Source organism: Aeromonas sp. MaB10011B, from assembly GCF_017939325.1.
Lineage (GTDB): Bacteria > Pseudomonadota > Gammaproteobacteria > Enterobacterales > Aeromonadaceae > Aeromonas > Aeromonas caviae.
On record NZ_JAGKRK010000001.1, the window covers coordinates 57,672 to 115,342 of the forward strand.

Annotated in this window: 47 protein-coding genes, 3 tRNA genes and 1 pseudogene; 24 read left to right on the top strand and 27 right to left on the bottom strand. The window is 60.9% G+C overall.

What is annotated here, in order from left to right; translation table 11 throughout:
• Positions 1–1,369 precede the first annotated feature (1,369 nt).
• Positions 1,370–4,255, top strand: coding sequence for an SIR2 family protein (locus J9893_RS00250; RefSeq protein ID WP_182951667.1), 2,886 nt, complete (start codon positions 1,370–1,372; stop codon positions 4,253–4,255).
• 245 nt (positions 4,256–4,500) lie between these two features.
• On the opposite strand, the gene cysS is transcribed toward J9893_RS00250, so the two are convergent.
• Complete coding sequence (gene cysS / locus J9893_RS00255) at positions 4,501–5,877, bottom strand: cysteine--tRNA ligase (RefSeq protein WP_210599807.1); 1,377 nt, start codon at positions 5,875–5,877, stop codon at positions 4,501–4,503.
• A 191-nt stretch (positions 5,878–6,068) separates the two neighbouring features.
• Between cysS and J9893_RS00260 the strand changes: the two genes are divergently transcribed.
• The 7 genes from J9893_RS00260 (at position 6,069) to J9893_RS00290 (ending at position 12,037) form a co-directional block, all read left to right on the top strand.
• The gene (locus J9893_RS00260; RefSeq protein WP_010675220.1) at positions 6,069–6,566 is read left to right on the top strand and encodes a peptidylprolyl isomerase; all 498 of its coding nucleotides are present in this window, start codon (positions 6,069–6,071) and stop codon (positions 6,564–6,566) included.
• On the top strand, positions 6,556–7,242 hold the full coding sequence (locus tag J9893_RS00265; RefSeq protein ID WP_210599808.1) for a DUF4269 domain-containing protein: 687 nt from the start codon (positions 6,556–6,558) through the stop codon (positions 7,240–7,242). Before J9893_RS00260 ends, J9893_RS00265 begins: the two co-directional genes overlap by 11 nt.
• 13 nt (positions 7,243–7,255) lie before the next feature.
• A complete protein-coding gene (gene lpxH / locus J9893_RS00270) occupies positions 7,256–7,981 on the top strand; it encodes a UDP-2,3-diacylglucosamine diphosphatase (protein WP_210599809.1) in 726 nt (241 codons plus the stop codon).
• A 128-nt stretch (positions 7,982–8,109) separates the two neighbouring features.
• A complete protein-coding gene (locus tag J9893_RS00275) occupies positions 8,110–8,358 on the top strand; it encodes a GlsB/YeaQ/YmgE family stress response membrane protein (RefSeq protein WP_010675223.1) in 249 nt (82 codons plus the stop codon).
• 157 nt (positions 8,359–8,515) lie between these two features.
• Positions 8,516–9,151, top strand: coding sequence for a TetR/AcrR family transcriptional regulator (locus tag J9893_RS00280; protein WP_039041196.1), 636 nt, complete (start codon positions 8,516–8,518; stop codon positions 9,149–9,151).
• A gap of 52 nt (positions 9,152–9,203) precedes the next feature.
• Positions 9,204–10,187, top strand: a complete 984-nt coding sequence (locus tag J9893_RS00285; RefSeq protein ID WP_210599810.1) for an MDR family oxidoreductase — start codon at positions 9,204–9,206, stop codon at positions 10,185–10,187.
• 560 nt (positions 10,188–10,747) lie between these two features.
• On the top strand, positions 10,748–12,037 hold the full coding sequence (locus tag J9893_RS00290; protein ID WP_048207956.1) for a methyl-accepting chemotaxis protein: 1,290 nt from the start codon (positions 10,748–10,750) through the stop codon (positions 12,035–12,037).
• A gap of 191 nt (positions 12,038–12,228) precedes the next feature.
• Here the strand turns inward: J9893_RS00290 and J9893_RS00295 are convergent.
• The 11 genes from J9893_RS00295 to J9893_RS00345 all read right to left on the bottom strand — a co-directional run bounded on the left by J9893_RS00295 (position 12,229) and on the right by J9893_RS00345 (position 22,419).
• A tRNA-Leu gene (locus J9893_RS00295) sits at positions 12,229–12,315 on the bottom strand.
• 41 nt (positions 12,316–12,356) lie between these two features.
• Positions 12,357–12,430: transfer RNA gene (locus J9893_RS00300), tRNA-Cys, on the bottom strand.
• Between the two features lie 34 nt (positions 12,431–12,464).
• Positions 12,465–12,540: transfer RNA gene (locus J9893_RS00305), tRNA-Gly, on the bottom strand.
• Between the two features lie 179 nt (positions 12,541–12,719).
• A complete protein-coding gene (gene pgsA, locus J9893_RS00310; RefSeq protein ID WP_010675229.1) occupies positions 12,720–13,274 on the bottom strand; it encodes a CDP-diacylglycerol--glycerol-3-phosphate 3-phosphatidyltransferase in 555 nt (184 codons plus the stop codon).
• Positions 13,275–13,487: 213 nt separating this feature from the next.
• Complete coding sequence (gene uvrC, locus J9893_RS00315; protein WP_210599811.1) at positions 13,488–15,341, bottom strand: excinuclease ABC subunit UvrC; 1,854 nt, start codon at positions 15,339–15,341, stop codon at positions 13,488–13,490.
• Between the two features lie 111 nt (positions 15,342–15,452).
• Positions 15,453–16,097 (bottom strand): UvrY/SirA/GacA family response regulator transcription factor, encoded by a 645-nt coding sequence (uvrY, locus tag J9893_RS00320; RefSeq protein WP_010675231.1) that lies wholly within the window; start codon positions 16,095–16,097, stop codon positions 15,453–15,455.
• Between the two features lie 210 nt (positions 16,098–16,307).
• A complete protein-coding gene (kdsB, locus tag J9893_RS00325; protein ID WP_039040278.1) occupies positions 16,308–17,069 on the bottom strand; it encodes a 3-deoxy-manno-octulosonate cytidylyltransferase in 762 nt (253 codons plus the stop codon).
• Positions 17,066–17,263: a Trm112 family protein gene (locus J9893_RS00330; RefSeq protein ID WP_010675233.1), complete on the bottom strand. Its 198-nt coding sequence runs from the start codon at positions 17,261–17,263 to the stop codon at positions 17,066–17,068. Before J9893_RS00330 ends, kdsB begins: the two co-directional genes overlap by 4 nt.
• A gap of 112 nt (positions 17,264–17,375) precedes the next feature.
• Positions 17,376–18,374 (bottom strand): tetraacyldisaccharide 4'-kinase, encoded by a 999-nt coding sequence (lpxK, locus tag J9893_RS00335; protein WP_210599812.1) that lies wholly within the window; start codon positions 18,372–18,374, stop codon positions 17,376–17,378.
• Positions 18,374–20,143, bottom strand: a complete 1,770-nt coding sequence (gene msbA / locus J9893_RS00340; protein WP_042014329.1) for a lipid A ABC transporter ATP-binding protein/permease MsbA — start codon at positions 20,141–20,143, stop codon at positions 18,374–18,376. The genes lpxK and msbA overlap by 1 nt, the downstream gene beginning before the upstream one ends.
• Before the next feature lie 134 nt (positions 20,144–20,277).
• Positions 20,278–22,419 (bottom strand): DNA internalization-related competence protein ComEC/Rec2, encoded by a 2,142-nt coding sequence (locus J9893_RS00345; protein ID WP_246875487.1) that lies wholly within the window; start codon positions 22,417–22,419, stop codon positions 20,278–20,280.
• A gap of 115 nt (positions 22,420–22,534) precedes the next feature.
• Between J9893_RS00345 and J9893_RS00350 the strand changes: the two genes are divergently transcribed.
• From J9893_RS00350 to J9893_RS00360, 3 genes are all read left to right on the top strand, one after another.
• On the top strand, positions 22,535–23,053 hold the full coding sequence (locus J9893_RS00350) for a DUF2062 domain-containing protein (RefSeq protein ID WP_010675237.1): 519 nt from the start codon (positions 22,535–22,537) through the stop codon (positions 23,051–23,053).
• Entirely contained in the window at positions 23,047–23,541 is a 495-nt protein-coding gene (locus tag J9893_RS00355; protein WP_210599814.1) for a DUF2062 domain-containing protein, read from the top strand. Before J9893_RS00350 ends, J9893_RS00355 begins: the two co-directional genes overlap by 7 nt.
• 115 nt (positions 23,542–23,656) lie before the next feature.
• The gene (locus tag J9893_RS00360) at positions 23,657–25,162 is read left to right on the top strand and encodes a helicase HerA-like domain-containing protein (protein ID WP_010675239.1); all 1,506 of its coding nucleotides are present in this window, start codon (positions 23,657–23,659) and stop codon (positions 25,160–25,162) included.
• A 79-nt stretch (positions 25,163–25,241) separates the two neighbouring features.
• Here the strand turns inward: J9893_RS00360 and J9893_RS00365 are convergent, their stop codons facing one another.
• From J9893_RS00365 to J9893_RS00375, 3 genes are all read right to left on the bottom strand, one after another.
• Entirely contained in the window at positions 25,242–26,432 is a 1,191-nt protein-coding gene (locus J9893_RS00365) for an amino acid aminotransferase (protein WP_111896752.1), read from the bottom strand.
• A gap of 135 nt (positions 26,433–26,567) precedes the next feature.
• Positions 26,568–27,509: a hypothetical protein gene (locus tag J9893_RS00370; protein ID WP_162726181.1), complete on the bottom strand. Its 942-nt coding sequence runs from the start codon at positions 27,507–27,509 to the stop codon at positions 26,568–26,570.
• 218 nt (positions 27,510–27,727) lie between these two features.
• Positions 27,728–28,801, bottom strand: coding sequence for a porin (locus tag J9893_RS00375; RefSeq protein ID WP_113070051.1), 1,074 nt, complete (start codon positions 28,799–28,801; stop codon positions 27,728–27,730).
• 382 nt (positions 28,802–29,183) lie between these two features.
• On the opposite strand from J9893_RS00375, the gene dinG reads away from it, so the two are divergent.
• From dinG to J9893_RS00390, 3 genes are all read left to right on the top strand, one after another.
• Positions 29,184–31,256, top strand: coding sequence for an ATP-dependent DNA helicase DinG (dinG, locus tag J9893_RS00380; protein ID WP_043153863.1), 2,073 nt, complete (start codon positions 29,184–29,186; stop codon positions 31,254–31,256).
• 213 nt (positions 31,257–31,469) lie between these two features.
• Positions 31,470–32,129, top strand: a complete 660-nt coding sequence (locus tag J9893_RS00385) for a DUF2057 domain-containing protein (RefSeq protein WP_039040268.1) — start codon at positions 31,470–31,472, stop codon at positions 32,127–32,129.
• 70 nt (positions 32,130–32,199) lie between these two features.
• Positions 32,200–33,096 carry a histone deacetylase gene (locus J9893_RS00390; protein ID WP_111896755.1) on the top strand — a complete coding sequence of 299 codons (897 nt, stop codon included), beginning with the start codon at positions 32,200–32,202 and terminating at the stop codon, positions 33,094–33,096.
• 89 nt (positions 33,097–33,185) lie between these two features.
• Here the strand turns inward: J9893_RS00390 and J9893_RS00395 are convergent, their stop codons facing one another.
• Both J9893_RS00395 and ylqF read right to left on the bottom strand, forming a co-directional pair.
• Entirely contained in the window at positions 33,186–34,334 is a 1,149-nt protein-coding gene (locus J9893_RS00395; RefSeq protein ID WP_111896756.1) for an MFS transporter, read from the bottom strand.
• A 301-nt stretch (positions 34,335–34,635) separates the two neighbouring features.
• Entirely contained in the window at positions 34,636–35,586 is a 951-nt protein-coding gene (gene ylqF, locus J9893_RS00400) for a ribosome biogenesis GTPase YlqF (RefSeq protein WP_210599815.1), read from the bottom strand.
• Between the two features lie 341 nt (positions 35,587–35,927).
• On the opposite strand from ylqF, the gene J9893_RS00405 reads away from it, so the two are divergent.
• The 5 genes from J9893_RS00405 (at position 35,928) to rnk (ending at position 40,890) form a co-directional block, all read left to right on the top strand.
• Positions 35,928–37,319 (top strand): alkaline phosphatase, encoded by a 1,392-nt coding sequence (locus tag J9893_RS00405; RefSeq protein WP_041214887.1) that lies wholly within the window; start codon positions 35,928–35,930, stop codon positions 37,317–37,319.
• A 24-nt stretch (positions 37,320–37,343) separates the two neighbouring features.
• Positions 37,344–38,711 (top strand): alkaline phosphatase, encoded by a 1,368-nt coding sequence (locus J9893_RS00410; RefSeq protein WP_174218574.1) that lies wholly within the window; start codon positions 37,344–37,346, stop codon positions 38,709–38,711.
• Between the two features lie 50 nt (positions 38,712–38,761).
• Positions 38,762–39,445, top strand: coding sequence for a hypothetical protein (locus J9893_RS00415; protein WP_029314749.1), 684 nt, complete (start codon positions 38,762–38,764; stop codon positions 39,443–39,445).
• An 81-nt stretch (positions 39,446–39,526) separates the two neighbouring features.
• The gene (locus J9893_RS00420; protein WP_210599816.1) at positions 39,527–40,261 is read left to right on the top strand and encodes a transporter substrate-binding domain-containing protein; all 735 of its coding nucleotides are present in this window, start codon (positions 39,527–39,529) and stop codon (positions 40,259–40,261) included.
• Positions 40,262–40,494: 233 nt separating this feature from the next.
• Positions 40,495–40,890, top strand: coding sequence for a nucleoside diphosphate kinase regulator (gene rnk, locus J9893_RS00425; protein ID WP_010675253.1), 396 nt, complete (start codon positions 40,495–40,497; stop codon positions 40,888–40,890).
• A gap of 108 nt (positions 40,891–40,998) precedes the next feature.
• On the opposite strand, the pseudogene J9893_RS22040 reads toward rnk, so the two are convergent.
• Positions 40,999–42,125: pseudogene (locus J9893_RS22040) on the bottom strand (GGDEF domain-containing protein).
• 461 nt (positions 42,126–42,586) lie between these two features.
• Between J9893_RS22040 and J9893_RS00435 the strand changes: the two are divergent.
• The 5 genes from J9893_RS00435 to J9893_RS00450 all read left to right on the top strand — a co-directional run bounded on the left by J9893_RS00435 (position 42,587) and on the right by J9893_RS00450 (position 46,291).
• A complete protein-coding gene (locus J9893_RS00435) occupies positions 42,587–43,375 on the top strand; it encodes a transporter substrate-binding domain-containing protein (protein ID WP_010675255.1) in 789 nt (262 codons plus the stop codon).
• Between the two features lie 99 nt (positions 43,376–43,474).
• The gene (locus J9893_RS00440) at positions 43,475–44,419 is read left to right on the top strand and encodes an amino acid ABC transporter permease (protein WP_041201654.1); all 945 of its coding nucleotides are present in this window, start codon (positions 43,475–43,477) and stop codon (positions 44,417–44,419) included.
• Positions 44,403–44,525 carry a hypothetical protein gene (locus J9893_RS21880; protein WP_257692682.1) on the top strand — a complete coding sequence of 41 codons (123 nt, stop codon included), beginning with the start codon at positions 44,403–44,405 and terminating at the stop codon, positions 44,523–44,525. The genes J9893_RS00440 and J9893_RS21880 overlap by 17 nt, the downstream gene beginning before the upstream one ends.
• Positions 44,509–45,252: an amino acid ABC transporter ATP-binding protein gene (locus tag J9893_RS00445; RefSeq protein ID WP_010675257.1), complete on the top strand. Its 744-nt coding sequence runs from the start codon at positions 44,509–44,511 to the stop codon at positions 45,250–45,252. The genes J9893_RS21880 and J9893_RS00445 overlap by 17 nt, the downstream gene beginning before the upstream one ends.
• A 199-nt stretch (positions 45,253–45,451) precedes the next feature.
• Positions 45,452–46,291, top strand: a complete 840-nt coding sequence (locus J9893_RS00450) for a sterol desaturase family protein (RefSeq protein ID WP_039040283.1) — start codon at positions 45,452–45,454, stop codon at positions 46,289–46,291.
• 66 nt (positions 46,292–46,357) lie between these two features.
• On the opposite strand, the gene J9893_RS00455 is transcribed toward J9893_RS00450, so the two are convergent.
• The 9 genes from J9893_RS00455 to tadA form a co-directional block, all read right to left on the bottom strand.
• On the bottom strand, positions 46,358–47,767 hold the full coding sequence (locus tag J9893_RS00455) for a basic amino acid/polyamine antiporter (protein WP_042864109.1): 1,410 nt from the start codon (positions 47,765–47,767) through the stop codon (positions 46,358–46,360).
• Positions 47,768–47,776: 9 nt separating this feature from the next.
• Positions 47,777–48,679 (bottom strand): homocysteine S-methyltransferase family protein, encoded by a 903-nt coding sequence (locus J9893_RS00460; protein ID WP_039040257.1) that lies wholly within the window; start codon positions 48,677–48,679, stop codon positions 47,777–47,779.
• A gap of 293 nt (positions 48,680–48,972) precedes the next feature.
• Positions 48,973–49,515 (bottom strand): hypothetical protein, encoded by a 543-nt coding sequence (locus tag J9893_RS00465; protein ID WP_042017561.1) that lies wholly within the window; start codon positions 49,513–49,515, stop codon positions 48,973–48,975.
• 18 nt (positions 49,516–49,533) lie between these two features.
• On the bottom strand, positions 49,534–50,853 hold the full coding sequence (locus tag J9893_RS00470; protein ID WP_041213150.1) for a hemolysin family protein: 1,320 nt from the start codon (positions 50,851–50,853) through the stop codon (positions 49,534–49,536).
• A 241-nt stretch (positions 50,854–51,094) separates the two neighbouring features.
• Entirely contained in the window at positions 51,095–51,805 is a 711-nt protein-coding gene (gene phoU / locus J9893_RS00475; protein WP_029314752.1) for a phosphate signaling complex protein PhoU, read from the bottom strand.
• A 108-nt stretch (positions 51,806–51,913) separates the two neighbouring features.
• A complete protein-coding gene (gene pstB / locus J9893_RS00480) occupies positions 51,914–52,732 on the bottom strand; it encodes a phosphate ABC transporter ATP-binding protein PstB (protein ID WP_010675264.1) in 819 nt (272 codons plus the stop codon).
• Between the two features lie 104 nt (positions 52,733–52,836).
• Positions 52,837–54,486 (bottom strand): phosphate ABC transporter permease PstA, encoded by a 1,650-nt coding sequence (gene pstA, locus J9893_RS00485; RefSeq protein WP_128313625.1) that lies wholly within the window; start codon positions 54,484–54,486, stop codon positions 52,837–52,839.
• Between the two features lie 17 nt (positions 54,487–54,503).
• A complete protein-coding gene (locus J9893_RS00490) occupies positions 54,504–56,741 on the bottom strand; it encodes an ABC transporter permease subunit (protein WP_210599817.1) in 2,238 nt (745 codons plus the stop codon).
• A gap of 168 nt (positions 56,742–56,909) precedes the next feature.
• A complete protein-coding gene (tadA, locus tag J9893_RS00495; RefSeq protein ID WP_080768115.1) occupies positions 56,910–57,458 on the bottom strand; it encodes a tRNA adenosine(34) deaminase TadA in 549 nt (182 codons plus the stop codon).
• Positions 57,459–57,671 lie beyond the last annotated feature (213 nt).

Here is a 57,671-nt window from a genome sequence, read left to right on the forward strand (position 1 = left end):
ACATTTTGGCATAACCGGCCCCCAAGCGGCGTCGCCATGCGGAACACAGGGACACAACCCTGCTCTCGCCCCTGGGTGCCGGCTCGATTCCCGCCGCGTATTCGCCCACGGTCACCATCCCCTCGCCCCTTGGGGGAGAGGGACAGGGTGAGGGGTGGGTAACGTCATTGCCTGGTGCAATGTCGTCCCACGTGTGAATGGCATGGCTTCGCCATGCAGGACACGAGGGCGCGGCCCTCGACAGGGTTCCGCCCGCCAGCCTCGGAGACTTCGGTTTGCTCCCCTCTCCCCTTGGGGGAGAGGGCTAGGGTGAGGGGTGGGTAACGGCATTGCCTGGTGAATGCCGCCCCACGCCTCAATGGCACGGCTTCGCCGCGCAGGACACGAGGGCGCGGCCCTCGACGGGGTTTCGGCTTTGTCCCCTCTCCCCTTGCGGGAGAGGGTCAGGGTGAGGGGGTCGGTAACGTCATTGCCTGGCGATTGCCACTCCACGCCTGAATGGCACGGCTTCGCCGCGCAGGACACGAGGGCGCTGCCCTCGATGGGGTTTCGCCCGCCAGCCTCGGAGACTTCGGTTTGATCCCCTCCCCCCTTGCGGGAGAGGGTTAGGGTGAGGGGGTCGGTAACGTCATTGCCTGGTGCAATGTCGTCCCACGTGTGAATGGCATGGCTTCGCCATGCAGGACGCGAGGACTCCGTCCTCGACGGGGTTTCGCCCACCAGCCTCAGCGACTTCGGTTGATCCCCTCTCCCTTTCGAGAGAGGGCTAGGGTGAGGGTCGGTAACCTCATTACCTGGTGCAATGTCGTCCCACGTGTGAATGGCACGACTTCGCCGCGCAGGACGCGAGGACTCCGTCCTCGATAGGGTTTCGGCTTTGTCCCCTCTCCCCTTGGGGGAGAGGGCTAGGGTGAGGGGTCGGTAACATCATTGCCTGGCGAATCCCGCCCCACGCCTCAATGGCATGGCTTCGCCATGCAGGACACGAGGGCGCGGCCCTCGACGGGGTTTCGCCGCCGCTGCGCGGCTGGGCGAGAGACTTTGGAAAGACCCGCTCTCTTTGGCAAATAACACCAAAGTTCTTCTCTCCCACTTGTTCGCCCTACTACGTCGGGTTCCCTCGGTTCACCCGTTTGTCCCACGGCACGCGCCGATGGGCTTTGACCTTCCCCTCGGCAGAGGTAAATAGTCTAACCCCGGGGAGTAAGAAGCACATCCTATTTCACTGAGCATAATGCCGTATAACGCATAACTTTTAAGGTAAATAAACACGCGTTCTAATTAACACGTTCTAGAATATGTGAGCAATGGATAACAAGCCAAGCCACTTTCGCCTCATACATCATAAATAAATATGGAATTAATAAACATGGATGCCAATATCCCATACGCACTGCAACTTGCAATTAAAAACAATAAAATACTACTATTCATTGGTGCAGGTGTATCCAAAATTTCTGGACTTCCACTTTGGAAAGAAATCATTATGGATGCACTAAGAAATCCGTCGATAGAGAAAGGGGAAAAATATCGCTTAGCTCTTGAGGAGAAACTATTCTCTGAACTGGAAGTATTAGATAAAGTCAAAAAGAAAAACATCAAAGACATTTATGAGGAGTTTGAAAAAGCAACAAAAAAGGTTATTGACAATCCACTTTATCAAAAACTTTCTATGATAAGCAGGAAAATAGTAACGACAAACTATGACTCCTTGATTGAGCACAACACCAACATTGAAGTCATTGACCCATCGAGTGATTTTAAATTATCAAAGCTAGATCACTTAGAAGAATTCATATTGAAAATACATGGCAGTTGTAATGCTATAGACCACGCAATAATATTCTCATCCGATTACAATGCGTTATATAAAGAAAGTAACGGACTAGCAAAATTCCAACTTCAAAAAATAATCTCATCACATTCATGTCTATTTATAGGTTTTAGTTTAAGTGACCCATACGTGACAGATTTATTTGACGATTTAGACAGCATGTATAATGGCATGGGATGTGAGCACTTTGTTATATCCACCGAACATATAAATCATAAATTTGTTGATACAATAAAAATTGATAACTTTGATGAGATACCTAGCCTAATAGAAAAATTAGTGGAAATAAAATCTCTAGAGTCATCAGATAGCATCTTAGATAGCGATGTTTCAAACTCTACTCAGGAAATAATAAGTTCAGATCGAGAAATAACATTGCATGGACAAGATACTCCGCCTAAAGTCGAATTTTGGGCAGGGAGATATGATGAGCTAAAAGCTCTCAACCTTCCATACAAAGTCGTTTTTATTACTGGTATCGGAGGTCAAGGGAAATCTGCTTTAGCTTCAAAGTTTTTATCTGAATCAGATAGAAGTTTGTATACTTACTGTGATTGGCGTGACTTCAAAGAGGAGGAGTTAAATCTCCAAACAAAATTATATTCACTTATAGAACTTGTCTCTAAAGGGAAGATTGAACACAACGATATAATTGGGTTAGATACCGAGTCTCTAGTAAACCATTTCTTCCAGCAACTTAATGAACAGCGTGGAATCTTTGTTTTTGATAACATAGATAAATATATAGACTTAGAAAAATTCACGCCAAGTGGAGACATGAAACTATTCTTTGAAAAAGCAATAAAAAATCAACACAATTCAAAGTTTATTTTCACTTGTCGTCCATTTATTCATTATGCAGGTGTAGGTTCACATCAAGTCAGATTAGAAGGCCTTAAAATTGATGACGTAAAAGATTTAATAAAAAAGTACCATAATCAAGTAACAAATGTAGAAATTGAAAACACAGCAATCCGCCTACATAATTGTACACAAGGTCATCCTCTATGGATGGGCTTAATACTCGCACAGTCCAGACTTAATTTCAGCAGCATTAATGATCTTCTAAGAAAAATAGAAGGGAAGGGAATATCTGAATCTGACGCTAACTTTTCAAGTATTCTGTCAGCAACAGTCCTCGAAAACTTGTGGGATTGTTTAAAGGAAAAAGAGCGCATAATATTAAGAACGCTATCAATATGTAACGTTTCAGAATCCGAAGAAGACCTGTCAAAGATAGTAGAAAGAAAAATAAATTACAATCAATATAAGAAAGCTATTCGGGCATTAAAATCTCTGAATTTAATTATATCAAAAGAGAGTGAGGGGTATATTGAACTGCACCCTCTAGTACGAGAGTTTATCAAGGGAAAATATGACAAAAAAGAACAAGAAAGCTATATGTCCTTATACGTTAATTATTTGAATGGCTTTATTTTGCTAATTAAGAAAAAATTTGGAAGAGTTCTTCCCTCTGAAGACATAGAACTTATATCAAAGAAAATTGAAGTTCTTATAAATGCAGATAGAATCAATGATTCCATAACAGAACTCCGATTGGTTTGTGAAAGCTTCTTTATCTCTGGGTATTGTGAGGAATATCTCAGACTATCTGACCTTGCCCTCGATAAAATCACATGGTCTCATCATAAAATAAATCAAATCCAAGGGTTTATGGATTTTATTGATTCATTCTTTACTCGTTCGATTGAATTCGGGAAAGATGAACTTTTTAACAAGCATATGGATAGGTTTACACAAACATTTATAACTCCTGACAAAACAATGATACTAGCAAAATCAGCACTTTGTCATAAAAATTGGATTAACGCCAACTACACAGAAGCCATTAGATATGGAAAAAGTGCATCTGATTTAATTGATGTTTTAGGCGAAAATGATGTGTGGTTTGGAAAGCATAGGTATCACTTAGCTTTACGCGACTCCAAACTAAGAGCAAATCTTGACATTGCGATTAAATTTTTTTGCGGCGATAAAAGCTTAGAGCAAATGTGTTCACGTGAGATTGATAACAACATATTACCTTCATCTTACGGTAATGTAGGAAGATGCTTGTTTTATTTAAACAAGATAGAGGAATCTGTTCATCTGTACTGCAAATCATTTAAAATGTTTTCCTCTGAAAGTCAAAGTTATTTTGGTAAACATAATTTAGGTTATGCATCAAAATGGCTTTCAGAGGTCTTACAATTCCAAAACAATGCTATAGGCTCTTTATACTTCTTATTAAATGCGAGGAATTCCTGGAAAGATGACCTCCCTGGAGAGGCAAATAAAATAGACCAAAAGATATCTGACATGTCTCTCAGTACTGCATCCCAGTCTGTTATTAGCCTGGAGACATGGCAAGTTGACAAGTATTGTTCAGATTGGGTTGACTTATATTTATCGCAACAGTGAACAAAAGATGATCACTATATATTAAAGTCTAAACATATATTTTTATGCTGAATTTATCTATATATAATCGATGAAGTATCCTTCCATTACGTCATAAGTATGACTATGTGTATGAGAATTATATTATTATTAACAACATTACAAAATAACAATAAAGATGTTTACACTACTAAATAAAAAAACCGCAGCCTCGGCTGCGGTTTTTTTATTGGCTCAACCGGTTGGCGCCAGCAGCGCCACCGGCCTTAGGCTCGGCGCCAGCTGGTTTTGCCGGCGCTGTCTTCCAGCACGATGCCCATCTCGGTGAGACGGTTACGGGCGGCATCCGCCGCGGCCCAGTTCTTGTCGGCGCGGGCCTGATTGCGCTCGGCGATCAGGCGCTCGATTTCGGCGACCTCTTCATCCGCTTCGTCACCCTTGAGGAAAGCCTCGGGGTCTTGTTGCAGGATGCCGAGCACGGCGCCCAGCTCGCGCAGGCGGGCGCCCAGCGCGGCAGCAACGGCCATGTCTTCACCCTTCTGGCGGTTGATCTCGCGCACCAGATCGAACAGGGCGGAGTAGGCTTCCGGGGTGTTGAAGTCGTCGTCCATGGCATCTTTGAAGCGAGCCACCTGCTCGTCACCACCGGCGGCGGCCGCCGCCGGCAGATCGCGCAGGGCGGTGTACATGCGCTCCAGGGCGGCGCGGGCTTGCTTCAGGTTGTCTTCCGAGTAGTTGAGCTGGCTGCGGTAGTGGCCAGACATCAGGAAGTAGCGCACGGTTTCGGCGTCGTAGTGGGCCAGCACATCGCGGATGGTGAAGAAGTTGCCAAGGGATTTGGACATCTTCTCTTTATCCACCATCACCATGCCGCTGTGCATCCAGGTGTTGACGTAGTCGCCACCGTGGGCGCAGCAGGACTGGGCAATCTCGTTCTCGTGGTGCGGGAACTGCAGATCGGAGCCGCCACCGTGGATGTCGAAATGGTTGCCAAGGTGCTTGGAGTTCATGGCGGAGCACTCGATGTGCCAGCCAGGGCGACCCGGGCCCCAGGGGCTGTCCCAGGTCGGCTCGCCCGGCTTGGACATCTTCCACAGCACGAAGTCGAGCGGATTGCGCTTGGCATCCACCACGTCGACCCGGGCGCCGGCCTGCAGCTGCTCCAGATCCTGGCCCGAGAGCTTGCCGTAGTCGGCGTAGGACTCGACGATGAACATCACATCGCCGTTGTCCGCCACGTAGGCGTGCCCTTTTTCCAGCAGAGTTTCAACCAGGGCGATGATCTCGCCGATGTGCTGGGTGGCGCGGGGTTCGATGTCCGGACGCACCATACCGAGGGCGTCGAAATCCTGGTGCATGTCGCCGATGAGGCGCTCGGTGAGATCGTCACAGGTCACGTGCGTTTCGGCGGCGCGCTTGATGATCTTGTCGTCCACGTCGGTGACGTTGCGCACATAGGTGAGGTCGTATCCTGCATAACGCAGGTAGCGAGCGACGACGTCGAAGGCGACGAAGGTACGGCCATGGCCGATATGACAGTGATCATAGATAGTGACGCCACACACATACATGCCCACCTTGCCCGGGTGGATAGGTTTGAATTCTTCTTTTTGACGAGTGAGTGTGTTGTATATCTTCAGCATCTTATGACCACTGCCTGTGAGTAAAATGGCCTGCCATTCTAACCGCATCCGGTATAGAAAACGAGGCAGAAAAAGCCCCCTCTCCCCCCTGCCATCTATGCCGCAGGGCCTTGATGGGCTAGAATTGCCACCACTTTATGCCATACACCTGCGGGCACTTTGCTGCCCGCGTCAAAATGAAAGGACAACTCATGGTTACTCTGCACACCAACCACGGCGACATCACCCTGACCCTGAACGCGGAAAAAGCCCCGGAGACCGTGGCCAACTTCCTGCAATACTGCCGTGACGGTCACTACGACAACACCATCTTCCACCGCGTCATCGACGGCTTCATGATCCAGGGCGGCGGCTATGCCCCGGGCTTCGAAGAGAAAGAGACCCGCGCTCCCATCAAGAACGAGGCGGCCAACGGTCTGTCCAACAAGGTCGGCACCATCGCCATGGCCCGCACCATGGAGCCGCACTCCGCCAGCGCCCAGTTCTTCATCAACGTGAACAACAACGACTTCCTGGACTTCAAGTCCGCCACCACCCAGGGCTTCGGCTACTGCGTGTTCGGTGAAGTGACCGCCGGCATGGACGTGGTCAACAAGATCAAGGGCGTGAAGACCGGCAACTACGGCCGCATGCACCAGGACGTTCCGACCGAAGACGTCGTCATCACCAAGGTGACCCTTGCCGAGTAATCCCTGCCGGCCAGGCTCTGATACCACTGCGGCCCCGGCCGCAGTTTTTCCATCTGCCGCCCCCAACTGGCGCCGCCTCGACTATCTGGCCCAGGGCAACGAACGTCAGCGCTCGGCCCACGCCCTGCTGAGCGGCGGCCTGTGGGATGAGCTTGGCCCCCTGTGCAACGATCTGGCCTTGGTGAGCACGATCGCCATCGGGCTGGATAGGCCCGGCAGCGATCTCGACATCCTCTGCCAGCATCCGGATCCGGCCTTCCTTGCCGCGACACTGGCAGCACAAGGCTGGCAGGTGCGAAGCAAGGGCGAACAGGTCTGGATCGCCGAGCAGCGACGCCACGGGCCAGATGGCCAGTGCTGGCCAGTCGAGCTCTACCTCACCCCAGATCCCCTCGAGGCGTGTCATGGCTGGCGCCACCTCAGCCTGATGGCCGCCCTGCTTGAGCGCTTTGGCGCCCCCTTCCACCGGGAGGTGCTGCGCCTGCGTTTTGATGAAGGGCTCAAGGGGGAAGCGGCCATGTGCCGCCTGCTGGGTCTGTCCGGCGACCCTTACGAGGCGTTGCTGACCCTGGAGGGCGTCAACCTTGCGGGGCTCTGCTGCCCTTCCCTCCCCCACCCGCTCGACGAGCAAGGTCACAGGCCTTGTCCGCCCCCAGGCGGGACTCTCTTACCATGATGCCCAGGAACTCATGAGCACCCTCTTTATCAGTGACATTCACCTCAGCCAAGGCAGGCCCGACATGACGGCGGCCCTGGTGCGCTTTCTGGCCGAAGACGCGCCCGGGGCCGACGCCCTCTATGTGCTGGGGGATCTGTTCGAATTCTGGATTGGGGACGACGACCCCAACCCGCTCCACCGCGAGGTGGCCGCTGCCTTTCTCGCCCTAAGCCAGCAAGGGGTGCCCCTCTATTTCATTCACGGCAACCGCGACTTCCTCTTGGGGCGCCAGTTTGCCAAGCGGGCCGGCATGACCCTGCTCGGCGACCCCTGCGTCATCGAGCTGTACGGCGAGCGGGTGCTGCTGAGCCACGGGGATCTGCTCTGCACCCGGGACGAGGGCTACCAGAAGTTTCGCCGCATCACACAACTCAAGTGGCTGCGCTGGCTCTTCCTGCGCCTGCCGCTCTCGCGCCGCCAGGCCATCGCCCACAAGATGCGCGGCCAAAGCCAGATGGAGAATGCCCACAAGAGCCAGATCATCATGGACGTGACCCCGGAGGCGGTGGACGAGATGCTGCGCCAGCACGGCTGCCGCCTGATGATCCACGGTCACACCCACAGGCCCGCCATCCACGACTTCACCCTGGATGGGCGTGCGGCGCGGCGCATCGTGCTGGGGGACTGGTTCGAGCAGGGGTCGGTGCTGGTGTGCTCCCCCGCCGGGCAGCGCCTCGACACCCGCGCGCTCGGCTGAGGCCCTCTGCCTGCCATGGTCATGAGCGAGTCTCATATGACCGTTTCTGACTCACGCCGTGCTGCCGTGGGATACAAGCAGGATCCCTGCATATACTCTGGTTCTCTGCACACAACGAGGAGATGACCATGGGATTTCTTACTTGGGTGGTACTGGGGCTGATCGTCGGCATCCTGGCCAAATGGATCATGCCGGGCAAGGATGGCGGCGGTTTCTTCATGACGGTGATCCTGGGGGTGGTCGGCGCTATGGTAGGGGGCTATGTCAGCACCCTGCTCGGGATGGGAACGGTCACCGGCTTCAACCTGCCGAGCATCATCATCGCCACCGTTGGCGCCCTGATCGTGCTGTTTGTCTACAACAAGCTGCGCAGCTGAGACGCAGCCACCCATCGATGCGAGGGCGCCACTGGCGCCCTCGCTGTTTTCAGCCCCGCTGGCGCCAGCTTGTCTCGACTACCCGATCTCATCCACTCGTTTCGTCCCTTCGGTGCCGCGCTTGCATTATTTCTAGTTGAGGCGTCTAATAAGCCCCATGCAAGCCAATGACCCCCTGCCCCGCCGCCCTCGCGGCCGCCCTGCCCAGCACGGGCACACCTATGCCGATACCCGGGATCTGTTGATCCGCCGGGGCATGGAGCTGCTGACCGAGCAGGGCATCGCCGCCACCTCCATCGAGCGGGTGTTGCAGTCGACCGGGATCCCCAAGGGCTCCTTCTATCACTACTTCGCCACCAAGCACGACTTCACTCTGGCGGTCATGGATGCCTATCACCACTACTTCTGCCGCAAGCTGACGCGCTATCTGGAGGATGAGAGCCTGCCCCCCCTGGCCCGTCTTGTTGCCTTCGTCGACAGCGCCTGCCGGGGCATGACCCGGTTTGCGTTCCAGCGGGGCTGCCTCGTGGGCAATCTGGGTCAGGAGGTGGTGCAACTGTCCCCCGAGCTGCGCCTGCGCCTTGAGCAGATCCTCCTCGACTGGGAGGCGCTGCTCGCCCGCTGCCTGAGGGACGCGGTGACGGCGGGCGAGCTGCCCCCTGATTGCGACTGCCCCGCCCTCGCCCATCAGTTCTGGATCGGCTGGGAAGGGGCCGTACTGCGCGCACGCCTGGTGGGCGATACCGAGCCCATGCTCTCTTTTCTCAATTTTTTCATGAAGTTAGCAAAGTGATTTTTTTACGAAGATTAATAGTCAGTCAGTCCAATTAATGGGAGTAGACAAGATGTTCAACGGTATTCTGATCGAGAAAGACGAGGCGGGTTATCGCGCCAGCTACCAGAGCCTCTCCGAGGAGATATTGCCTGCCGGGGATGTGACCGTGGCGGTACAGTGGTCTTCCCTCAACTACAAGGATGGCCTGGCCCTCACCGGCGCCTCCCCCGTGGTACGCCGCTTCCCTCTGATCCCCGGCATCGACTTTGCCGGTACCGTGCTGGAGAGCCAGCATCCCGACTGGCACCCCGGAGACAAGGTGGTGCTAAACGGATGGGGCGTGGGCGAGACCCACAGTGGCGGGCTGGCAGAGCGGGCACGGGTCCGGGGCGACTGGCTGGTCGCCCTGCCTGAGCGCTTCCAGCCCCGGGACGCCATGGCCATCGGCACCGCAGGGTACACCGCCATGCTCTGCGTGATGGCGTTGGAGAAACACGGCATCACCCCCGGTGACGGTGACATTCTGGTGACGGGCGCCAACGGCGGTGTGGGCAGCGTGGCGATCACCCTCCTGGCCAAGCTCGGCTATCGGGTCGTGGCCGCCACCGGGCGGCTGCACGAGGCCGACTATCTGACGTCCCTCGGCGCCGCCGAGGTGATCGATCGCGCCGAACTGGCCGCGCCGGGACGCCCGCTGGGCAAGGAACGCTGGGCCGGCGTCATCGACACCGTCGGCAGCCACACCCTGGCCAATGCCTGCGCCACTACCCGCTACGGCGGCGCCGTGGCCGCCTGCGGTCTGGCGGGAGGGATGGACTTCCCCTCCACCGTCATGCCCTTCATCCTGCGCGGCGTCACCCTCTATGGCATCGACAGCGTGATGGCACCGCGCCCGCTGCGCCAGCAGGCCTGGGCCCGACTGGCCGAGGATCTCGACCTGACCCGCCTCCATCTCCTCACCCGGGAAGTACCCCTCTCCCAGGTCGTGACCCTGGGGGATGCCTTCCTGGCAGGCCAGGTGCGCGGCCGGATCCTGGTCAATGTCCAGGGGTGATGACTGACGCGATATGAGCCGGCTCGCCTGACCAGGTCAGGCGAGCCTCTCCAGGGCATTTCGCAGCCACACGGAGCGTCACCCCCCTTCCCATCGTCCATGACAATGGACAACAGATGCGTTCAAACACTCAAGTGCAGGTTTCCCGGACAGAGGGACCGAGACATCTCTATAGGCAGCACCTTCCCGCTGCGCACCCTCCCCCATCGATGCAGACAACCGTCACTCCTCACCGACAAGCCCCTGCCCTGGATACCCGTATTCGCCGAAATGAGGTCCTGTTCGCCCACGACTGCGAACCATTGTCTTGCCCACTGACAGACCCCCGTTAAACAATCGATGCATCGAACAAATAATTCAGAATAGGAATACGTTTTATTTATCACCGCATATAAAAAGGGCGCATCACCTTGTATTAAACCTGTTTTTTGTATGGAAAAGCCCGAATCAAATGACAGGGGTGCATTACACTCAAAACGACGCTTCATACCCAGAAAGTGTGAAGGGTTCGTCAACGAAGAGATGTCGGATGATTCTATTTTCTTGGCTGGGGTGTGCTTATGTTCGACTCGAAACTTAAAAAAGAGCTGGCAGCAGAACGAGAGAGGGCCTTGAAAAGCGAGGCACTGGATCATGCCATGCACGATCATCTTCCCATGATTGAATTCACCACCGATGGTTATATTCTCGATGCCAGCCCGCTTTTTCTTCATTCCGTCGGCTACTCCCTCAATGAGATCGTGCAGCAGCATCACGCCATGTTCTGCATGAAAGAAGATACCGACTCTCCCTCCTATCGGGAATTCTGGCGAGATCTGGCAAATGGGCACAGCCAGCATGGCACCTTCCACCGGGTTGGCAAACAAGGCAAGGAAATATGGCTGGAAGCCACCTATTTCCCCGTCAGCCAGGGCGGAAAAATAATCAAGATCATCAAAATAGCGTCAGATGTGACAGTGCAACATGATCTGCTCATGACTCAAAAAGCAATATTTGAGGCGCTGGATCGCTCCCTTGCCGTCATCGAGTTTGAACCGACTGGTGTTGTTATTTCCGCCAACCGTAATTTCCTGGATACCATGGGCTATCGACTCGATGAAATTAAAGGCCATCAACATCGCATGTTTTGTGATGAGCTGTTTTATCGGGAACATCCCGATTTCTGGCAGGAGCTGGCTCAGGGGACGTTCAAATCGGGGCGCTTTCAGCGATTTGATAAAAAAGGCCATGAAGTCTGGCTGGAGGCAACCTACAACGCTGTGCGAGGCAGCCATGGCAAGGTGATCAAGGTCATCAAGTTTGCCTCCAATATCACCCCGCAGATCAGCAAAGATCAGGCCGTACAACATGTGGCCAAGGTGGCAAATGAAACATCTGTCACAACCAAATCCTCCGCCATCAAAGGAGAGGAGATGTTGACCACCGTCGTCTCCACTTCGGACAATATTGTCAGGCAGATGGAACATGCCAGCACCTTGATGAGCAAGCTCCACGCTCAATCCCAGAATATCACCGCCATCGTATCCACCATCAGCAGCATTGCAGACCAGACCAACCTGCTCGCGCTCAATGCCGCCATCGAAGCGGCGAGAGCCGGCGAACAAGGCAGGGGCTTTGCCGTCGTGGCCGATGAAGTTCGTCAACTGGCGGCAAGAACCTCCCTATCGACCAACGAAATAGCCAATGTCGTCAGCCAGAATCAGCAGCTCACCAGGCAGGTCAGCGAGCAGATCCAGTCCGCGGCAGACGGCGCCATCCACGGGCAAAAGCAGATCGATGACGTTGCAAAAGTGATGGAGGAGATAAGACACGGAGCAGAAGAGGTGTCGACCATCATCTCGGAACTCTAGATAATTCTGGGAAGCACTCAGGAGCCTGCCATCGAGCAGGCTCTTTGATGTTCACACCAGGGTGTCGTAGCTTGGCACGTGCAGATTCAAGAGATGAACCGGCTCTTCAGGTCGCTGCCATTCTGGCAGTCAATTAGCTAGAAACAAAAAGGCCACTATTGCTAGTGGCCTTAGTAACTCTTTGATTTTAATGGTGCCCGAGGCCGGAATCGAACCGGCACGACGCGAACGTCGAGGGATTTTAAATCCCTTGTGTCTACCGATTTCACCACTCGGGCACCGCAATCGGTATCAAGCTCGCGTGGCGGGCTTGTCAATATGGAGGCACGTTCCGGAGTCGAACCGGACTAAACGGATTTGCAATCCGCTGCATAACCGCTTTGCTAACGCGCCATGCAAAAGAGAGGAACTCTCTATTGTCTGAATTTGGAGCGGGAAACGAGACTCGAACTCGCGACCCCGACCTTGGCAAGGTCGTGCTCTACCAACTGAGCTATTCCCGCATCGGTCTGGCTGACTGCCTGACTGTGAGAACGCATTCTAGCGATGTTCCCCGCCCAGTCAACCAAAAACATTTAATACGCTGATCGTTCGGGTGTTTTTTACCCTTGTCCCACACTTTTGGCGCTCATGGCCGTTTCTCGGCGCCAGTGGCAGAGAAACGGCCATCTTCCCGTCGGGACTAGAACCGGGAGTGGTAGCTGAGATCGCCCCAGGCGGCCTTCATGTACTGGAACATGGACCAGAAGGTGAGCACGGTGGCCACGTAGAGCAGCACATAGGCGAGCCACACCATCCAGATGTCGTATTGCCAGATGAGGCCGGTGAGCGACACCATCTGGATCATGGTCTTCCATTTGCCAATCCAGCTGACCGCCACCGAGGAGCGCTTGCCAAGCTCGGCCATCCATTCACGCAGGGCGGAGATGATGATCTCCCGGCCAATCATGGTCATGGCGGGGATGGTGACCCAGACGGTGTTGTAGTGCTCGACGATGACCACCAGGGCCGCCGCCACCATGATCTTGTCGGCCACCGGATCGAGGAAGGCGCCAAAGGCGGTGGACTGGTTCAGCTTGCGGGCAAGATAGCCGTCAAACCAGTCGGTTGCGGCCGCCAGGATAAAGACGATGGCCGCCGCCATGTAGGACCACTGATAGGGAAGGTAGAACAGGATGACGAAGACGGGGATGAGCAAAATCCGAAAGAACGTCAGCAGGTTAGGAATATTTGTCATTATTTTCAGCCACTTCTTGTATGCCGCTACATGGTAGCCCCAAGCCGATCGCGGATGCAACCGAACTGGCGCCCGCCTTGGTCCATTAATCCATCAATAACCTCAGGATGCCGGTCATTATGGCATTTGGGAGCCCCCTGCGTCACGGCTCTTGTGCGCAGGCGGCAAGCCCTGATGCCCCCTGGCGTGACCTCCTTCACACCAAAGGCAGCGCTAGAGCGAGTGCAATGCGTCGTGGATGGACTGGGCCAGCTCCTGGCTGATGCCGGGCACCTTGGCGAGCTCGTCCACCCCGGCTTTTTTCACCTCCTGCAAACCCCCCAGGTATTTGAGCAGCGCCTGCCGCCGTTTCGGCCCCACCCCGGGAATCTCTTCCAGGGTACTGGTGGTGCGGGCCTTTGCCCGCCTGGCCCGGTGGCCCGTGATGGCAAAGCGGTGGGATTCGTCGCGAATGTGCTGGATGAGGTGCAAGGCGGGCATGTCCGCCGGCAGGTGCAGCTCTTCGTGGCTGTCCCCCAGGATCAGGGTCTCCAACCCCGCCTTGCGGGTCACCCCCTTGGCGATGCCCACCAGCAGCGGATATTTGCCGCCGAGAAACTCCAGCTGGCGCACCAGGATCTCCTCCGCGCGGCGCAACTGGCCGAGACCGCCGTCGATGAACAGCACATCCGGCACCTTGTCCGGCTCCTGCTGCTTGCCAAAACGCCGCTCCAGCGCCTGCTCCATGGCGGCATAGTCATCCCCGCCGGTGATACCGTCGATGTTGAAGCGGCGGTATTCCGAGGAGAGCGGGCCCTCCCGGTTGAACACCACGCAGGAGGCCACGGTGCGCTCCCCCATGGTGTGAGAGATATCGAAGCACTCCATGCGAGCGATGGGGCTCTCGAGCTCCAGCAGCTCCTCCAGCTGATCGTAACGGGCGGTGATGGTGCTCTTGTGGGCGAGGCGCGAGCGCAGCGCGGTCTGAGCGTTGATGGAGGCGAGCTTGATGAAGCGGGCCCGTTCGCTGCGCGTCCGGCTCACCACCCGCACCTTGTAGCCGGCGGTCTGGCTCAGGGTGTCGGCGATGACGCTCTCATCCTCCAGCGCCACGTCCAGCAGCACCTCGCTCGGGATCTGCCGTCCCCCCTGCCCCGACAGATAGAACTGCAGCAGGAAGGATTGCACCACCTCGTCAAGCGGGGTATCGGCCGGCACTTTCGGGAAGTAACTGCGCGATCCCAGCACCTTGCCCTGGCGGATGAAGAGCACGTGGATGCAGGCGGTCCCCTGCTCGAAGGCCACCCCCACTACGTCGAGCTCGTCCAGCACGTTGCCGCTCACCGACTGCTGCTCGGTGACCCGGCGCAGGGCCTGGATCTGATCCCGGTAGCGGGCCGCCTCCTCGAAGCGCAGATCGCCGCTGGCGGACTCCATCTTGCCCACCAGTTCGCCGATCACCTGCTGGTTCTTGCCCGCGAGGAACAGCTTGGCCAGCGCCACCTGCTGAGCATACTCGGCCTCGCTCACCAGCCCCGCCACGCAGGGGCCGGCGCAGCGCTTGAGCTGGTAGAGCAGGCAGGGGCGGGTACGGTTGGCATAGACGGCATCCTCGCACTGACGCACCGGGAAGATCTTCTGCATCAGGTGCAGGCTCTCGCGTACCGCGCCACCGGAGGGGTAAGGGCCGAAATACTCCCCCTTCACCTTGCGGGCGCCGCGATGGACGCCGATGCGCGGGTGCCGATGGTCGGTGATGATGATCCAGGGGTAGGACTTGTCATCCCGCAGCAGCACGTTGTAGCGGGGCTGGTACTGCTTGATGAGGTTGTGCTCGAGGATCAGCGCCTCGGTCTCGGTGTGAGTGACCGTTACCTGCACATCGGCAATCTGGCGCACCAGGGTGCGGGTCTTGATGCTGTCGACATTGGCCCGAAAGTAGGAGGCGAGCCGTTTCTTGAGATCCTTGGCCTTGCCCACGTAGATGACGGTACCGCCGCTGTCGTACATGCGGTAGACACCGCTCTGGTGGGTGACGGCGCTCAGAAACGCCTTGCTGTCAAAATGGGGCTCGGGGGAGAGGGTCATCGGCAACTCGACTCAACGGATGAATGCAAAAAGACGGGGGAGAGCATACTGCCCACAGCCTGCAAAAAGCAAAAGGCGGCCGGTGCCGCCTTTGGTGTCCACACGCCCCCGTTACAGGGTATCGGCATCCAGCATGCCATAACGAATGGCCAGATGGGTCAGCTCAACGTCACCGTTGATCCCCAGCTTGCTGAACAGGCGGTAGCGGTAGCTGTTGACCGTCTTCGGGCTCAGGTTGAGCTGCTCGGAGATGTCGGTCACCTTCTGCCCCTTGGTGATCATCATCATGATCTGCAGCTCCCGCTCGGAGAGGGACTTGAAGGGGTTCTCGTCGGCGGAGGCGAACTGGCTCAGGGCCATCTGCTGGGCGATCTCCGGGGAGATGTAGCGCTGACCGGAGTGAACCAGGCGAATGGCGTGGATCATCTCGTCCGGCGCGGCCCCCTTGGTGAGGTACCCGGCGGCGCCCGCCTGCATCACCTTGGTAGGGAACGGATTTTCTGAATGAATGGTCAGCACTATGATGCGTACATCGGGGCGGATCCGCAGGATCTTGCGGGTCGCTTCCAGACCGCCGATGCCCGGCATGTTCATGTCCATCAGGATCACATCGGGGTGATGTTGCCGACAGAAGGCCACCGCGGTTTCCCCGCTCTGCGCCTCGCCCACCACCTTGATCCCGCGGACGTCTTCCAAAATGCGTCTTATCCCTGTACGCACCAACTCATGATCATCGACCAGGAATACATTAATCACCCAAACACCCCGTTTTTTATCTCGTTATATGCCAGTTAGGGTTAACACGGCGTCTTGCATCATAACCAAACTCGATGATTTGGCAAACCATGGGCGGGAAAAGTTTGAAATTGCTCGTAAAATCCGTTTTAAATCAAATTATTATACAAAGAATCAATTAAAAAACGGCGCCCTGGGGCGCCGTATTGCATCAAAGCCGTTCCGCCAGCCTCAACCGGCCAGCAGCGCACGTACCTTGTCGAGATCGGCCTGGGTGTCCACCCCCACCGGCGGGGCTTGCAGCGCCTGGGCCACGTGGATCTTCTCCCCGTACCAGAGCACCCGCAGCTGCTCCAGGGCTTCGACCTGCTCGAGCACGCTCGGCGCCCAGTCCACGTAACGCTGGATGAAGCCGGCGCGATAGGCGTAGATGCCGATGTGGCGCTGGTAGTGATCGCCAATCTGCTCGCGGCTCTGGGCAAAGCGGTCCCGATCCCAGGGGATGCTGGCGCGACTGAAATAGAGGGCATACCCCTCCCGGTCGGTCACCACCTTGACGGCATTGGGATTGAACGCCTCTTCGGCATCCCTGATCGGCACCGACAGCGTCGCCATTGGCGCGCTGGCCGCGGCCAGGTTGTCCGCCACCTGGCGGATGATGACGGGGGGAATGAGGGGCTCGTCCCCCTGCACGTTGACGATGATGGTGTCGGCGGCAAAGCCGTAGTGACGGCACACCTCGGCCAGACGCTCGGTGCCGGACTGGTGATCCGGTGAGGTCATGCACACCTCGAACCCGGCAGCGGCGGCAAAGGGAGCCAGAGCCTGCTGCACCCGCTCGTCATCGGTGGCGACGATCACCCGATCGGCGCCCGATTGCAGGGCCTTCTCCACCACGTGCTGCACCATGGGCTTGCCGTGAATGTCGGCCAGCGGCTTGCCCGGCAGCCGGGTGGAGGCGTAACGGGCAGGAATGACGACGACGAAACTCATGGCTTCAGCTCTTCCAGCGCCAGGTGACGGGCCCGGTTCTCCAGCAGCACCGGGATCCCCTCCTCCAGGGGATAGGCCAGTCTGTCGAAGCGGCAGATGAGCTCCTGAGGGCCCTCGGCGTGCGCTTGATAGTGCAGTTTCCCCTTGCAGACCGGGCAGGCGATGATGTCGAGCAGTTTAATATCCAGTGCCACAACGAAACTCCTTTAACGATTTCCCACAGGCGATCTTGCCTGGCATGTCAATGTGCAGGGCCAGCCCCCGAGTCCGGGCGCTGGCCGTCTGTTCCAATCCGGTGGCGCCCGGTCAGGGCGCCTGGCGCCCGTCCCCTCTTCCGGGCTGCGGGCCCAGGGTGCGCAGCAGCGCCTCCCCCAGGGCATCGGGCAGCTCGGCGCTCACCGGCAGATACCACCAGTTGTCCGGGGCGAAGGGGCGGCACTTGACCGCATCCTTCTCGGTCATCAGCAAGGGGCGCTGGCCGAAGCGGGCCAGCAGCTCGGCGACGTCGAACGCCTGGTGATCCCCGTAGCCGACGCTCTGCACCAGCTCGTAACCAAGGGCGGTCAGGGTGGCGAAGAAACGGGGGGGATGGCCGATGCCCGCCAGGGCATCCACCGGCCCCGAGAGGGGGGCAGTGAGAGGCGCATCGTCGCACACCCGGCGCAGGGTATCCGGCACCAGGCGCATGGCGTACTCGCCACGGGCGGGTTCACCGCCGTTGCAGATGATGGCGTCTACCCGCTTGAGGCGGGTCGTGGGCTCGCGCAGCGGCCCCATGGGCAGCAGACAGCCATTGCCAAAGCGCCGCGCCCCGTCCACCACCACCAGTTCGATGTCACGGGCCAGGGCATAGTGCTGCAGGCCGTCGTCGGTGACGATGATGTCCACCTCACCGCTTTGCTCCAGCAACCGCACAGCATCGGCCCGTCTGGGGGCCACCGCCACGGGGCAGCCGCAGCGCCTTGCGATGAGCACGGGCTCATCCCCGGCCTCGGCCGGGGTGCTGCTTTCATCCAGTCGATAGGGGTAATGGGGCGCCTTGCCGCCATAGCCGCGGCTGACCACGCCCGGGCGCCAGCCCCGGGCCTGGAGTTGTTCCACCAGCCAGACCACCACCGGGGTCTTGCCGTTGCCCCCCACCGAGAGATTGCCCACCACCACCACCGGCAGGGTGGCCCGATAGGCGCTGAACCAGCCCCGGCGATACCCCAGACGGCGGACGCCGCTGACCAGGGCAAACAGCAGGGCGAAGGGGGCCAGCCCCCAGCGCCAGAGGCTGTTCCCGTACCAGAGTCTGGCCAGCATCAGCCCTTGTTACCCGTGGCTGTATTACCAAACTGAATGGCCCGCAGCTGGGCATAAGTACCATGCATGTCCATCAGGGTTTGGTGGTTGCCGCGCTCGACGATGTGTCCTTCGTCGATCACCAGGATCTCGTCCGCCTTCTCGATGGTGGAGAGGCGGTGGGCGATCACGAGGGAAGTGCGCGCCTTGCACAGCTCGTCGATGGCCGCCTGGATGTGGCGCTCGGACTCGGTGTCCAGGGCCGAGGTGGCTTCGTCCAGCAACAGCACCGGGGAGTCCCGCAGCAGGGCGCGGGCGATGGCGATGCGCTGGCGCTGGCCGCCGGAGAGGGAGGCGCCGTTCTCGCCGATGACGGTGTCATAGCCTTCCGGCATCTTGCTGACGAAGTCGTCCGCATGGGCGATGCGGGCCGCCTGCTGGATCTCGTCGCGGCTGTACTTCTCTTCCGCCGCGTAGGCGATGTTGTTGGCCACGGAGTCGTTGAAGAGGTGCACGTGCTGGGAGACCAGGGCGTACTGCTTGCGCAGCTCGCTCAGGCGGTATTCGCGGATGTTGACGCCATCCAGCAGAATTTCCCCCTCTTCGATGTCATAGAAGCGGGTCAGGAGGCTCGCGATGGTGCTCTTGCCGGAGCCGGAACGACCCACCAGGGCCACCGATTTGCCCGCCTCCACCTTGAAGCTGATGTTGCGCAGCGCCGGTGTCTCCTTGGTCGGGTAGGTGAAGGTGACGTTGCGAAACTCGATTTCACCTCGGGCACGTTCCAGGGTACGGGTGCCGGTGTCCTGCTCCGGGGTGGAGTCCAGCAGACCGAACAGGCTCTGGCAGGCGGTGATGCCGCGCTGGAACTGGTTGTTCACGTCGGTCAGGCTTTTCAGCGGCTTGAGCAGCATCATCATGGAGGTGACCATGACGGTGAAGGTGCCCGCGGTCAGGGTCGCCTTGACGCTGTCGATGGTGGCGACATAGAGGAAGACCGCAAGGGCCACGGAGGCCACCATCTGGACGATGGGGCTGCCGATGGCGTCGGCGGCGACCATCTTCATGGTCTGCTGGCGCATCCGGTTGCTCACCTGGTAGAAGCGCTTGTCCTCCACCTCCTGGCCACCGAACATCAGCACCTCTTTGTGCCCCTTGAGCATCTGCTCGGTGGAGGTGGTGATGTCACCCACCGCCTGCTGGATGTGGCGGCTTATCTTGCGAAAACGTCGGCTGATGATGCTGATGAGGATCCCGACCAGGGGCCCCACCACCAGGAAGATCACCGACAACTGCCAGGAGTGCCAGAACATCAGGCCCAGCAGGCCGATGACGGTGGCCCCTTCCCGCACCAGGGAGACCAGGGTCGAGCTCGCGGCGGACGACACCTGACCGGCGTCATAGGTCACCTTGGAGAGCAGGTTGCCGGTGTTCTGGCGGTCGAAGAAGCTCATGGGCATGGCCATCAGGTGGCTGAACACCTGCTGCTGCAGGCGCATCACCACGTGGTTGCCGACCCAGGCCATGCAGTAGTTGGAGAGGAAGGCGGCGCAGCCGCGCAGAGCCACGATGCCGAGGACGAAGAAGGGCATCCACTTGAGCACGCTGCTGTCGTTGCCGTTGAGCCCCTGATCGATGAGCGGTTTGATGGAGTAGACGAAGGTGGTATCCACGGCCGCGTAACCCAGCATGCCAATGATGCCGCCCACCAGACCCAGCTTGCGATCCCGGACATAACCGAGCAGGCGCTTGAAGACGGTCCAGCTCTCTTGTGAGGTTTCTTGTTGCATGAATAGCCGTTAATAAGGGAAATGACGGGCTATTCTAGCCAAACCTTGGAGCTACACCAAGCGCCGCTGGCGCGATGGCTACAACCCGGGTCACAAATGAAGGCCGCCCCTTGCCGGGCTGGCTCATTGGATCCTCACTCCCTTCCCCATACCTGCGACTGCCACCAGGGGCCGCCACGCCTGTACCAGGGCCCCTGCTCCCGCTCGGCCCGGATCCTGAGGCCCGCGTCCCCCGGCTCGATCAGGATGGCGCCCGCCTCCCCCGTGACCCACTGCCGCGCCCCCTGGTATCGCGCCACCACCTCGGGGCGGGGAAAGCCCCACTGGTTCATGAAGCCTGCGCTGTGCACCACGAAGGCAGGTTGCACCGCCGCCACGAAGGGGGCCGTGGAGGAGGTGCGACTGCCATGATGCGGGCTCACCAGCAGGGTGCTGGCCAGCCCCGCGCCCTCACCCTCCTCCAGCGCCAGTGCCAGCAGGCGGCGCTCCGCCTGCCGCTCGATGTCACCGCTCAGCAGCAGCCGATGACGCCCGTCGTCCAGCTGCACCACGCAACTGTCGTTGTTGCGCCCCGCCCCGGCTGCCAGGGGCCAGAGCACCCGCACATCCAGTCCCTGCCAATGCCACTGCTGACCTCGGCGGCAGGCCTGGGTAGCCGGTGTAAAGGGAAAGGAGGAGAGCTCCCGGCGCACCGCCATGCTCTGCAGCAGAGCCTGCCGGTTGCCCGCGTGATCCCTGTCTCTGTGGCTGATGATCAGGGTGTCGATCACCCGGATGCCGAGCCGGTTGAGCAGGGGCAGGATGGCCGCATCCGCCATGTTGTAGCCCCCGGGGTAGCGATCCCCGGTATCAAACAGGATGGCCCGATCCCCCCGGGTGACGAGCACCGAGAGCCCCTGCCCCACGTCCAGCACCCGCACCTGCCAGGAAACGGGAGCAGGCCAGAGGGCGAGCAGCAGGGCCGCCGCCACCGGCCCCCCCAGGGCGCGCCCTCCCGGCAGGTGCCATCCCGTCCACAGCAGGATCAGCAGGGCGCTGGCGGGCATCAGCCAGCCGGGCACCGGCCACCAGAGCTGCAGGCGATCCCCCAGCTGCGTGAGCCCCCACAGCACCCACTCCAGACCGAAGGCGGAGACCCAGAGCAGGTCGTGGGCCAGCAACGTGGAGAGGGGCGCCACCAGCACGCCGATGAGCGCCAGGGGAATGATGACAAGGCAGAACAGCGGCAGTGCCAGCAGATTGAGCAGAAACGCCAGGGGCGCCATCCCCTCGAACAGCAGCAGTTGCAGGGGCAGCAATCCGAGCAGCAGCAGAAGTTGCAGCCGCACCAGGCCGGGGCGATCGTGCAGCAGGCTCGCCAGCAACAGCAGGGCCACCGCCAGAAAAGAGAGCCAGAACCCCGCCGAATAGAGGGCAAAAGGGTCCCACAATGTCAGCACCACAAAGGCCCACAGCCAGATCCGGTGGCTCGGCCAGTCCCGCTTTAGCCAGCGCAGCAGGCTCCACACCAGCACCATGATGAGGGCACGCTCGGTGGCCACCGCAAACCCCGCCAGCCAGCTGTAGGTGGCCGCAAACAGGAGTGACACGCAGATAGCCCCGCGCAGCCCGAACAGCCGCCCGAGCCACCAGCCGAGCACCGCTACCAGAGCGATATGCTGGCCCGAGATGGCGATGATGTGGGTCAGGCCGCTGCCGCGAAAGAGTTCCCACTGGGCATCCGTGATCCCTCCCTGTTCCCCGAAGGTGAGGGCCGCCAGCAGGGGGGCCTGCGCCATCCCCTCCCAGGCGCGACTCGCCGCCGCCAGCCAGCGATCGCGCACACCCGGGGGCACGGCATCCAGGGCGATGACCCGACGCAGGTTGCCGGTGGCGGTGATTCCCTTGCCAAGGAGCAGGCGCCGCCCATCCATCCCCGCTTCGTTGGCCAGGCCATGGGCCGGCTTGAGAGAGGTCACCAGGGTGACGCGGCTGCCGGCAGGCAACGGCGGCAACACCTGATAGGCATTGACCCGCACCAGGGGTGGCACGATGAGGGGGCGATCGTCCAGGGTGTCGAGGCGCAGCAGCAGGCGCGCAAATTTATCCCCCTCTTTCTCTCCCGAAGACTCCGTACTTTGCACGTGTGCGGTTATGATGTGGCTCGTTTTTTTGCCAAGCTGATCCAGCCAGGCAAGCCGGTAGTGCAAATTCACCTGCATCCAGAGGATGCCGAGCAGCAGAAACAGCAGCCGCCAGCAACGACCACCGGCGAGGGGGAGCGCGAGCAGCAGCATCAGGCCACCCCATTCCCATGAAGGCAGCCATGGCCAAAGCAGTGAGGAGCTTGCCCCCAGGGCAAACGACAACAGACGCAGATCCATGGAGCAAGTATTTAGCAAGGTTCAGAACATGCCCAAACGAATCATACAGCGCTGGCTACCCGACCCGGCGACCCTCAAGGAACACAAGCACTTGCGACTCTTTGGCAAGCTGCTGCTGGATGCCAACCTCTGGCATCTCAACCGGCGCTCCGCCGCCGGTGCCTGTGCGGTCGGCCTCTTCATGGCCTGGGTGCCCCTCCCCTGCCAGATGCTGCTGGCCGCTGGCGGCGCCATCGCCTGCCGGGTCAACCTGCCCCTCTCGGTGGCCCTGGTCTGGCTCTCCAACCCCCTGACCATGCCACCGCTGTTTTATGGCGCCTATCTGGTGGGCTGCCAGTTGCTGGGGCAACCCTCCCAGCACATCGAGATCACCTTCACCTGGGCCTGGCTGGTGTCGGTGTTCGAGACGGTGGCCCCGCCGCTCTTGCTGGGCTCCCTGGTGCTTGCCCTGCTGAGCGCCCTCGTCGGCTATGTCCTGGTTCGCGCGGGCTGGCGCCTGAGCACGGTGCGCCAGTGGCAAAAACGCAAGGTGGCGCGCCCATGCTGAACCGCTGGTTGGCCCGCTTCAAGATTGACCCCGATACCCTGCGCCAACAGAAGTGGTTCGCCCTCTTTGGCGAGCGACTGATGACACCCGCCCTCTGGCAAGGGGGAACGCGGGCCCTCTGTGGCGCCGTGGCGGCCGGGCTGTTCGCCAGCTGGGTCCCCATGCCCATGCACTCCCTGGTGGCCGTCGCCCTGGTGCTGGCGTTCAGCTTCAACCTGCCGCTGGCCCTCTTGGCGGTCTGGTTCAACAACCCGCTGACGCTCCCCTTCATGTACCTCTACGCCTATCGTACCGGTTGCCTGGTGCTGAACGAGACGCCAGCCCCCTTCCATCTCACCTGGTCCCTGCACTGGCTGGAGCAGGAAGCGGCTATCCTGGTGCCCCCCTTCCTGCTCGGCAGCCTGCTGCTGGCGGTGCTGAGCGCTGCCGCTGGCGCCTTGCTCACCCTGCTGCTGTTGCAACTGGGCAAACTGACCCGCCCCCGCTAGGTTGCCAGCACGCCGTCCTTGTCTCGGGCGGCGTGCCTTGCCATCGTCTGCCTCTGCCACCACACTCCTTGTAACCCGTTGTTTTTCGACCCCCATTCGAAACAAGGAGCCCACCATGGCCGAACCGCTCACGCTGGCCCATGCCAATGGCAACCCCCTCTCCCTGCTCCCCGCCATGGCCAATCGCCACGGCCTCATCACCGGGGCCACCGGCACCGGCAAGACAGTCACCCTGCAGGTGCTGGCGGAGGGGTTTTCCCGCCTCGGCGTGCCGGTCTTTCTTGCCGACGTGAAGGGGGATCTGAGCGGCCTGGGCGCCGCCGGCACCCCCTCTGCCAAGCTGGATGCCCGTCTGGCCCAGCTCGGCCTTCAGGCACCCGACTTTGCCGCCAGCCCCACCCTGTTCTGGGATCTCTTCGCCGAAGAGGGCCACCCGGTGCGGGCCACCGTCTCCGACATGGGGCCTCTGTTGCTTGCACGCCTGCTCGGCCTCAACGACACCCAGAGCGGGGTGCTGGAGCTGGTGTTCAAGGTGGCGGACGACGAGGGGTTGCTGCTGCTCGATCTGAAAGACCTGCGGGCCATGGTGCAGTTTGCGGGGGAGCACGCCAAGACCCTCACCACCCGCTACGGCAATGTGTCGACCGCCTCCATCGGCGCCATCCTGCGCAACCTCCTCACCCTGGAGAGCGCGGGCGGCAATCACTTCTTCGGCGAGCCCATGCTGGACATCCAGGATCTGATGCAGACTGACGGGGCAGGCCACGGCCATATCAATGTGCTGGCCGCCGGCAAGCTCACCCAGTCCAGCCGCCTCTATGCCTGCTTCCTGCTCTGGCTGCTCTCCGAGCTGTTCGAACAGTTGCCCGAGATAGGGGATCCGGAAAAGCCCGTGCTGGTGTTCTTCTTCGACGAGGCCCACCTGCTGTTCAAGGATGCGCCCAGGGCACTGCTGGAGAAAATTGAGCTGGTGGTGCGCCTCATCCGCTCCAAGGGGGTGGGCGTCTATTTCGTGACCCAGAGTCCGGCCGACATCCCCGACAGCGTGCTGGGGCAGCTTGGCAACCGGGTGCAGCACGCCCTGCGCGCCTTCACTCCGAGCGATCAGAAGGCGGTACGCATCGCCGCCAACACCCTGCGGGCCAACCCTGCCTTCGACGCCGCCGGAGCCATCACTGAACTGGGGGTCGGGGAAGCGCTCATCTCCCTGCTCGACGAGAAGGGGCGGCCCAGCGTGGTGGAGCGCGCCTTCATCGCGCCCCCGGCCAGCCGCATCGGCCCCCTGAGCGCGGCCGAGCGCCAGGCGCTTATTCAGGGCTCATTGCTCTACGGCAGATACGACACCCAGGAGGACAGGGAGTCCGCGTTCGAGCGGCTTCAGGAGGCATCGCCCGCCGCCGATGACGAGACCGCTTCCCCACAGACCGACCAGGGCGGCGGTCTGCTGGATGCCTTGAATGGCATCCTGTTCGGTCGCACCGGCCCCCGTGGTGGCCAGCATGACGGGGTGGTGCAGACCGCCGCCAAGAGCGTGGCCCGCACCCTCGGCAACGAGGTGGGACGCCAGCTGATGCGCGGGGTGCTCGGCTCCCTGCTGGGGAGCAGCAAGCGGCGCCGCTGATGCCGGAAAATGAAAAAGCCCGCCGTGTCGGCGGGCTTTTTATGGCTGAAGCAAGGCGCTTGGCGCAGATGCGTCTCTCTTACAACACCTTGGCGATGGCGTCGCAGAGGGGATCAATGTTGGCGCGGGTGATGCCTGCCACGCTGATCCGGCCGGAGCCGACGATATAGATGGCGAATTCGCTCTTGAGGCGCTCCACCTGATCCTTGGAGAGACCGGAGAAGGAGAACATGCCGTTCTGTTCGCGGATGAAGCTGAAATCCTGGTTCACCCCCCGCTCGGCCAGCTTCTCCACCAGCAGCTCGCGCATCTCGCGAATGCGCACCCGCATGGCGGCCACTTCTTCCACCCACTCCGCATAGAGGGTCGGGTCGCTCACCACGGTGGTGACAACGGCGGCGCCGTGTGACGGCGGGTTGGAGTAGTTGGCACGAATGACGGTCTTCACCTGGGTGAAGGCGACGTCGGCCACCGCCTTGGTCGCGCAGACCAGGGTGAAGGCCCCGACCCGCTCGTTGTAGAGGCCGAAGTTCTTGGAGAAGGAGCTCGCCACCAGCAGCTCGTCGTGGCACTCGGCGAAGATGCGAAGGCCTTCGGCATCCTCTTCGATACCACGGGCAAAGCCCTGATAGGCAAAGTCAAAGAGCGGCAGCCAGCCGGCGGCGGCACTCTGCCTGGCCAGGGCGCGCCACTGCTCGGTGGTCGGGTCGATACCGGTCGGGTTGTGGCAGCAGCCGTGCAGCAGCACCAGATCCCCCGCCTGCGCGTCAGACAGGGAGGCCTGCATGGCGGCGAAGTCGAGTCCCTTGGTGGCGGCGTCGTAGTACTTGTACCACTTGACGGTCAAACCGGCCGCCTGGAACACGCTGACGTGGTTCGCCCAGGTGGGATCGGAGATCCAGATGGTCTTGGCGAGATTGTTGCGTACCACGAACTCGGCGGCGATGCGCAGGGCACCGGTACCGCCCGGCGCCTGCGCCGTCTTGGCGCGGCCGCTGGTCACCAGGGCGGCATCACGGCCGAACAGCAGTTGCTGCACGATGCGGCCGTATTCGATATTGCCTTCGATACCGAGGTAGTTCTTGGTCTTCTCGTCGGTCAAGAGCTTCTGCTCGGCTTGCTTGACGCAGTGAAGGATAGGAGTGGCACCGGTCTCATCCTTGTAGATACCGACCCCCAGATTGATCTTGTGGCTGCGAGTGTCGGCACGGAAGGCTTCGGTCAGGCCCAGGATCGGATCCGCTGGGGCGGCAACAACCTTTTCAAACATGGTATTCCCTGTAGTCCGTTGAGTTCGTTGGCTGGCAAAGTAGGTTGGCAAACAAAAGCGCCCGTCCAGGGAGCGCTTCGTCAGCTCTTTATACCACTGCCTTCCATAGGGGAAAACCGCTTTCTCTGCGCCGCCTCAACCAATCCCGTGCCAATCCGGTGCCAGGGCACACACCTCGACCGACAGACCCCGATTCGACTCCACCAGATCATTGCACTGTGCCAGCAGCGCACGGGGGATACGGCTCGGCTCCCAGGGCCGACCATCCCCCAGGGGAGCCCCGTAGGCCGCCTTGATGGGCACCAGATCCCGGGGCAGCCACCAGCTCGCCGGTCTCCCCAACCGCTGGGCCAATGCCAGTACTCTGTCGACCCCGGCCGGATCCAGGGCTGTGAGGTGGCTCCAGAGGGTCTGGGGCGGCAAGGCGGCGATCAGGGGCTCCAGCGTGCCGGGATCCTCGGCGGGATACCAGACCAGCAGGGCGTCGGCGGGCAGTGGCAACTCGGCGAAGGCGCCGACGGCATCGGTCGTGATCACCCGCTGTATCTCCCCCTCTCCCCAGAGGATCTTGCCAAGCTGCGCCAGGGTGCGGGCTGGCAGCGCCACCTCCCCCAGGGTCTGGAGCCAGGGGGCGGCATCCAGCAGGGTGCCGCCGCTGAGAAACAGGCTGAACGGCCGTGTGGCCCGCAGACGAAGGGGCAGATCACTGCAAAGCCGGATCCCCTTGTCTTCGAAGTCGATCTGCTCGATGGGGCTGAAATGACCCTCCCCCTTGCGATACAGGGCCGCCAGCACCCGCTCGTTGACCCTCTCCCCCAGTTGCCAACCGTGGGATTGCAGCCACTCCTCGGGTTCCGGCGGGGCACTGGCCATCTTCGCCAGCATCAGCTCCCGAGTCAGATAGCGGTGCCCGGCAGGGGTGAGCTCATAGTGGTGATTGCCAAGGGCCAGCAGCAACTGGTTGTCCCGAAGCATGCCGATGAGCGGCTGCCATTGACGACCGCGAACAGCCTGGGGGCTGCCGCTCAGCAACTGCTGTGCCAGCGCGCGCCACTCGGGGTGGGTGAAATCGATCAAAGACATCCTTCCCTGTCGGCAAACCATCCTTCAACGAATTGAATAATCTAGCGATTTACGACGAAGGAGCCAAGGGCGGAAAAGAGACAACGTGACCTGGCGCAGCACCGGACGTCGAAAGGAAGCGAAAGAGGTGAAAGGCAGATAAAACAAAACGGCCAAGCAAGCTTGGCCGTTTCATCAACTCTTTCACGATTCCCTATGAGAGGGAGCCTTGATTAGAAGTTGTATTGCATACCAACAGTCCACTCGTCATCTTGCTGACTCAGGCCTTGGATTTTGTATTCGGTGTAAGCTTTCAGCTTGGAGTTGAAGGCGTATTCAACACCCATGGAGGTGAAATCTACGGTGTCTTCGTAAGAAGTTACACCTTCCACTTTCGCTTCAGCGAAGTTGTAGCCAGCCAGGAAGGTCCAGGCGTCTACGTTGTAGGAAGCAGCCAGCTCGTAGCCACGCGCCTTGGCATCGTTGAAGCCGTCGAACTTGTAGGTGGATTCGTTATACAGGGCAGCGAAGTAGAAACCCTGATAGGTGTAGCTTGCGGCAACAGCCCAGTCATTCTTGTCGGTCAGATCAGCGCGACTGAAAGTACCGTTTTCGGAAGTGATGGTGAGGCTGGAGGCATCTTCGAAGCTCTTGGACTCGTAACCTGCGGCCAGACCCAGACCAAAGTCGAAGTCATAGGTTGCGCCCAGGGTGTAGCCGTGGTCCATTTTACCTTCAACACCAGACCAGCCAGCGTAGTTCGCATCATAGCTGCCGTTGTTGGTGATGTAGCCACCTTTCAGGCCAAAACCGTTCCACTGACCGTTATAGATAGCCTGACCTTCTTGACGACCATCATAGACGTTGGCCATGTCACCGTAGTCGTTGAAGATATCGGTCTTGGCGACGGTTGCATTGTAGAAAGCAGTTTCTGTCTGACCAAACAGGAACTGGCCATACTGGGAACCATCGAAGCCAGCATAGATGTGACGAACCTTCAGCTCACGCTTGTCGCTGTCATAGGAGTTTTCGGAGGCCAGTTGCCACTCAGTTTTGGCAACGCCAGACCAGGTGTCATTCAGAGCCATTTTACCGGACCAGCCCAGACGGGCATAGGTGGTCAGCTCACCATCATTCTTGGAGTAAGAATCTGCGTCTGCATCGTAGGAGTCGTACTCGCCGAAGTACTGGGCATGTACACGACCGTAGATGTCGAAGGTGGTACCGTCTTTGTCATAGATGACGGCAGCGTTAGCTGCGGATGCAAACAGAGCCGGGATAGCAATAGCCAGAATTGTCTTTTTCATAGTTTCCAATGCCTACTGTAATTAAACACTAAGTCCTTGTTATTCCCTGTGTTAGCGATGTTCTTTGCATCACTATGGCGCCGAGACTATCACCGGGTTTTCGAATCCGCAATGAAAAAACTTGGAACTTTTTATGAAAACCATAGTCACAGGGAAAAATTTGTGAGCTGAATCTCACAATGTTTGCCCCATCAGGGAAAACGTTTACAGCGATACTCTCTGCCTGAATCCCTCTTTTTTGGTGGTTTATTGCAACCCCCTGTTCCCTCATAACATATGTGCAAAGCCGGGGCTGACCCGACTGCTTCTCCCCTGCCTCGACCCGGGCCGCCTGTTGCGGGTATCCTGTTGCCATCCACACCGACACGGCCACACCTTCTTTATGCTATCGACTCGCCTCAAAGCCACCATCCGCAATACCTATCGCCAGATTGCCGATGGTTTACCCGGTTTTGTGCCGCGCAAGGAGCAGAATTTCCTGGTTGCCGAAATCGCCAAGACCCTGACGGGAGAATATGACAGGAGTCGCCGCATCCTGGTGGCCGAGGCTGGCACCGGCATCGGCAAGTCCCTCTCTTATGCCCAGGGGGCCATACCAGTGGCACGGCTGACCCAGAAGAAGCTGGTGATCTCCACCGCCACCGTGGCCCTGCAGGAGCAGCTCATCCACAAGGATCTTCCCTTTTATCACCGTCACAGCGAGCTGCCGTTTCGTTTCATGCTGGTCAAGGGGCGCCAGCGCTACTGCTGCGAGCACCTGCTGGAGCAGGCGGCAAACGGCAGCGAGATGGCCAATTTCGAACTCGACTTCGGCGCATTGAGCAAACACAAGCCATCGGACGCTGACAAAGCGTGCTACCAGGGGCTGTGGCAGGCCTACACAGAAGGCAAGTGGGACGGGGATCGGGACAACTGGCCCAAACCCATTCCGGACCCTTGCTGGGATCGCATCGCCGCCGACCGTCACACCTGCAACAAGGCCCTGAGCCACCATCAGCACTGCCCCTTCCATCGGGCCCGCAACGACATGGACGCGGCAGACGTGCTGGTGGTCAACCACGCCCTGCTGCTCTCCGACCTCACCATGGGGGGCGGCATCATATTACCGCCGCCGGACGAGTGCATCTATGTGCTGGACGAAGCCCACCACCTGCCCACCATCGCCCGGGATCACGGCGCCGCCAGCGCCAGCATCAAGGGATCCCGCCGCTGGCTGGAAAAGCTGGTGCAAAGCGCGGGCAAGCTGGCCAGGACGCTGAACAAGGAGAGCCTGCTCGACCCCCAGCTCAAACTGCAGGATGCCCTGGCCTCTCTCCAGCCGGATCTCAAGGCACTCGAGCAGTGGCTCGCCAGCAATGATCACCTCTTTGGCGGCGAGCCCCACCACAGATTCGCCGATGGGGTACTGCCGGATCCCCTGCCCATGCTGGCGGAAAACCTCAAGGAGGCGAGCAAGAAGGCACTGAGGGCGCTGGACAGAATGCAGGGGGCCATCGGCGAGGCGCTCAAGGATGGCGACATCCGTCGCAAGGAGGCCGAGCCTCTGCTGGCGGAGAGCGGTTTTCACCTGCAGCGGCTCGAGAGCTTCTGCGCCCTCTGGGAGATGCTGAGCCGCCATGTTCCCACCGGCAAGACCCCCCTCGCCCGCTGGATGGCCAGAAGCGAGGACGGGGACATCTGGTTGCACGCCTCCCCCATCGAGGTGGGGTATCTGCTGGAGGAGTGGCTCTGGTCCCGCTGTCTCGGGGCCGTGCTGGTGTCGGCGACCCTCACCGCCCTCTCCTCCTTCAGTTATTTTCGCCACCAGGTGGGGCTCAAGGAGCATGACGGCACCCGCTATCTGCGGCTGCGCTCCCCCTTCGACTACCACAAGGCCGAACTCTATCTGCCCAAGATGGCCCATGAGCCCAGTGCCCCCGCCTTCACCCAGGAGTTGATCGATACCCTGCCCCGTCTGCTGGCAGGCAAGGAGGCCAGCCTGGTGCTCTTCTCCTCCTATCGCCAGATGAACGAGGTGGCGGTGGGGCTGCGGGCCAAGGGGATGTCGCTCCTGGTACAGGGGGAAGCGTCCCGCAGCGCCCTGCTCCTCCTGCACAAACAAAAGTGCGACGGCGGCCAGGCCAGCATCCTCTTTGGCACCGGCAGCTTCTCGGAAGGGCTGGATCTGCCCGGCCACTACCTCACCAACCTGGTGATCACCAAGCTCCCCTTCGCGGTGCCCAACTCCCCCGTGGAAGAGGCGACCGCTGAGTGGATAGAGCAGCGCGGCGGCAACCCCTTCCTGCAACTGACGGTGCCGGAGGCGTCGCGCAAGCTCATCCAGGCCTGTGGCCGCCTCATCCGAAAAGAGGCGGATCGGGGGCGGGTCACCATCCTGGACCGGCGCCTGCTGACCAAGCGCTACGGCAAGGGGCTGCTGGACGCCCTCCCCCCCTTCACCCGACGCATCGAGTGACACGGCTGACGCCCGCCATGCGATCCCCTGTCTCTCATGTCAGGAGGGGGCAGGAAGATAGAAGAGCACGCTGCCCGCAGGACTCGGGGCAGCGGGATCCACACCCCGCACACCGGAAGGCGCCATAAACGGCTATTGCCGCTGTGGGGCAAACCTGTAAAAATGACCCCCTATTTTTCAGTGGGCAATTGCCTGACTGTTCAAGGAGATGAAATGAAACTGACTGTTCTGGTACCGGCCCTGGCTGGTCTGTTGTGGGCAGGTAGCGCCCTGGCCGCTAGCCAACTGGAAATTACGAATCCCTATGTCATCCAGCTGCTCGATGGCGAACCCGTCAACCCCCAGCTGCTCGACAAAGCCACCGTCTTCTCCCTGGAGCCCGGCAGGCACCAGGTCGTGGTCGCCTTCGAGGGCAACTACTCCAGCCGCAGTGAAACCAAGCTGGTCACCGCCGAGCCCCTGGTGATCAACTTCACCGCCGCCGACAACCAGCAACTCTTCCTCGACTTCAAGAAGCCCCGCAAGGAAGAAGAAGCCAAGCGTTTCGTCAAGGAACAGAACGTCGTTCTGAAAGACAAATCCACCGGCCAGGTCCTGAAATCCGAGCAGTTCGTCATGCCGACCGTGGGTGGCTTCCAGCTGACCCGTGACTATCAGCAGGAGCTGCTGAAGATGGGCAAGGCCTTCAACCAGCCCAAGACCGTTTCCGTCTCCACCGCCGCCGTGATGGCTGCCGCCAGCGCACCGGTGGAAGTGGCCCCGAGCAAGGCCATGAGCAACCCGGAAGCCCTGACCCAGCTGCAGAGCTGGTACAACAAGGCCGATGCGGAGACCCGCAAAGCCTTCCAGATCTGGGTGATCCAGCAGCAGTAAGGCGCATCGCACGCCTGCATCGAGGGGAGCCTGGCTCCCCTTTTTCATACCCGTTCATGGCCGATGCTTCATGTCACTGCGCATCTTCTATCACCCCCACTACTCCGCCCTGACACTGCCCGAGCGTCACCGCTTCCCCCTGGCCAAGTACCAGGCGCTGTTTGAACGCCTCGTCGCCCTCGACTATCCGCTGGCACAGGCCACCCCTGCCAGCCGTGAGCAGATAGAGAAGGTGCACGATGCGGCCTATGTACAGGCCGCCCTCGCCGGCACCCTCGATGAAGGGGCCATTCGCCGGCTCGGCTTTCCCTGGTCTCCCCTGCTGATAGAACGTACCATGCACTCGGTCGGCGCCACCCTGGCCGCCAGCCGCCACGCCCTTGCGCAGGGCTGCGGACTGCAGATCTCCGGTGGCTACCACCACGCACACCGGGGATTTGGCAGCGGCTTCTGCCTCTTCAACGACCTTGTGATCGCAGCGCGAACCTGCCTGGACGAGGGACTCTGCGAGCGGGTACTGATCGTGGATCTCGATGTCCATCAGGGAGATGGCAGCGCCGCCCTGTGCACGGGCAGCCGTGACATCATCACCCTCTCCCTGCACGGGGAACACAACTTCCCCCGCCACAAGCCAGCCTCCCATCTGGACTTTCCCCTGCCAAGCGGCATGGAGGACGACGCCTATCTCGAGACCCTGGACCAGGCCCTCGCCCTGGCTCATCGCCTCTACGCCCCTGACTTCATCCTCTATCAGGCCGGGGTGGATGTGCACCGGGACGACGAGCTAGGCTACCTCTCCCTGAGCGACTCCGGCGTGCGCCAGCGCGATGCCATGGTCTTTGACTCTGCGCTTCGCCACGGGCTGCCCATCACCGCCGTACCGGGAGGGGGTTACCGGCGAGACTGGCAGCAGTTGATCCCGCTGCACCTCTCGCTCTTTGAAGTAGCAAGGCACCGGTTTGGTTGAGCGGCACCACCCGGCCCATGACGAAAAAGAGGCGACCCTTGGGTCGCCTCTTCTATATCAGTGCACAGGGATGATGACGCCGTCTGCCCTCAGGCATGGGCCATTGGCGTCGGGTGCTCGCCCATCTTGCGCAGCAGCATCAGCAGATAGACCAGGGAGACCCCGGCAATCACCATGAACAGCAAATGATCCGAGTAGTGCTGCATCAGGAGCGCCGTCAGGGTGGGCCCGAGCAGGCTGCCGATGGTGTAGCTCAGCAGCAGCGCCTGGTTCATGGCCACCAGTTGATGCTGCTCCACCTTCTCGCAGGCCCAGGCCATGGCCACCGGGTAGAGCGTGAAGCCCGCGGCCCCCAGAATGAACAGCGTCGGTCCCATGGCCGCGTTGCCGAGCATCGCCATGGCCCCCAGGATCACCACCAGCACCTGTACCCGCAGCACCGGCAGGCGCCCGAAACGATCAGCCAGACGCCCCACCGGCCATTGCCCCAGGATGCCTGCGCTCACCATCACCGCCATCCAGTAGCCGATGGCCCCGTCGCTCACCCCCTGGTGGTTCAGATAGAGCGGCATCAGACCATAAAGCACCCCCAGCACGATGCCGGAGAGGATGCAGCCGTTCACCCCCAGACGCGCCTGACGCATGCGCAGCATCGGCCAGACCGGAGTCCTGGCCTGGTGGTTCCCTGACGGACTGGCGATGCGGGTGAACAAGAGCGGCAGCATGGCCGCCAACACCAGGGCGGTCAGCCAGGGCAGCACCGCCATCAGCGACGTCGGCACCTTGCTCACCAGCAGTTGCCCAAGCACAGTGCCCACGTAATAGACCATCATGTAGGCAGCCAGCAGGCGACCCCGATTGCGGGCGTTGCCGCTGCACATCAGCGCGCTCTCCACCACCACCCAGATCATGGCGCAGCCGACCCCGGCGATGAATCGCCAGGCGAGCCAGCTCCAGAACGCCAGGGTAATGCCGAGCCCGACGCAGCCTGCGGCAAAGAGCGCACTGGCCAGGTAGTAACTGCGATTGAAGCCGCAGCGGGCGATGAGTCTGCCCGCCAGCAGGGTTCCCAGCAGGTTGCCGGTGAAATAGGAGGAGCCGACCATGCCGACCTGCCAGGTGGGCAGATGCTCATGGGCGAGCCAGAGCGGCACCAGGGTATTCAATACCGCGATGGCCAGGGTCAGCAACAGCAGGCCACAGAGCAGGAGCAGCACCGGGCGGGAGTATGTGGTCATGGATAGAACCGTGGGGAGAGGCAAAATGCGAGCGCATCATGCCACCGCCTGTGCCTTTGTCAATCGGCACTGAGGCCGGGTCGCAAGGTTTTTCTGCCCACCGTGATGGCAACGCGGCACGGCCCTCCCCTGACGGGAGCCTCATCCCCTTGATTGGCCGGCACGTTGGTCATGATAAGGAGAAGCGGGCGGTTGAATATCGCCCCTGTGCCTCCCTCACGCCAGAGCGCCATGACCAGAAGAGGCGACCCAGGGCCGCCTCTTCTTGTTATCAAGCACAACCTATCGTGCACAACGCCGGTCAGCGCTGGCGCTTCTTGGCGTACTTGCGACGAGCCCGGGCCTGGCGCTCCTCTTCCCGCTTCGCCTTCTCCCTGGCTTTCTGCTCAGCCTCGGCCTCGGCTTCCACTATCTCGACGCTCACCATCTCTGGCGTCTCCAGGGAGATCCGCCCCAGCATGCCGGACCGGAATTCATTGACCAGGATTTCCGAGGCCTTGTGCAGATCCGCAAGCCCCCCCTTGCGCATGAAGCCGCGCTGACGGGCAATGAGATCCAGCAGCTCGATCTCGGTCTCCGGCAGCTCGCTCAGCTGGTAGCGTGCCTTGATGCGCTCCGGATAGGCCTTGATGAAGTAGTCGGCGGCAAACATGGCGATGTCGGCGTAATCGAAGACGGTATCCTTGATGGCCGCCGTGATCGCCAGTCGATAACCGCAGGAGGGCGGGTTGAGCTTGGGCCACAGGAAGCCAGGGGTGTCCGTCAGGATGACGTGGTTGTCGAGCTTGATCCGCTGCTGGGACTTGGTCACCCCCGCCTCGTTGCCGGTCTTGGCGATGATGCGCCCCGCCAGGGTGTTGATCAGGGTGGACTTGCCCACGTTGGGGATGCCCATGATCATGGCGCGCACCCCGCGCAGCTCGAAGTTGCGCTCCGGCAGCATCTCGTGGCACAGGGTCAGCAGTTGCTTGATCATCGTAGGCTCCTGCTGGGTCAGGGGCAGAGCCTTGATCCCCTTCTCCTGCTCCATGTGGGCCACCCACAGCGCGGTGATCTCGGGGTCGGCAAGGTCTGCCTTGTTGAGCACCTTGATCACCGGCGTCTCCCCGCGCAGCTCCGGCACCAGGGGGTTCTCGCTGGAGAAGGGGATGCGGGCGTCGAGCATCTCGATGATGACATCGACCTGGGGCATGACCTCTGCAATCTCTTTGCGGGCCTTGTGCATGTGGCCGGGGAACCAGTTGATGGACATATCCGTTACTCTCTCATTGGCATGCGGTCCCCTCTCGGGGCTGCGGGCGCTCGGGGTTGCGGGTGCGTGGTGATGCGCCAGACCGCTGGCACTCATCGCAAGGGGGCGCATTTTACCTGCTGCGGCCCCGATTTGACAGGCTATTCTGGCCGGGTGTTGTCACCCGGGTGGCCGGATGCCCGCCACGCCACCGGGAGGTGAGTGGCAGAACACAATCAACATAACCCATTGATATAAGATAACATTTGCAAGGCGCTTTCACCGTATTGTCATCTCTCTTCACTAAAAGTGTCATCTGCCCCCTCTAGGCTGCGCTCAGGTTTCACAAGGAGCGAACCCCAATGAGAAAGATGGCAGGACTTGCAGTGATGATAGGCGCCGCCCTGGCCGCCGGCTGCAACTCCAACAACGACAGCAACACCCCGGAACCCAGCGCCAAGAACGTGATCTTCTTCCTCGGCGACGGCATGGGTCTCAACACCCTGACCGCCTCCCGGATCTATGGCGTCGGCGAAGAGGGCAGCCTCACCATCGACACCCTGCCGGAAACGGCCTTCATCAAGACCTTCTCCCACGATGCTCAGGTGACCGACTCGGCCCCCTCCATGGCGGCCTACATGACCGGGGTCAAGAGCAACAACGGCGTCATCAGCATGGACAGCGACGCCACCCAGGAGAGCGATTGCAGCCAGAGCGGCGGCAAAGCGGTGACCACCCTGCTGGAGCTGGCCAAGGCCGATGGCCGTGGCACCGGCGTGGTCACCACCACCCGGGTCACCCACGCCACCCCGGCCGCCACCTATGCCCATATCTGCAACCGGGACCTGGAGGCTGATATCGCCGTCCAGATGGTGCCGGGGGGCAGCGGTTACAACAGCGCCCTGAAGGAGGGGCTGGACGTGGTGCTCGGGGGCGGCAGCAGCTTCTTCCTGCCCAGCGCCGACAAGGGCAAGCGGACCGATGGTCGCAACCTCATCGACGAGATGAAGGCGAAGGGCTATCAGTTTGCCGCCACCCTGGACGAGCTGAACCAGGCCGATGCGAGCAAGCCGCTGCTGGGCCTGTTTGGCTCAAGCCACATGAAATATGACCTGGACCGGCCCGCCAGCGAGCCGTCACTGGCCCAGATGACCCTGGCTGCCATCAAGCAGCTCAAGGGCAAAGAGAAGGGCTACTTCCTAATGGTGGAAGGGGGGCGTATCGACCACGCCCTGCACGACACCAACGCCAAGCGCGCCCTGCAGGATACCCTCGCCTTCGACAACGCCATCCTGGCCGCCATCAATGAAGTGAAGAAAACCGATCCCGAGCTGAAAAACACCCTGATCGTGGTCACCGCCGACCATGACCACACGCTTGTGCTCAACGGGTACGCCAAGCGCACCGGCAAGACCACGGCAGGCAATGCGGGCGTGCTCGGGCTGGTGAAGAACTACGAGACCGGCGAGCCAAGCAAGGATAGCGATGGCATGCCCTACACCATCATCGGCTTTGGCAACGGCTACAACCGAGTGGATGGCCCGCGCAGCAGCGTGGCGGCCCTCGACGACGCCACCACCTCCGCCGACGACTATCACCAGGAGGTGGTGGTCAAGGTGGGCGAGATAGGCAACGAGACCCACGGCGGTACCGATGTCTTCCTCGGCGCCATCGGCCAGGGGGCGGAGCGCTTCCACGGCTCTCTCGACAACACCGCCGTGTTCGGCAAGATCAAGGCTGCGGCCAAGCTGTAAGGGATTATCAGGATGAACATCACCATGAAAAAGACGCTGGTCTGCACCGCCCTGCTCGGCACGCTTGGCGGCCTCTCCCAGGCGCACGCCGCCGATGCCAAGAACGTCATCCTCTTTATCGGTGACGGCATGGGTCCCACCGTGCTCACCGCCACCCGCCTGTTCAAGGTGGGGGAAGAGGGGGATCTCGAGATGATGAAACTGCCCCAGAGCGCGCGCATCAAGACCTTCTCCCACGATGCCCAGACCACGGACTCCGCCCCCTCCATGGCGGCCTACACCACCGGCGTCAAGATGAACAACGAGGTGATCGCCATGAGCAGCGACACCAGGGCCGTGGCACCGTCCAAGGATGCCAACGGCAACAAGGGCATCAACAACTGCACCAGCGACAACGGAAGCCCGGTGCCCACCATTCTCGAGCTGGCCAAGGCAGCCGGCAAGTCGGTGGGAGCCGTCACGACCACGGAGCTCACCCATGCCACCCCGGCGGCGACCTATTCCCATATCTGCCACCGGGATGCGGCCTACGCCATCGCCGAGCAGGCGGTACCGGGCGGCGCCGGCTTCAACCAGGCGCTGGGGGATGGGGTCGATGTGCTGATGGGGGGCGGCGCCAACCACTGGACGCCCTACAGCGCCAGCAACAAGGGCGGCCGGGCCGACGGCCGGGATCTCACCGCCGAGCTGACCGCCCGGGGCTACCGCTATGTCACCACCAAGGATGAGCTCTCTGCTGTCAACTCGGGCAAGGTGCTGGGGCTGTTCAGCACCAAATCCCACCTCGACTACGAACTGGACCGCGTCGCCAAGGGGGCGGCTAGTACCCAGCCGTCCCTCTCCGAGATGACCGCCAAGGCGATCGATCTGCTCAGCCAGAACAGCCAGGGCTACTTCCTGATGGTGGAGGGGGGACGTATCGACCACGCCCTGCATGCCACCAACGCCAAGCGATCCCTGACCGATGCGGTGGCGCTGGACGAGGCGGTCAAGACGGCCCTCGGCAAAGTGGATTTGAGCGATACCCTGATCGTGGTCACCGCCGACCACGACCACACCATGACCATCAACGGCTATTCAGCCAAGGGCAACAAGGTGCTGGATCTGGTCAAGAACGCCGATGGCTCGACCCAGAACGACGCGGACGGCAAGCCGTTCACTACCCTGGTATTCGGCAACGGCCCCAACCGCCAGGACCAGCGTCCCACCCTCACCAGCGATGAGGTGATGGCGGATGACTACCTACAGGAGACCGGGGTCAAGCTCGGCTCCGAGACTCACGGCGGCGGAGATGTGATGCTGTTCGCGGGCGGCGCAGGCAGCAGCCAGTTCAAGGGCACCCTCGACAACACCCGGGTGTTCGGCAAGCTCAGGGAGGCCCTCGGCCTGTGATAAAGGGGCCCGGCACCTCGCCGGGCACCTTTTCCGTCGAGCGAGAGACGATGATGAAATATCTGCTTTCTTTATGGCTGCTGGGCAGCGCCCTCTCCTTCCCCCTCCTGGCCGACGAGGTGCCCGATCTGGCCGCCCGCATCCGCTACGTGGACAGGGTGACCGGCAGCGACGGCATCACCCGGGAGAGCCAGTGGCAGGAGAAGTGGCTGCGGGTCGGTGACCAGGTGTGGAGCCAGCGGCTCATTCCCGTTCCCCTGGCCCGTGCCTATCACGCCACCCATGATGCCCGCCCCGGCCACAAACACTTCACTCACCAGATGGCGGCACGCTGGGTCACCCGCAGCGAGGGAGACGCACTCCAGTTGCGCTACGCCGATGCCTGGCACAACCAGCTGGTGGAGGTACCGCAGGAGGAGTACGGCCAGGTGGCCTTCAAACCGGAGTGGGCGCGGATCCGCCACCTCATCAACCCTTCCCTGTTAGAGGGAATGACACCGCTGGATGAGGCCGCCCCCGACCAGGCGAACTGGTATGAGACCCGCGAAGGTCGCCAGCGTACCCGCATCCTCTGGTCGAGCCGCTGGCAGTTGCCCCTGGTGGTGGAGTCGGCAAGCCTCGACGGTTATCGCAGCTACCGGATGGAGGTGACGCTCAAGCCGCTGCCAAAGACCCTCCCCTGGCAGCAACTGGCAGGGTACCAGACCCTGGATCTGCGGGATTTCTTCGACTGATCCCCCCAGGCTGCAATCGCCTGGCTGACATGACGTAACGGGATGTTACACTCTCTGTACTCATCCCGGACCCGAACATCCATGCGCCTTGTTACTCTGCTTCTGCTGCTCTCCCCTCTGATCGTCTGCGCCTTTTCGGCCCGTGCCGTGGTCGTCGTGGCCGCGGACATTCCCCCCTATGTGATCCGCGCCCAGCAGGGTGCGCCGAGCGGCATGGCCATCGAGGTGCTGGAGGAGGCTGCCCGCCGCCTCGGGGAACCGCTCGAGATCGAGTTGATGCCGCTGGCTCGCGCCCTCAGCCAGGCCAGCCACCGCCCGGATGTCCTGTTGTTGCCCCCGGCCCGAAATACCCAGCGCGAACCACTGTTTCTCTGGATTGCCCCCCTGCTGGAGGAGGCCTTCGTGCTGGTCAGCCATCGCCGTCACCATCCAGCGCCGCTCTCCATGAAGACGTTGCCTGGCCTCACCGTTGGCGTGATGCGTGGCTCCCATAGCCAGAGCCTGATCCAGCCGCTGACAGGGGTGACCCAGGAGCTGGTCACCGAGGAGGTCAGCAACGCCAGCAAGCTGGCGCGCGGCCGCATCCAGGCCTGGGCGGTGGCCTGGAACACCGCCCGTTACAACCAGCAGCGGGCGGGTCTGCCGCTCCCGGATCTGGTGCGGGGCGAGACCTTGCAGCAGAGCACCCTCTACCTGGCCGCCAGTCCCCGCTTCTCCCGCAGCGAGGCGCTGCGCTGGCGCCGGGTCATTCAGGAAATGAGGGAGGATGGCAGTCTCGCGCGCATCCTGCACCAGTACGATTACCAGGCTCCCTGATGAGAAAGTCAGCCCAATTGCCAAACCACCCCAGAATGGTTATGGTATCTCCATGAAAGCAATCATGATTTTTTCCAGTACGCTCACACCCCGCTGAGCCCCCGCCCTCGCCCCGCTGCGCGAGTCGCTCGGGGGCATCGCTTTTGCTGTCTGCTTTTTACCCTTGCACCGTTTTTTGTCGACCAGTCTGCCCGTCATCCTGGTCCCTTCAGTCCTTGATAAGGAAATACCCTATGAAACAGCCTCATCTCGTCATCTCCAGCCTGGATCTGGATCGCATCGAACAGCTGCTTGGCAACCACCCCCAGCACCTTGCCCTGCAAGAGGAGCTGGATCGCGCCGAGATCCGCGAACCCGCCGACATGCCGCCGGACGTGGTGACCATGAACAGCACGGTGCGCTTCAAGATGCAAAACAGCGGCAACGACTTCTGCCTGACGCTGGTCTATCCGAAGGATGTGCAGGGGGACGAATCGAAGATCTCCGTGCTGGCGCCAGTGGGCAGCGCCCTGCTGGGGCTCAAGGTGGGTGACAGCATCGCCTGGCCGGGGCCGGCCGGTCGCACCATCCAGGTGGAGATCCTGGAAGTGGTCTATCAGCCGGAACGCGCGGGGGAGTTGCACCGCTGACAGGCTGCCAGGCTGCCATTCAGATCTGATGCGACCAGGTGGCTGACTCGGTATGCCTTTGTCCGGTCGGAGTCAAGGGCCACCGGCCGGGCATGACCTGACGGGGGATCAGGCCCCCTGACAGATCCGGTTCTTGCCCTCCCGCTTGGCCTGATAGAGAGCGCGATCTGCCTGGCTGAACAGGGTGTCAAAGTGCCATTCGCGGGCGCTGGGCGCCCACCCCAGGCTGGCCGTCACCCGGACCCCCTTCAGCCCCAGCGTTTCTATCCCCTGGCGGATCTGCTCGCAGCGCGCCTGCTGGGCCAGGGGGTCCCGCTCGGGCAACAGCAACACAAACTCTTCCCCGCCGAAGCGGCTGGCCACCAGATCCCGCTGGCCGGCAAGATAGCGACCCACCGCCTCCAGCACCCTGTCCCCGGTCTCGTGACCGTGGCGATCATTGATCTGCTGAAGTCGTCGAGATCCAGCACCACCAGCGCCCCCAGCCTTGCCATCGTCACGCAGTGATCCATGAAGCCGCGCCGGTTCAGGAGGCCGGTCAGGGGATCCTGGCTGGCCTGTCGACGCAGGGCCAGGGCCCGGTACTGGGTACAGAGCAGCAGCACCCCGAAGGTCGACAGATAGTTGCCCATCAGCATGGAGAGGAAGGGGAGCACATTGACCGCATGCTGATCCATCAGGACCCGCACCTCGCCGCCGAGCAGGGCCCCCATGTGCACCAGATTGAAACCGTAGAGCAGGATGTTGACCACGGTGAACACCAGCACCGCAGGCAGATAGTCAGGGTAGCCATGGCGCCAGATGAGCCAGACAATCACCGCCCCCACCATCATGTAGCTCAGGCAGGCCAGCAGCACCCGGGGGGCCATCTTGTCGTTGAAGATGACGCTCCAGCAGAGGATCAGCAGATAGACCAGCATGAAGAGGGTGAAGGCCCGCCAGTTTGGCGGCTCCCCGAAGAAGCGCTGGATGGCGAGTGGCATCAGGGCGAGGCAGAAGGTGATGAGCAGGTTGGCCAGCCAGATCCCCGCGATATGGGGGGAAAATGCCTGCATGAAGAAGAGCGATTGCGCCGCCAGGGCACAGAGGCTGGACCACCACCAGAGCCCGAGACCGGGTATTTCCCTGTGGGTCGACCAGATGATGGAGAGGGTGATGAATCCCAGGCTGTAGCCCCCGAGGGCCATCAACATCAGGGTAAATACGTCCAGATTGAGCAGAATTGAGGCGTCCATTCCCGAACCTTCCAATGGGGATGGCTGAGTATATGGGAAGCCCATGACAAGACACAGAGGGAGCCTATTGGCCGGGCAAAAATATTTGCCCGGCTCGCACGCCCCATTCCCCGTGAAGCGTGCCGGACAACGCCCTGTCTGTGCCCGGATTTTCCACCGAGACGGCCGCCGGATATTTTGCACTTGAACCGGCGCCATTAGATAGATATGTTGTTTTCATGTGGTTTTATGAGTCACCACGACGGATAAAAGTCTCCATAACTTATTGAGTCTTCTGGCACAAACAGGTTTTGGTACATTTTTCATCCAACGAACCATTCATAGAATCTCATATGGGGCTTTTGCCCCGACCAAGACAATAATCCTGTCTTGCCTGCTGCCGGATGCAGCAGTCTCTTGTGCCATGGAGTCGCACGGGAGCAGGTTCAAGGCCGACCACATTTACGACAGAGACGTCATTTATGATCAAAAAACTCATTCTTTCTACCCTGCTGCTGTGCGGGCTGGCCAACGCCGCGCCCACTTCCACCCTGGATGCCGTGCTGGAGCGCGGTGTGCTGCGGGTCGGCTTCGATGCCGGCTATCAACCCTTCGAGATGACCAACAAGCAGGGCCAGTACATCGGCTTTGACGTGGATCTCGCCAAGATGGTCGCCAAGGAGATGGGCGTGAAGGTGGAGTTCGTCAACACCGCCTGGGACGGCATCATCCCCGCGCTCTTGACCGACAAATTCGACGTCATCATGGGCGGCATGACCGTCACTCCCCAGCGCAACCTGCGCGTGAACTTTGCCGATCCCTACATCGTCGTCGGCCAGACCATCGTGCTTCGCAAAGACAAGGCGGGCGAAATCAAATCCTTCCAGGACCTCAACGATCCCAAATACAAGATCGCGGTCAAACTCGGCACTACGGGTGAGCAAGCGGTCAAGCGCATGATCCCCAAAGCCACCCTGCTGCAGTTTGAAACCCAGGATGACGCCAAGCTGGAAGTGATCAACGGCAAGGTGGATGCCTTCGTCTACGACCTGCCCTACAACGCCATCTTCGCGTCCCAGAACCAGGGCGCCGTGGTGCACCTCGACAAGCCGTTCACCTTCGAGCCGCTGGCCTGGGCCATCCGCAAGGGGGATCAGGACACCCTCAACTGGTTCAACAACTACCTGCGCCAGATCAAGGGTGACGGCAGCTACGACCGTCTCTACAAGAAGTGGTTTGAATCCACCGCCTGGCTGAACCAGCTCAAATAACCTCTCAAAGGGGCGGCATGCCGCCCCTTCACGCAGACTCCCCACACGATAACGACAAAAGAGGTTGTGACAGTGATCAACCCCAAACTCACAAGACAGATGGAAAAACAGCCCAATCAGCTGCTCTGGCACGGGATCTTCCTGCTGCTGGTGCTGGCCGCCATTTTCGGCATCTACAAGGCCGTGCAGGCTGTGGATTACACCTGGCGCTGGGAACGCATTCCCCAGTACATCGCCTATCAGGCAGAACAGAAACACTATGCCGAGTTTGACGGCACTGTGGTCGCGGACAAGGGACAGCTCTTCCTGCAAGACGATCTCGACCCCAGCCGCCGTCAGGCCATCGCTCCCAAGGGCTCCCAGCTGGCTGAAGGGGATACCGTCTTCCTCGGCGATACCCTGGATGTGCAACTGAGCTGGACCGCCGGCCCCATTGCCTGGGGCGTCTGGGTCACGGTCAAGCTCTCCCTGGTGGCAGGCATCTTCGCCATCCTGCTTGGCACCCTGGCCGGGCTCGCCCGCCTCTCCCCCAATCCGGCCCTGCGCAACCTGGCCGTGACCTATGTGGAGCTCATCCGTGGCACCCCGTTGCTGGTGCAGATCTTCATCGTCTATTTCTTTATCGGCACCGTGCTGAACCTCGACCGATTCACCGCTGGTGTGGCGGCGCTCGCGGTCTTCACCGGCGCCTACGTGGCGGAGATCGTGCGCGCCGGCATCAGCTCCATTCACAAGGGGCAGATGGAAGCGGGCAGAAGCCTTGGCATGACCTCGGCCCAGACCATGCGCTACGTCATCCTGCCCCAGGCCTTCAAACGGGTGCTGCCACCGCTCGCGGGTCAGTTCATCAACCTCATCAAGGACTCCTCTCTGGTCTCCGTCATCTCCATCACCGATCTCACCAAGGCGGGGCGCGAAGTGGTCAGCTCCACCTTCAGCCCGTTCGAGGTGTGGTTCACCGTGGCTCTGCTCTATCTGGTGCTGACCGGCACTCTCTCCTTCCTGGTGCGTCGTCTGGAGGTGAAATATGCGCGCAGCAACTGATCCCGTTATCAAGGCGCCATCGGTGTCGAAACGTTCTGCCATCACCGGCACTCCCTGTCCCTTCCCGGTGCGTCGTCTGGAGGTGAACTATGCGCGCTGCAACTGATCCCATCATCAAGGCGACCGGTGTAGAGAAGTTCTACGGCACTGAGGTGCACGCCCTGAAAAACGTCAGCACCCAGGTGGCCGAAGGGGAAGTGGTGGTGATCGTGGGGCCGAGCGGCTCGGGCAAGTCCACCTTCCTGCGCACCCTCAACCAGCTGGAGACCATCAACGATGGCAATATCGTGGTCGACGGCATCAGCCTCACCGAACCCGGGGATGTCAACAAGCTGCGGGAAGAGGTGGGCATGGTGTTCCAGTCCTTCAACCTCTTCCCTCACCTGACGGTGCTGGACAACATCACCCTGGCCCCTCAGAAGGTGAGAGGGCTCTCTCGCCAGGAGGCAGAGGAGCGAGCCAAGGCCCTGCTGCTCAAGGTCGGTCTCTCCAACAAGGCCCAGAGCTACCCCTCCCAGCTCTCCGGCGGCCAGCAGCAGCGGGTGGCCATCGCCCGGGCGCTCGCCATGCAGCCGCGCATCATGCTGTTTGACGAGCCCACCAGCGCCCTCGACCCCGAAATGGTGGGAGAGGTGCTGGACGTCATGAAGGGGTTGGCCCGCGAAGGGATGACCATGGTGGTGGTGACTCACGAGATGGGCTTTGCCCGGGAAGTGGCGGACAGGGTGCTCTTCATGGAGAGCGGCGAGCTGCTGGTGGACGAGAAACCCGCCGACTTCTTCGACAATCCACCCTCCCCGCGCCTGCGCCAGTTCCTGAGCCAGGTGCTATAACCCGCGATGCACCAACACGAAGAGGGAGCCCATGGCTCCCTCTTCTATGCTTGCCTTCCCCCCAGATCATCTCCCTGGCGCATTGCTTGCCGCAGCCTTTTGCCATCGGGTTGTCACCACGCCAACGAGCAAGGATGTTAATGAAATTTTAAATTCATCCGGTATGCTGACATCCAACTGGTCCAACCGGATGGCTCACATGGATGTGCAACTGCTCCTGCTCTACCTCTCGCCCCTCTTTCTGGTTTTCATCGGCTGGGAGATGCTCTACCTGCGAAAACACGGCGCCGCCTATCCCACGGCGGGCTACCAGTGGAAGGATCTCTTCGCCAATGCCACCCTGGCACTGATGCATCAGGGGGGCGATGCCCTGGCCGCCATTGCCATCGCCTATCTCTATGACACCCTCTGGGGCTGGCGATTATTCGATATCGAGCTGAACCTCTGGAGCCTCTTGCTGCTCTTTCTGTTGCAGGATCTCTGCTACTGGCTGTTCCACTTCGCGAGCCACCATGTGCGCTGGCTCTGGGCCTCCCACGTGGTGCACCACAGCTCGGAGCGGCTCAACCTCTCCACCGCCTTTCGCCAGAGCCTGATGTACCCGGTCTCCGGCATGTGGCTGTTCTGGATCCCCATGATCCTCATCGGCTTCCCCCCCGAGGCGGTGGTGGCCACCGTGCTCTTGAGCCTGGGTTTTCAGTTCTTCGTCCACACCCAGGTGGTGGGCAAGCTGGGCAAACTTGAATGGATCTTCAACACCCCGTCCCACCACAGGGTGCACCACGCCAGCAATGCCAGATACATCGATCGCAACTTCGCCGGCGTGCTCATCATCTGGGACCGGCTGTTTGGCACCTTCGTGGAAGAAGACTTGGGCGAGCCGTGCCGTTTCGGCATCACCAAGCCAATTCACAGCTTCAACCCCCTCACCCTCACCTTCCACGAGTGGCGCGACATGCTGCAAGAGGCCCGGGGCCTCCCATGGCGGCAAAAGCTCGCCGTGCTGTTTGGCAAACCGGCGGGCCCCACCAGCGGTTGACCCACCGACCAGGATAAAAAAGAGCGCACAGGGGCGCTCTTTTTCATGACAGGGACAACCCCCGGGTCAGACGTGAACGAAGGACCAGACGGCGGGGATCAGGCTCAGCAGCGTCACCCCGGCCAGCAGCCGTTCGCGCCCGCTGAGCCGCTGTTCGGCGCCGAGCTGGCGACGGCTGTAGAGAAACAGCAGCAGACCCGGCCCGTAGAGCAGAAGCGACAGCAGCAGGTACTCCACCCCGGCGGCGTAGAGCAGCCAGAAACCATAACCGCTCGACACCAGCGCCACCACCCGCATCAGGCCGCGGCCCTGCCCCCCCTTGCCACTGAAGACCAGCTTGAGCAGGAAGAGGCCGATGAGCAGGTAGGGCACCAGGATCATGGAGGTGGAGATGAGCAGCAGGTTGGTATACCCCTTGCCAAGCAGCCATACCAGCAGCAAGCAGCCCTGCACGGTCAGGCTGGTGAGCCAGAGCGAGGCGATGGGGGTGCCGTTGCGGTTCTCGCGCCGGAAGATGGCCGGGAAGGCCCCGTGACGCGCCGCGCTGAACGGCACCTCGGCCGAGAAGAGAGTCCAGCTCACGTAGGAGGCGAGCACCGACACGATGAGGCCGGCGCTGATGAGCAGCTTGCCCCAGGAACCCGTCATCTGGGCCATCAATCCCGCCATGGAGGGGTTGGGCAGGGCCGCAAGCTCCGGGCGGCTCAATATTCCGAGCGCCAGCACCGAGATGAGCACATAGAGCAGCAGCGCCAGCACCACGCCGAGCACGGTGGCGGTGCCCACGTCCCGCTTGTTTCTCGCCCGGGCCGAGAGCACCGCTGCCCCTTCGATGCCGGTGAAAACCCAGAGGGTGATGAGCATGGTGTTGCGCACCTGCTCGGAGACCGGTACCGCCAGGGTGCTGCCCTCCTGATCCGCCGCAAAGGTGACCGGATCGAACCAGTAGCAGGCGAACAGGATGAACAGCAGCAGCGGCAGGCTCTTGGCCAGGGTCGCCACCAGATTGAACAGGGCCGCCTGCTGCACGCCTCGGGCCACCAGCAGGTGCACCGCCCAGAGGATGCAGGACTCGCCGACAAAAGCTGCCAATGTGTTGCCCTCGCCAAACCAGACCCGCTCCGGCGTGTCGACGAAGCTGCCCAGCGCCGCGAAGGCGATCACCAGATACCCCACCACGCCGATGGTGGCACAGAGCCAGTATCCCCAGGCGGAGAAGAACCCCACCAGCTCGCCAAAGCCGGCTCGGGCATAGCTGTAGATGCCGCCGTCGAGCTCGGGTTTGAGCCGCGACAGGTAAAGGAAGCTCATGGCCAGCGCCAGTATGCCGACCCCGGTGACGGCCCAGCCGATCAGCACGGCGCGGGCGCCCGCCACATCGGCCATGTTCTGGGGCAGGCTGAAGATGCCGGCCCCCACCATGGAGCTGAACACCAGCGCAGTGAGGGACCAGAGCCCGATCTTGCTCTCTTTCATGGGCGCTCCTTAACGCAGCCGGCTGGCCAGCGCCTCGATGTGTTCCGGACCGATGCCGCAGCAGCCGCCGATGAGGTTTGCCCCGGCTCTGCGCCAGCGCTCGGCCCAGCCGAGGTAATCCAGCGGCCCCAGATCGCCGCGGATCTCGTCCAGACCGTCATTGGCAGTCGCCTCCTTGGGCTGGGGCGGGAAGGCGTTGGCATAGGCGCCGAGGCGAACGTCGGTGCGCCCCTGAACCTGCAACGCGGCGACGGCCACCTTGAGCGCCCCTTCAATCACCTCGGGCTGGCAGCAGTTGAACAGGATGGCATCCACCCCGGCCGACGCCAACGCGGTCACGGCATCCGCCACCCGCTCGCCGGAGCGCAGGGTGGGCTCGCTGCCCGGCGCTTCGTCTTCCAGAGTAAAGGAGACCCAGAACGGCTTGCCGTCCTCGGGCAGCAGGGCCTTGAGGGCCAGGGGCTCGGCGATGAGGCTCATGGTCTCCGCCAGCCAGAGATCCACATGGGGTGACAGGGCACGGATAAGCGGTGTCGCCAGCTCGCTCACCCGCTCGGCCTGATAGAGGTCCGCACGATAGGAGCCAAAGAGCGGCGGCAAGGAGCCGGCCACCTTGACGGCTCCCCCCTGCTCGTCGGCCACGTCTCGGGCCAGTTGCCCGGCCAGAGCTGCAAGTGCCTCCCCTTGGGCGGCAAAGCGCGCCTCGCCGATGTGGAAGGGCACCAGGGCATAGCTGTTGGTAGTGATCACCCGGGCACCGCTCGTCGCATAGGCCTGGTGTACCTCGCGCACCGTCTCGGGCGCTTCCATCAACGCCAGCGCCGACCACTCCGGTTGACGGAACGGCGCACCACGCCGCGCCAGTTCACGGCCCATACCGCCATCGAGTACCCACAAATCCTGCTTGTCCATCTCTGTCTCTCTGCGTCTCCCCGCCATGACGGGTGTTTATTGTGTGAAACCATATTAAGCCATCAAAACATCTAGACGGCTAGAAATCCCAAATATCATGACCCAAAGTAGAACAAGAGGCAATCGGGGGCTACGAACAAATCCGGGCAAGCTCAGGATGATGGCGGCAAAGGGAGATCTCCCCGGCACAGGCATCACCTGGCCAGGCACTGAAACGACAAGAGGCCACCCCGGGGGGTGGCCTCTTGTGAAACAGGGGATCAAGGCGGGCACAGCCGCCGATAACCAGGGGCTCAGCGCCCGGCCAGCACCCGCTTGGTCTGCTTGACCCAGTCGGAGACCCGGCCCTGCTGGGGATAGCCCTGCCAGATCTGCTCCCACTGGGCGGGGCTGAGGGGGCGGCCCAGCCGACGCTGCACCCCGGCATAGAGGTAGTCGTGGGCCGTGGTGCGTGCCTGGGCCGAGGTGAGGAACTTGGCAACAGGGTCGGTGAGACGCACGTCCCGCATGCCGAGCAGCGGATAGTCGCTGTGCACCGCCGCCAGCATGGTCTCGCGCATGGCGGATTCGATGTAACCCCGGGCAAACAGGGCGGTGACCGATTCAAGCGACCCTTGATCCGGGCCGTGATACTCCTCGTCGAACACCGGGCTGGGCTCTGCCACGGCGCTTTGCACCACCGCATCGGGATCCTGCTGCGGGACCACCACGGCAGGCTCGGGGGTAACGGGTTTGGCAGGCGTCACTGGCTTGCGCGGTGCGCTCTGGCTGCAGGCACCCAGTGCCAGGGCGAGCGCCACACAGGCCAGCGCACGGGAATGAGTCTTCATCTTCATGATTGCTAACGAACTCCTTTAGGATTCCTGAGCGGGCTTCTCATTGCTCGCAGGTTCTACCCGGGTGACCAGCAACTGGTCAATCTTGTAACTGTCGATGTCCACCACTTCGAACTTGTAACCGGCATATTTGACCGAGTCGGTGCGCTTGGGGATCTTGCGCAGCATGTACATGATGAAACCGGCGATGGTCTCGTAGTTTTGGTTTTCCGGGAACTCCTCGATGTCGAAGGCGCGCATCACGTCGGAGATGGGGGTAACCCCGTCCACCAGCCAGGAGTTCTCGTCCCGCTGGACGATCTGCTCTTCCACCACGTGGGTGGCCCACTCCCCCATGACGGTGCTCATCAGGTCGTTCATGGTGACGATGCCCACCACCAGGGCGTATTCGTTCATCACCACCGCAAAGTCGCCGCGATGGTTCTTGAAGTACTCCATCGCCTCGTAGAGGTTGAGGGTGTCGGGAATGATGATGACGTTCTGCACCAGGGAGCCGCTGTTGAGATCGATGCTCTGGCCGCTGATGACGCGGATCAGCAGCTCCTTGGCATCCACGAACCCCTTGATGCTGTCGAGGTTGTGGTCGCACACCAGGAACTTGTTGTGGGGGTGCTCGGCGATCTTCGCCTTGATGCTCTCCTCCCCCTCTTGCAGGGTGAAGTAGATGAGGCTCTCCCGCGCCGTCATGGCGGAAGTGACACCCAGAGACTGGAGCTCGAACACGTTCTCGATGAGCTGGTGCTCCTCGCGCTGAATGACACCGGCTTCGGCACCTGCATCCATCACCGCATAAATATCGTCGGAGGTGATCTCGTCGTTGCGCACCATGGAGATGCGCATCAGCCGGAACAGGCCGTTGGCCATGCCGTTGAACAGCCACACCAGCGGCATCAGCAAGGTGACGCACAGCATCATGGGACGCACCACCACCACGGCGATCCGCTCGGGCATGGTCATGGCAAGGCGCTTGGGCATCAGGTCCGCTATCAGGATGAACATGCCGGTGACGAAGACGAACGAGGCCGCAGAGCTAATCTGGCCGAGCCAGGGCCCCTGGTAGAAGCCGGCAATCAGCTCCCTGATGGCGGGATTGAGGGCGGATTCCCCCAGGATACCGCCGAGGATGGCGACGGTATTGAGGCCTATCTGCACCACGGTAAAGAAGTTGCCCGGCTGGGCCTGCAATGCCAGCACCTTCTCGGCGTGGCGGTTGCCCTCGTCGGCCATCACCTGCAACTTGATCTTGCGGGAGGCGGCAAGGGAGATCTCGGAGAGTGAGAAGAACACGCTGCCGGCGACCAGCAGCATCAGAAAGAACAAACTATCGGCAAAACTCATGATTAACCTATTGCGACAGCCGCCTTAGCACAAGACGGCAAACTGGGCCCGGGAAACCGGACCGTGACTCCATCCGGGACTCACACAGGGGCCATATTCTAGCAGAAAAGCGCCCGCCGGGTGGCGTTATCTTGAACTGCCGTGCCATGCAATGAAAAAGGCGCTCAAAGCGCCTTTTTATTCAATCAGGGTTGGATTCCCGTCGTGCAGCCGCGACGGGAGCTCCACCCAAGGCGCCCCATCAGCCCTTGCCCAGCAGATCGCTCAGGTCATCGGCCTTGGTGTGACGCACATCCTTGCCCTTGACGTAGTAGACGATGTACTCGCAGATGTGCTGGCAGCGATCGCCGACCCGCTCGATGGCCCGTGCCGCCCACAAGACGTTCAGCACCTGCGGTATAGTGCGCGGATCTTCCATCATGTAGGTCATCAGCTCGCGGATGATGGACTCGTACTCCCGGTCCACCTTGTCATCTTCCTTGTAGACCGCCAGGGCGGCATCCAGATCCATGCGGGCGAAAGCGTCGAGCACGTCGTGGAGCATCTTGATGGTGCGACGCCCCATGTTCTCCAGCGACACCAGCGGTGGCTGGGGCTTGTTGGCGTTGTCGGTCAGCATGCGGGCAATCTTGTCCGCCACGTCGCCAATCCGCTCCAGATCCGTGATGGTCTTGATGATGGCCATCACCAGCCGCAGGTCGGACGCGGTGGGCTGACGCTTGGCGATGATGCGGGTGCACTCCTCGTCGATCGCCACTTCCATGGCGTTGACCTTGTGGTCGTTGGCCACGATCTTGCGCGCCGCATCCAGATCCTGGCCATGGATGGCGGCGATGGCGTCGGTGAGTTGCTTCTCCACCAGCCCCCCCATCACCAGTACCTGATTGCGCACGCTCTCAAGCTCGGCATTGAACTGACCGGAGATGTGTTTGTTGAGGTTCATATTGTCCATACCAGTAATCCTTGTTGCTCCGATTATGCCTTAGCCGTTGAACTGACTGCCAATCTGTTTGTTGATGCTCATCTTGCTCATCTTGCTCATCTCAATCAGCGGCATCCCTTAACCGTAACGACCGGTAATGTAGTCTTCGGTCTTCTTCTTGGCCGGGGTGGTGAAGATGGTGTTGGTATTCGAGTACTCGATGAGTTCCCCCATGTACATGAACGCGGTCTGATCCGAGACCCGCGCCGCCTGCTGCATGTTGTGGGTCACGATCACCACGGTGAACTGGCTCTTGAGCTCGTTGATGAGCTCCTCGATGGTGAGGGTGGAGATGGGGTCCAGCGCCGAGGTCGGTTCATCGAGCAGCAGCACTTCCGGCTCGATGGCGATGGCACGGGCAATCACCAGACGCTGCTGCTGACCACCGGAGAGGCCGAAGGCGTTGTCGTGCAGACGATCCTTCACCTCCTCCCACAGGGCGGCACCGCGCAGGGAACGCTCGGCGGCCTCGTCCAGAGTACGGCGGTCATTGATGCCCTGCAGGCGCAGGCCGTAGACCACGTTCTCGTAGATGGACTTGGGGAAGGGGTTGGGGCGCTGGAACACCATGCCCACCTGACGGCGAAGGGCGGAGACATCCACGCTCTTGTCGTAGATATTGTGGCCGTGCAGCTGGATCTCCCCCTCGATGCGGCAAATCTCCACCAGATCGTTCATCCGGTTGATGCAGCGCAGCAAAGTGGACTTGCCGCAACCGGACGGGCCGATGAAGGCGGTGACCTGACCCTTGGGGATCTTCATGTTGACGTTGAACAGCGCCTGCTTGTTGCCGTAGTACAGGTTGAGATCCTTCACCTCCAGCGCAGTCTGCTCCGGGGTCAGGTTGAGCAGGTCGGTGGCGGTGTGCGGGGCCGAACTCGGTGTTACGTTGATCATCTGTTTACCTCAAATTCTCTTGGTGGCAGCGGGCAAACGTCTTGCCCGCTGCCGGAATATCTGGTTGGCAGGGAAGGTCCCTGCCCGTCTCTGTAATGGCTGGATTAATGTTCCAGCGACCGGAATTTCTCGCGCAGGTGGTTACGAATACCGATCGCCGTCAGGTTGAGGCCGACGATCACCGTCACCAGCAGGAAGGAGGTGGCGTAGACCAGAGGACGCGCCGCCTCGACGTTCGGGCTCTGGAAGCCCACGTCATAGATGTGGAAGCCCAGGTGCATGAACTTGCGCTCCACGTGCAGGTACGGGAAGTTGCCGTCCATCGGCAACGTTGGAGCAAGCTTCACCACCCCCACCAGCATTAGCGGCGCCACCTCGCCCGCCGCACGGGCAATCGCCAGGATAAGGCCGGTCATGATGGCCGGGCTGGCCATGGGCAGCACGATGCGCCAGAGGGTCTCGGCCTGGGTAGCACCCAGCGCCAGCGAACCCTGGCGAATGGTGCTCGGGATCCGGGCCAGCCCCTCTTCGGTGGAGACGATCACCACCGGCAGGGTCAGAATGGCCAGGGTCAGGGCTGACCAGATGACTCCGGGGGAACCGAAGGTCGGGCTCGGCAGCGCTTCCGGGTAGAAGAGGCGGTCGATGCTGCCCCCCAGGGTGTAGACGAAGAAGCCCAGACCAAACACGCCGTAGACGATGGAGGGCACCCCCGCCAGATTGATCACCGCGATACGGATGATCTTGGTCAGGCTGTTCTTGCCCGCGTACTCATGCAGGTAGACGGCCGCCACCACCCCGAGCGGGGTCACGATGATGGCCATCAGGATCACCATGAAGACGGTGCCGAAGATGGCAGGGAAGACGCCGCCCTCGGTGTTCGCCTCCCGGGGGTCATCGGAGACGAACTTGCCTATCTGGTGGAACCAGTGACCCACCTTGGCCATCAGGCTCATGTCGTTGGGCCAGACCACATCCAGCACCCGGGACATGGGCATGGTCACCAGCTCGCCGCGCATGTCCTTGACGGTGATGCTGTCTCTGTCCGCCTGGGTACGCAGGGAGAAGAGCTCTTTCTCCAGCACCTGGTAACGGTCGTTGAGCGCCTGACGCTCGCTCGCCAGCTCGGCTTTAAGCTGATCGGTCAACTTGTCATCCAGCTCGGCCTTGCGCTCTTTCAGGCGCAGGCGCTCCAGCTGATAGTTGATGCTGCCGATGGCCCCTTTTTGCAGGTCGTTGGCTTGGCTTGAGAGGCCGTTGGCACGGGCCAGCACCCGCTGCAAGGCGGGATGCAGATCCGTGGTCAGCTCCTGGCCATCTTCCTTCACCGAGGTGATGTAACCATAGAAGTTGCCGTTGGTGGCGCGTTCCACCATGGCGAGCTCCACCGGCTGGGTGCGCGATTTGATATCGGTCTCCAGTACCCAGCGGAAATCGAGGTCGACGAACTCCCGGTTGCCGGTCTTGACCAGATAACGGGTAATCTCTTCGCGCTCCTCCCCTTCCAGCGCCTGGCCTGCGGCGCGCAGGCGCTCCACCGGCACCAGCTCCCGGTCGTTGATCTCGCCAATCAGGACGCTCTTGTTGCCGCTTGCATCTTCAAGTTGCCACTCATAGATGGGATGGGGCCAGAAATAGACCAGACCACGCCAGCCGATCAGCAACAACAGACCCAGTACGGCCACCAGACTCAGGCTGACGGCGCCCCCCGTCATCCAGATCCAGGGGGCCCCCGATTTAAACCACTTACCCATTGTCGATTCCTTAGTCCTTACAGAGAGCTGTACTTTTCACGCAACCGCTGGCGGACGAATTCGGCCAGGGTATTGAACAAGAAGGTGAACACAAACAGCACGAAGGCGGCGAGGAAGAGCACCCGGTAGTGGGAGCTGCCCACTTCCGATTCCGGCATCTCCACCGCAATGTTCGCCGCCAGGGTCCGTAGCCCCTGGAACATGGAAAAGTCCATGATGGGGGTGTTGCCTGTGGCCATCAGCACGATCATGGTCTCGCCCACGGCGCGGCCAAGGCCCATCATCACCGCCGAGAAGATGCCCGGGCTCGCGGTGAGGATCACCACCCGGCTCAGGGTCTGCCACGGGGTCGCCCCCAGCGCAAGCGAGCCCTGGGTCAGGTGCTTGGGCACCGAGAAGACCGCGTCTTCGGCGATGGAGAAGATGGTGGGGATGACCGCAAAGCCCATGGCGATACCGACCACCAGGGAGTTGCGCTGGTCAAACTTGATGCCCATGTCGTGGGTCAGCCAGATGCGCGAATCACCGTGCATGAAGGCGTTCTCGATGATGGGGCTCAAGGCGAAGGCGCCCCATCCGATGAACAGCAGCACAGGGATGAGCAGGATGGCGTGCCAGCCTTCCGGCAGCCAGGTGCGGCCGCGCTCCGGCAGATAGTTCCACACCAGGGCGGTGAGCAGCATGCCCATGGGCAGCAGGATCAGCAGCAGGATCACCCCGGGCAGGGCCCCTTCGATGATGGGCGCAAGCCACAGACCCGCCAGGAAGCCGAGGATGACGGTCGGCAGCGCCGCCATGATCTCCACCGTCGGCTTGACGTATTTGCGCAGCCCCGCCGACATGAAGTAGGCGGTATAGATGGCACCGGCGACACCCAGGGGCACCGCGAACACCATGGCATAGAAGGAGGCTTTCAAGGTACCGAACACCAGGGGCACCAGGCTCAGCTTGGCTTCGAAGTCGTTGCTGGCGGAGGTGGACTGCCACACGTACTGGGGCTCGGGATAGCCTTCATACCACACCTGTTGCCAGAGGGCAGACCAGGTTACCTCGGGGTGATCGTTCTCGACGTCAAAGACCTTGAAGTCATCCCCCTGCTGGGTCAACAGCAGGTTGTGGCGAGGAGAGATGGCAACGGCAGCCAGGTTGCCCCCGTCAACCTTCTCGCCAAGCAGCTTGGCTTCGCCGGTGGCATGGAAGAAGTTGATGGTGCCGTCGCTGCCTGCGCTGATGAAGCCCTTGCGAAAGTGCTCGGGGGTCAGCAGGGCGACCGGCGCGTCACTCTTGAAGTCACGGATCTGGGTGAACTGGCGCTTGCCATCCTTTGCCACCTCGAACCACTGGGAGATGACGCCGTTGTCGTTGCCCACCAGCAGGGAGGACGCACCGGAGAGCAGTGCCACCTGGGTCACGCTGGCATTGGGGGCGTTGATCTCCATGACATTGCGCAGGGAGATGTCGCTCAGGTTGTGGATGTCATAGACCGACAGGCGGTTGCCCTCGCGCACGAACAACAGGCGCAGGTTCGGGGTCAGCAGCATCTGGTCAACATGGCGTGGCAGGGACGGAATGGTGTAGGTCTGGTTGCTCCACTCGATTTCGCCGGAGAGGAAATTCTCCTCACCGCTCATCACCATCAGCACACCACGACCATCTTCGGTCACGGCCGCGGTCGCCATTTTGTCCTTGGTCGCCTCGAAGACCATGCGCGTCAGCGCCTTGCCCTGGGGATCGATCACCACAGGGGTCTCGCCGAAGGGATATTGCAGGCTGGGCTCGATGACGCGCACGTCATTGGGATAGGAGATCTTGAAATAGGGTTGCACCACCTGGGCCTTGCCGTCGGCAAACCCATAGGCGATGAGTTTCTGGCCCGGCGCAGGCGGCGCGACCGCCGTGATCTCGCCGTCCACCTGCGCCTCACCAATCACCTGTCCGGTCTTGATCTTGCCATCCGGTTGCACGGCAAAGAATTTGACCTTCCCCTGGTCGCTGAAGCGGTAACCTATCTCGTTTTGCTCCTCGACCCCGAGCCAGGCGGTCTTGCCCTTGATGGGCAGGGTGAAGGAAGCGGTGCTCTCCATGCTGGCGCCATTGAAGATGGGCTTCACCACATAAAGCAGGTAGAAGAAGATGAGCAGCAGCGCCACCAGCACCAGGGCTCCCCCTGTGGTGACGCCATATTTGGCCAATTTATCCTTGATCCGGCGTTTTCGACTGCCCGCCATGACCAGATTTAACGATTCCGATGACATGCAAGACCTCAATGTGAGCTAGGCTTGGCGGCATTATATGGCGGATGCATGACAGTTTTGTTACATCAACAGCGGCAAAGAGCGCAGGCTCCATCGGGGGGGTGGCAGTTGATATTCGGTGGGAAGCAGGCAGCCGGTCTGGCAGTGAAATAAAAGCAAACGGGGCCATCAGGCCCCGCTGTCATCTTGAGGAAGCGCCTCTTTCGCGGCGAGTCTGGCCGCCTTCTTCTCGGCGCGGCGCCGTTTGAAGAAATCCGACAGCTGGGCCGAGCAGGCGTCGGCGAGCACCTCCCCCGTCAGTGCCACCTGGTGGTTGTGGCGGGGATCCAGCAGGATATCGAACACAGACCCTGCCGCCCCCGTCTTCAAATCCCGGGCACCATAGACCACCCGCTTGACCCGGCTGTGGATGAGGGCGCCGGCACACATGCAGCAGGGCTCCAGCGTCACATAGAGGGTGGTGTCGAGCAGGCGATAGTTTTCAAGCTGCTTGCCCGCTTCCCGAAGCGCCATCACCTCGGCATGGGCACAGGCGTCGTGCTCGCTGATGGAGCGATTCCACCCCTCTGCCACTATCTTGTCCCCCAGCACCAGCACGGCGCCCACCGGGATCTCGCCTATCCCCTCTGCCCTGGCTGCCAGGGCCATGGCATGGCGCATCCAGCGTTCGTCCTCCTCGCGCTGGCTGATCTGTGCTGCAACTTCAGATGGTTTCACGCCCTGATCCTCTCGTCGATATGATGTCGGCTTGCCTGGCCCCTGCACGGCATCGGCCGCGTACTCCCGGATTGCTGCGTCCCGGCCCTGGGCACACCGGGCCCCTTCCCCCTCGCGCTGGCCGGTAGCCGGTAGCCCACGGCAGAAGATGCTGTCAATGAAAGAGAGGCCAAAGGCCCCGGCGACATAAGAACGCCCCGAGTCGGGTGTTCG

Bases quoted from the DNA above. Each gene is read 5' to 3' on its own strand.
- J9893_RS00250 (WP_182951667.1), top strand. From the start codon at position 1,370: ATGGATGCCAATATCCCATACGCACTGCAACTTGCAATTAAAAACAAT.
- cysS (WP_210599807.1), bottom strand. From the start codon at position 5,877: ATGCTGAAGATATACAACACACTCACTCGTCAAAAAGAAGAATTCAAA.
- J9893_RS00260 (WP_010675220.1), top strand. From the start codon at position 6,069: ATGGTTACTCTGCACACCAACCACGGCGACATCACCCTGACCCTGAAC.
- lpxH (WP_210599809.1), top strand. From the start codon at position 7,256: ATGAGCACCCTCTTTATCAGTGACATTCACCTCAGCCAAGGCAGGCCC.
- J9893_RS00275 (WP_010675223.1), top strand. From the start codon at position 8,110: ATGGGATTTCTTACTTGGGTGGTACTGGGGCTGATCGTCGGCATCCTG.
- J9893_RS00280 (WP_039041196.1), top strand. From the start codon at position 8,516: ATGCAAGCCAATGACCCCCTGCCCCGCCGCCCTCGCGGCCGCCCTGCC.
- J9893_RS00285 (WP_210599810.1), top strand. From the start codon at position 9,204: ATGTTCAACGGTATTCTGATCGAGAAAGACGAGGCGGGTTATCGCGCC.
- J9893_RS00290 (WP_048207956.1), top strand. From the start codon at position 10,748: ATGTTCGACTCGAAACTTAAAAAAGAGCTGGCAGCAGAACGAGAGAGG.
- pgsA (WP_010675229.1), bottom strand. From the start codon at position 13,274: ATGACAAATATTCCTAACCTGCTGACGTTCTTTCGGATTTTGCTCATC.
- uvrC (WP_210599811.1), bottom strand. From the start codon at position 15,341: ATGACCCTCTCCCCCGAGCCCCATTTTGACAGCAAGGCGTTTCTGAGC.
- kdsB (WP_039040278.1), bottom strand. From the start codon at position 17,069: ATGAGTTTCGTCGTCGTCATTCCTGCCCGTTACGCCTCCACCCGGCTG.
- lpxK (WP_210599812.1), bottom strand. From the start codon at position 18,374: ATGCTGGCCAGACTCTGGTACGGGAACAGCCTCTGGCGCTGGGGGCTG.
- msbA (WP_042014329.1), bottom strand. From the start codon at position 20,143: ATGCAACAAGAAACCTCACAAGAGAGCTGGACCGTCTTCAAGCGCCTG.
- J9893_RS00345 (WP_246875487.1), bottom strand. From the start codon at position 22,419: ATGCTGCTGCTCGCGCTCCCCCTCGCCGGTGGTCGTTGCTGGCGGCTG.
- J9893_RS00350 (WP_010675237.1), top strand. From the start codon at position 22,535: ATGCCCAAACGAATCATACAGCGCTGGCTACCCGACCCGGCGACCCTC.
- J9893_RS00355 (WP_210599814.1), top strand. From the start codon at position 23,047: ATGCTGAACCGCTGGTTGGCCCGCTTCAAGATTGACCCCGATACCCTG.
- J9893_RS00360 (WP_010675239.1), top strand. From the start codon at position 23,657: ATGGCCGAACCGCTCACGCTGGCCCATGCCAATGGCAACCCCCTCTCC.
- J9893_RS00365 (WP_111896752.1), bottom strand. From the start codon at position 26,432: ATGTTTGAAAAGGTTGTTGCCGCCCCAGCGGATCCGATCCTGGGCCTG.
- J9893_RS00375 (WP_113070051.1), bottom strand. From the start codon at position 28,801: ATGAAAAAGACAATTCTGGCTATTGCTATCCCGGCTCTGTTTGCATCC.
- dinG (WP_043153863.1), top strand. From the start codon at position 29,184: ATGCTATCGACTCGCCTCAAAGCCACCATCCGCAATACCTATCGCCAG.
- J9893_RS00385 (WP_039040268.1), top strand. From the start codon at position 31,470: ATGAAACTGACTGTTCTGGTACCGGCCCTGGCTGGTCTGTTGTGGGCA.
- J9893_RS00390 (WP_111896755.1), top strand. From the start codon at position 32,200: ATGTCACTGCGCATCTTCTATCACCCCCACTACTCCGCCCTGACACTG.
- J9893_RS00395 (WP_111896756.1), bottom strand. From the start codon at position 34,334: ATGACCACATACTCCCGCCCGGTGCTGCTCCTGCTCTGTGGCCTGCTG.
- ylqF (WP_210599815.1), bottom strand. From the start codon at position 35,586: ATGTCCATCAACTGGTTCCCCGGCCACATGCACAAGGCCCGCAAAGAG.
- J9893_RS00405 (WP_041214887.1), top strand. From the start codon at position 35,928: ATGAGAAAGATGGCAGGACTTGCAGTGATGATAGGCGCCGCCCTGGCC.
- J9893_RS00410 (WP_174218574.1), top strand. From the start codon at position 37,344: ATGAAAAAGACGCTGGTCTGCACCGCCCTGCTCGGCACGCTTGGCGGC.
- J9893_RS00415 (WP_029314749.1), top strand. From the start codon at position 38,762: ATGATGAAATATCTGCTTTCTTTATGGCTGCTGGGCAGCGCCCTCTCC.
- J9893_RS00420 (WP_210599816.1), top strand. From the start codon at position 39,527: ATGCGCCTTGTTACTCTGCTTCTGCTGCTCTCCCCTCTGATCGTCTGC.
- rnk (WP_010675253.1), top strand. From the start codon at position 40,495: ATGAAACAGCCTCATCTCGTCATCTCCAGCCTGGATCTGGATCGCATC.
- J9893_RS00435 (WP_010675255.1), top strand. From the start codon at position 42,587: ATGATCAAAAAACTCATTCTTTCTACCCTGCTGCTGTGCGGGCTGGCC.
- J9893_RS00440 (WP_041201654.1), top strand. From the start codon at position 43,475: ATGGAAAAACAGCCCAATCAGCTGCTCTGGCACGGGATCTTCCTGCTG.
- J9893_RS21880 (WP_257692682.1), top strand. From the start codon at position 44,403: ATGCGCGCAGCAACTGATCCCGTTATCAAGGCGCCATCGGTGTCGAAA.
- J9893_RS00445 (WP_010675257.1), top strand. From the start codon at position 44,509: ATGCGCGCTGCAACTGATCCCATCATCAAGGCGACCGGTGTAGAGAAG.
- J9893_RS00450 (WP_039040283.1), top strand. From the start codon at position 45,452: ATGGATGTGCAACTGCTCCTGCTCTACCTCTCGCCCCTCTTTCTGGTT.
- J9893_RS00455 (WP_042864109.1), bottom strand. From the start codon at position 47,767: ATGAAAGAGAGCAAGATCGGGCTCTGGTCCCTCACTGCGCTGGTGTTC.
- J9893_RS00460 (WP_039040257.1), bottom strand. From the start codon at position 48,679: ATGGACAAGCAGGATTTGTGGGTACTCGATGGCGGTATGGGCCGTGAA.
- J9893_RS00465 (WP_042017561.1), bottom strand. From the start codon at position 49,515: ATGAAGATGAAGACTCATTCCCGTGCGCTGGCCTGTGTGGCGCTCGCC.
- J9893_RS00470 (WP_041213150.1), bottom strand. From the start codon at position 50,853: ATGAGTTTTGCCGATAGTTTGTTCTTTCTGATGCTGCTGGTCGCCGGC.
- phoU (WP_029314752.1), bottom strand. From the start codon at position 51,805: ATGGACAATATGAACCTCAACAAACACATCTCCGGTCAGTTCAATGCC.
- pstB (WP_010675264.1), bottom strand. From the start codon at position 52,732: ATGATCAACGTAACACCGAGTTCGGCCCCGCACACCGCCACCGACCTG.
- pstA (WP_128313625.1), bottom strand. From the start codon at position 54,486: ATGGGTAAGTGGTTTAAATCGGGGGCCCCCTGGATCTGGATGACGGGG.
- J9893_RS00490 (WP_210599817.1), bottom strand. From the start codon at position 56,741: ATGTCATCGGAATCGTTAAATCTGGTCATGGCGGGCAGTCGAAAACGC.